This is a genomic window from Ohtaekwangia kribbensis (assembly GCF_042676245.1).
Classification (GTDB): domain Bacteria; phylum Bacteroidota; class Bacteroidia; order Cytophagales; family Cyclobacteriaceae; genus Ohtaekwangia; species Ohtaekwangia kribbensis.
The window spans coordinates 1268770-1326440 of record NZ_JBHTKA010000007.1; the positions used below are offsets into that span (position 1 = coordinate 1268770).

General features: G+C 43.1%; 39 protein-coding genes (2 of these 39 only partly in view). 18 read left to right on the forward strand and 21 right to left on the reverse strand.

Translation table 11 applies throughout. The features are described 5' to 3' along the window. A protein-coding gene (locus tag ACFQ21_RS20205; protein WP_377581797.1) for a DNA repair ATPase crosses the window boundary here: on the forward strand, positions 1 to 2031 show its final stretch. 2811 nt of this gene lie to the left of the window's left edge; the window shows 2031 of its 4842 coding nt (coding positions 2812–4842); its start codon lies off the left edge, out of view; the stop codon is at positions 2029 to 2031. Between the two features lie 147 nt (positions 2032 to 2178). On the opposite strand, the gene ACFQ21_RS20210 is transcribed toward ACFQ21_RS20205, so the two are convergent. From ACFQ21_RS20210 to ACFQ21_RS20230, 5 genes are all read right to left on the reverse strand, one after another. Then, positions 2179 to 4470: a S8 family serine peptidase gene (locus ACFQ21_RS20210; protein WP_377581800.1), complete on the reverse strand. Its 2292-nt coding sequence runs from the start codon at positions 4468 to 4470 to the stop codon at positions 2179 to 2181. 641 nt (positions 4471 to 5111) lie between these two features. After that, entirely contained in the window at positions 5112 to 6194 is a 1083-nt protein-coding gene (locus ACFQ21_RS20215; RefSeq protein ID WP_377581802.1) for an acyltransferase family protein, read from the reverse strand. A gap of 416 nt (positions 6195 to 6610) precedes the next feature. Then, a complete protein-coding gene (locus ACFQ21_RS20220) occupies positions 6611 to 6820 on the reverse strand; it encodes a hypothetical protein (RefSeq protein WP_377581804.1) in 210 nt (69 codons plus the stop codon). Further along, positions 6817 to 7338, reverse strand: a complete 522-nt coding sequence (locus ACFQ21_RS20225; protein WP_377581806.1) for an SRPBCC family protein — start codon at positions 7336 to 7338, stop codon at positions 6817 to 6819. The genes ACFQ21_RS20220 and ACFQ21_RS20225 overlap by 4 nt, the downstream gene beginning before the upstream one ends. Beyond that, positions 7335 to 7661 (reverse strand): ArsR/SmtB family transcription factor, encoded by a 327-nt coding sequence (locus tag ACFQ21_RS20230; protein WP_377581808.1) that lies wholly within the window; start codon positions 7659 to 7661, stop codon positions 7335 to 7337. Before ACFQ21_RS20230 ends, ACFQ21_RS20225 begins: the two co-directional genes overlap by 4 nt. 240 nt (positions 7662 to 7901) lie before the next feature. On the opposite strand from ACFQ21_RS20230, the gene greB reads away from it, so the two are divergent. Next, positions 7902 to 8375, forward strand: coding sequence for a transcription elongation factor GreB (gene greB / locus ACFQ21_RS20235; protein ID WP_377581810.1), 474 nt, complete (start codon positions 7902 to 7904; stop codon positions 8373 to 8375). A gap of 39 nt (positions 8376 to 8414) precedes the next feature. Here the strand turns inward: greB and ACFQ21_RS20240 are convergent, their stop codons facing one another. After that, positions 8415 to 8960, reverse strand: coding sequence for an alpha/beta hydrolase (locus tag ACFQ21_RS20240; RefSeq protein WP_377581812.1), 546 nt, complete (start codon positions 8958 to 8960; stop codon positions 8415 to 8417). A 232-nt stretch (positions 8961 to 9192) separates the two neighbouring features. Between ACFQ21_RS20240 and ACFQ21_RS20245 the strand changes: the two genes are divergently transcribed. From ACFQ21_RS20245 to ACFQ21_RS20260, 4 genes are all read left to right on the forward strand, one after another. Continuing rightward, positions 9193 to 11265, forward strand: coding sequence for a hypothetical protein (locus tag ACFQ21_RS20245; RefSeq protein ID WP_377581814.1), 2073 nt, complete (start codon positions 9193 to 9195; stop codon positions 11263 to 11265). Positions 11266 to 11387: 122 nt separating this feature from the next. Next, positions 11388 to 12410, forward strand: coding sequence for an LLM class flavin-dependent oxidoreductase (locus ACFQ21_RS20250; RefSeq protein WP_377581816.1), 1023 nt, complete (start codon positions 11388 to 11390; stop codon positions 12408 to 12410). A gap of 73 nt (positions 12411 to 12483) precedes the next feature. Continuing rightward, positions 12484 to 15117, forward strand: a complete 2634-nt coding sequence (locus ACFQ21_RS20255; protein WP_377581818.1) for an ABC transporter permease — start codon at positions 12484 to 12486, stop codon at positions 15115 to 15117. A gap of 11 nt (positions 15118 to 15128) precedes the next feature. Beyond that, positions 15129 to 15467 (forward strand): PadR family transcriptional regulator, encoded by a 339-nt coding sequence (locus ACFQ21_RS20260; protein WP_377581821.1) that lies wholly within the window; start codon positions 15129 to 15131, stop codon positions 15465 to 15467. Between the two features lie 98 nt (positions 15468 to 15565). Here ACFQ21_RS20260 and ACFQ21_RS20265 read toward each other — a convergent pair whose 3' ends face one another. From ACFQ21_RS20265 to ACFQ21_RS20280, 4 genes are read right to left on the reverse strand one after another with little or no spacing between them, the layout of a single operon-like run. Continuing rightward, positions 15566 to 15985, reverse strand: coding sequence for a hypothetical protein (locus tag ACFQ21_RS20265; RefSeq protein WP_377581823.1), 420 nt, complete (start codon positions 15983 to 15985; stop codon positions 15566 to 15568). 10 nt (positions 15986 to 15995) lie between these two features. Beyond that, positions 15996 to 18197 (reverse strand): peptidase domain-containing ABC transporter, encoded by a 2202-nt coding sequence (locus ACFQ21_RS20270; RefSeq protein WP_377581825.1) that lies wholly within the window; start codon positions 18195 to 18197, stop codon positions 15996 to 15998. A gap of 12 nt (positions 18198 to 18209) precedes the next feature. After that, positions 18210 to 18920 (reverse strand): response regulator transcription factor, encoded by a 711-nt coding sequence (locus ACFQ21_RS20275; protein ID WP_377581827.1) that lies wholly within the window; start codon positions 18918 to 18920, stop codon positions 18210 to 18212. 16 nt (positions 18921 to 18936) lie between these two features. Next, positions 18937 to 20088, reverse strand: a complete 1152-nt coding sequence (locus tag ACFQ21_RS20280; protein ID WP_377581830.1) for a hypothetical protein — start codon at positions 20086 to 20088, stop codon at positions 18937 to 18939. Positions 20089 to 20238: 150 nt separating this feature from the next. Here ACFQ21_RS20280 and ACFQ21_RS20285 point away from each other — a divergent pair, with 150 nt between their 5' ends. Further along, positions 20239 to 21735 (forward strand): class I SAM-dependent methyltransferase, encoded by a 1497-nt coding sequence (locus ACFQ21_RS20285; RefSeq protein ID WP_377581834.1) that lies wholly within the window; start codon positions 20239 to 20241, stop codon positions 21733 to 21735. Further along, positions 21722 to 22696, forward strand: coding sequence for a hypothetical protein (locus tag ACFQ21_RS20290; RefSeq protein WP_377581836.1), 975 nt, complete (start codon positions 21722 to 21724; stop codon positions 22694 to 22696). Before ACFQ21_RS20285 ends, ACFQ21_RS20290 begins: the two co-directional genes overlap by 14 nt. Here the strand turns inward: ACFQ21_RS20290 and ACFQ21_RS20295 are convergent. Then, on the reverse strand, positions 22683 to 25082 hold the full coding sequence (locus tag ACFQ21_RS20295) for an FtsX-like permease family protein (RefSeq protein WP_377581839.1): 2400 nt from the start codon (positions 25080 to 25082) through the stop codon (positions 22683 to 22685). The genes ACFQ21_RS20290 and ACFQ21_RS20295 overlap by 14 nt on opposite strands. A gap of 222 nt (positions 25083 to 25304) precedes the next feature. Between ACFQ21_RS20295 and ACFQ21_RS20300 the strand changes: the two genes are divergently transcribed. Both ACFQ21_RS20300 and ACFQ21_RS20305 read left to right on the forward strand, forming a co-directional pair. Beyond that, positions 25305 to 25478 (forward strand): hypothetical protein, encoded by a 174-nt coding sequence (locus ACFQ21_RS20300; protein WP_377581841.1) that lies wholly within the window; start codon positions 25305 to 25307, stop codon positions 25476 to 25478. Between the two features lie 67 nt (positions 25479 to 25545). Continuing rightward, positions 25546 to 26778: a radical SAM protein gene (locus ACFQ21_RS20305; protein ID WP_377581844.1), complete on the forward strand. Its 1233-nt coding sequence runs from the start codon at positions 25546 to 25548 to the stop codon at positions 26776 to 26778. A gap of 6 nt (positions 26779 to 26784) precedes the next feature. Here the strand turns inward: ACFQ21_RS20305 and ACFQ21_RS20310 are convergent, their stop codons facing one another. The 4 genes from ACFQ21_RS20310 to ACFQ21_RS20325 are packed head-to-tail and all read right to left on the reverse strand — an operon-like array spanning position 26785 to position 30387. Then, positions 26785 to 27639 (reverse strand): glycosyltransferase family 8 protein, encoded by an 855-nt coding sequence (locus ACFQ21_RS20310; RefSeq protein WP_377581847.1) that lies wholly within the window; start codon positions 27637 to 27639, stop codon positions 26785 to 26787. A gap of 12 nt (positions 27640 to 27651) precedes the next feature. Next, the gene (locus ACFQ21_RS20315) at positions 27652 to 28359 is read right to left on the reverse strand and encodes a glycosyltransferase family 2 protein (RefSeq protein ID WP_377581849.1); all 708 of its coding nucleotides are present in this window, start codon (positions 28357 to 28359) and stop codon (positions 27652 to 27654) included. A 10-nt stretch (positions 28360 to 28369) separates the two neighbouring features. Beyond that, the gene (locus tag ACFQ21_RS20320) at positions 28370 to 29920 is read right to left on the reverse strand and encodes a DUF6734 family protein (protein WP_377581852.1); all 1551 of its coding nucleotides are present in this window, start codon (positions 29918 to 29920) and stop codon (positions 28370 to 28372) included. A 2-nt stretch (positions 29921 to 29922) separates the two neighbouring features. Beyond that, positions 29923 to 30387, reverse strand: a complete 465-nt coding sequence (locus tag ACFQ21_RS20325; protein ID WP_377581855.1) for a helix-turn-helix domain-containing protein — start codon at positions 30385 to 30387, stop codon at positions 29923 to 29925. A 304-nt stretch (positions 30388 to 30691) separates the two neighbouring features. Between ACFQ21_RS20325 and ACFQ21_RS20330 the strand changes: the two genes are divergently transcribed. Further along, entirely contained in the window at positions 30692 to 31330 is a 639-nt protein-coding gene (locus ACFQ21_RS20330) for a response regulator (protein ID WP_377581858.1), read from the forward strand. 284 nt (positions 31331 to 31614) lie between these two features. On the opposite strand, the gene ACFQ21_RS20335 is transcribed toward ACFQ21_RS20330, so the two are convergent. Together ACFQ21_RS20335 and ACFQ21_RS20340 are read right to left on the reverse strand one after the other, a co-directional pair. Beyond that, positions 31615 to 33513, reverse strand: a complete 1899-nt coding sequence (locus tag ACFQ21_RS20335; RefSeq protein WP_377581861.1) for an alpha-L-arabinofuranosidase C-terminal domain-containing protein — start codon at positions 33511 to 33513, stop codon at positions 31615 to 31617. Positions 33514 to 33623: 110 nt separating this feature from the next. Continuing rightward, a complete protein-coding gene (locus ACFQ21_RS20340; RefSeq protein ID WP_377581864.1) occupies positions 33624 to 36035 on the reverse strand; it encodes a glycoside hydrolase family 127 protein in 2412 nt (803 codons plus the stop codon). A 383-nt stretch (positions 36036 to 36418) separates the two neighbouring features. Here ACFQ21_RS20340 and ACFQ21_RS20345 point away from each other — a divergent pair, with 383 nt between their 5' ends. From ACFQ21_RS20345 to ACFQ21_RS20375, 7 genes are all read left to right on the forward strand, one after another. After that, the gene (locus tag ACFQ21_RS20345; protein ID WP_377581867.1) at positions 36419 to 40480 is read left to right on the forward strand and encodes a hybrid sensor histidine kinase/response regulator transcription factor; all 4062 of its coding nucleotides are present in this window, start codon (positions 36419 to 36421) and stop codon (positions 40478 to 40480) included. A gap of 334 nt (positions 40481 to 40814) precedes the next feature. Continuing rightward, positions 40815 to 43922 (forward strand): SusC/RagA family TonB-linked outer membrane protein, encoded by a 3108-nt coding sequence (locus tag ACFQ21_RS20350; RefSeq protein ID WP_377581870.1) that lies wholly within the window; start codon positions 40815 to 40817, stop codon positions 43920 to 43922. 10 nt (positions 43923 to 43932) lie between these two features. After that, the gene (locus ACFQ21_RS20355) at positions 43933 to 45897 is read left to right on the forward strand and encodes a RagB/SusD family nutrient uptake outer membrane protein (protein WP_377581872.1); all 1965 of its coding nucleotides are present in this window, start codon (positions 43933 to 43935) and stop codon (positions 45895 to 45897) included. A gap of 125 nt (positions 45898 to 46022) precedes the next feature. Then, a complete protein-coding gene (locus ACFQ21_RS20360) occupies positions 46023 to 47729 on the forward strand; it encodes a glycoside hydrolase family 43 protein (protein WP_377581875.1) in 1707 nt (568 codons plus the stop codon). Between the two features lie 148 nt (positions 47730 to 47877). Next, positions 47878 to 49392 carry a glycoside hydrolase family 43 protein gene (locus ACFQ21_RS20365; protein ID WP_377582053.1) on the forward strand — a complete coding sequence of 505 codons (1515 nt, stop codon included), beginning with the start codon at positions 47878 to 47880 and terminating at the stop codon, positions 49390 to 49392. Between the two features lie 111 nt (positions 49393 to 49503). Continuing rightward, positions 49504 to 50385, forward strand: a complete 882-nt coding sequence (locus ACFQ21_RS20370; protein WP_377581878.1) for a LacI family DNA-binding transcriptional regulator — start codon at positions 49504 to 49506, stop codon at positions 50383 to 50385. Positions 50386 to 50862: 477 nt separating this feature from the next. Further along, a complete protein-coding gene (locus ACFQ21_RS20375) occupies positions 50863 to 52275 on the forward strand; it encodes a tagaturonate reductase (protein WP_377581881.1) in 1413 nt (470 codons plus the stop codon). Between the two features lie 169 nt (positions 52276 to 52444). On the opposite strand, the gene ACFQ21_RS20380 is transcribed toward ACFQ21_RS20375, so the two are convergent. The 4 genes in view from ACFQ21_RS20380 to ACFQ21_RS20395 are tightly spaced (at most 35 nt apart) and all read right to left on the reverse strand, a layout consistent with a single transcriptional unit that may run on beyond the window. Continuing rightward, positions 52445 to 54709, reverse strand: a complete 2265-nt coding sequence (locus tag ACFQ21_RS20380; protein ID WP_377581884.1) for a xanthine dehydrogenase family protein molybdopterin-binding subunit — start codon at positions 54707 to 54709, stop codon at positions 52445 to 52447. Between the two features lie 35 nt (positions 54710 to 54744). Beyond that, complete coding sequence (locus tag ACFQ21_RS20385) at positions 54745 to 55203, reverse strand: (2Fe-2S)-binding protein (protein ID WP_377581886.1); 459 nt, start codon at positions 55201 to 55203, stop codon at positions 54745 to 54747. Positions 55204 to 55238: 35 nt separating this feature from the next. Further along, entirely contained in the window at positions 55239 to 56852 is a 1614-nt protein-coding gene (locus ACFQ21_RS20390) for a carboxylesterase/lipase family protein (RefSeq protein WP_377581889.1), read from the reverse strand. A gap of 18 nt (positions 56853 to 56870) precedes the next feature. Beyond that, positions 56871 to 57671: the 3' portion of an aldo/keto reductase gene (locus ACFQ21_RS20395; protein WP_377581892.1), read on the reverse strand. 102 nt of this gene lie beyond the right edge of the window; 801 of the gene's 903 nt are visible here — the last part of the coding sequence; its start codon lies beyond the right edge, outside the window; the stop codon is at positions 56871 to 56873.

The following is a 57671-nucleotide window of genomic DNA, read 5'->3' on the forward strand; positions in this document are numbered from 1 at the left end:
CGTACGGAGCGTGATTATGCCGCAGCCTATCTGAAAGGCGTTCATAATACAGATGCTGCAATTATATACCAGGGGCTTAAAAAGCTTCAGGCGGAACTGCATATACTTCAGTTTTCTCCTGCAGTTCGTGTCGCTGCTCAATTGTTCTGGTTTGGACTGGATGAGGCTTCGCGCAACAAGTTACAGCAATTGATTACGGCTGCCTATGCTATACAGGAAAGTTTCCCGCAGAGCAAGCGTGCAAGCTTTGTAGAAAAACAATTGTCAACGCAATTCGTGCAGTCAAAGATTGCATACGAATCTGTAGACGCCAACGATGTGGCGCTATATCTGTATTCTGAACTTTCGGTCGCGCGGCATTTTACCTGCAGTCAGCAAGCGCTGCATTTCAAAAAAGCATTCGATGAATACTTAACGGCCCAGAAAAGGACAGCGCTGTTCCTGCAGGAAGTAAACAATACAGGCTTCGAAACGGCTGAGCGATTTTATATCATTCAAAGCTGGCTGCAGGCATTTTCTCAAACACGTTCGGTCGTAACCGATGAACTATATATTGATGAAGCGGCATGCCTGCTGCTTTTCAAAGATCATCCGTACAGAGAAAGGGCAGCCGCAGATTCCATTGAACTTACCGGCCTAAAAGGCACGCATGCCGTAATACCCGGTGAGGGTAAATATATATTGAACTTCCATCGGTTCATGAAGAAGATGCGTAGTTACTTTGATACGATTGTTCCGGCATTCACATCGTTCAATCAGCTCAAGGAACAATTGGTGCAGGAATATCGCCAGCAGTTAAAGATCAGCGAGCTCGAACCAAAAGTATTGAGTTCGTTTGTTCGTAATCGTCTCATCAACGAAGTATACTTTCCATTGATCGGTGCCAACCTCGCGAAGCAAATTGGTGCAGCAGGTGACGATAAACGCACCGCCCGTATGGGTATGCTGTTACTGGTATCGCCGCCAGGCTATGGTAAAACAACGTTGATGGAGTACCTGGCGAAAACTATGGGACTACATTTTGTGAAGATAAACGGTCCTACCATCGGGCATAGTATCACATCCATTGATCCACAGGAAGCAACAACATCGGGTGCACGTGCAGAACTCAAGAAAATAAATCTTTCATTTGAGATGGCCGATAACGTGATGCTATATATTGATGATATCCAGCATTGCAGTCCGGAGTTTCTGCAGAAATTTATATCACTCGCGGATGGTCAGCGAAAGATGGATGGTATTTTTGAAGGTGAGAGTAAAACATATGACTTGCGCGGAAAACGTTTCTGCGTAGTAATGGCCGGCAACCCCTATACCGAGAGCGGTGAACAATTCAAGATACCAGATATGCTGGCGAACCGTGCGGATGTATATAACCTGGGAGATGTTATAGGAAGTTCTGACCAGTTGTTCAGACTCAGTCTCATTGAAAACTGTGTTGCCGAGAATCGATATCTGCAACGCATCAGCAACCGCAGTTTTGAAGATCTATACAAACTCGTCAGTTACATCGAGACAAAAAGTGATTTGTTGCCTGAGCTCGAAGGAAACTATAACCAGCAGGAAATTGACGATGCTATCGCAGTATTGCGGAACATCACCCGGATTCGCGATGTCGTGATGCTCGTGAACCAGCAATATATAGCGAGTGCGGCCATGAAAGATGCATACCGTACGGAACCTGCTTTCAAGCTGCAGGGTTCATACCGGAATATGAATAAGATGGCAGGTAAGGTTGTACCGCTGATGAATCCCGAGGAAGTAAACACGTTGATTCTTTCGCACTACGAAGGAGAGTCTCAGACCCTGACATCGGATGCAGAAGCGAACCTGCTTCGACTAAAAGAAATTGCAGGCTTCCTCGCTGAACAGGAAGTGATACGCTGGAAGCAGATCAAGGAGATCTTTGTGAAGAATAATAAATTTGGAATGCTGAGCGAGAGCGACACCTCCGGACAGATGTTGATTCAACTGAGCTCGTTTAACGATCACCTCGAGGCCATTGCCAAAGCAATTAAGGGAGGAAGATAACGCTATCTATAGATGCCGGGTATATTTCATGAACTTGTAAATATATAGATCAATACTGTTGTCGAAAGACCATATCCATTTTGTAGTAAAAAAAGAACGGCCACATTTAGTAGCCGTTCTTTGTATATATACTAGCGTGTTCAATTGCTATTTGAGTACGATCCTTATCTGGTCGGTTTTACGATCACCGTTTTCAACCCGCAGATAATAAACTCCACGAGGAAAAGTATTTACAGGAATGTTAAGTGTCTTCTCGTTGCTGAAAGCAGTAGTAAGTTTTTCACTTGAAATAGTATATACTACTTTCTGCGTTTTCTCGCTATACAAAATTATCTGCTGCGGCAGTGCTACGGGAGCATCGTCAAAGCTTAAGGAGAGTATATCGGATGTCGGATTGGGATATGCAACACTCATACTTCCACAACTGCTGGCATAAAACGTTTTAGAGTATGGCGAACTGATACCACAACTGTTTTGTGCTGTAACGGAAATAGATTGAGACGGAGCGGCAGAACTATTTACCGTTAACATAGCTACCGATGTATATACTCCCAAACCATCATAATCTGTAAAGTAAGGAGCCCAGCTTCCGAAATTCCAATTGTATTGTGTTACACCCTGTGCACTTTGATTGGAATTTCCAACCGCTATACCTAAGTTATAATTATAGCAAAGTTGATTACCCGATGGAGGTCCCATGCGAACCGTTAAACTTGAAATGGGAGAGGGCGCACCAACGGTAACGGCTTTACTTAATGCAACCACACCACATACACCATTGAATGTTGCTGTGATGGTAACTGTGCCGGTAAAGCTTCCAACGCGTGTTGCTACGCCACTGCTGTTAATCGTTACTCCACTGGTGTTGCTGCTTGACCATGTGATCGTAGTTCCTGCCGGTGGACTGGTAATTGTAAAAGTAGCACTTGGGCAGACGTGTGACGGTCCTGAAAGAACGGCATTGTTAATAGCAGCCTTCACCGCCGTGAAAGCATTTAGTCGTCCGAAGCCAAATGTATTGTCGAAGCCTGATGATCCCATATCAGTGGCAGTCTGTTGCAGCAATGTTCTTACTTGTGCCTCTGTTAATGTAGGGCTGGCTGAAAGCATCAATGCCGCCACACCGGATACCTGGGGAGCTGCTGCTGATGTTCCGTTAAATCCATTAAAGAAATCTCCTGCATCATATCCGTTAGCACCAGGACGATCTATAGTGCGAATGTTTCCGGTTGGAATATTGCAACCCCCTATATCTGCTACACCGGAAGCTCCACCGGAAGGTGCTACCAAATCCATTTCGGCACCTCTGCTGCTATAGTCATGTATAGCACCTGTATTACTAATGGCACCCACGGTTATTACTCCATTTACATTTGCAGGAAAAGTAACGCCGTTAAAACAGTCCGGGCATCCTGATCTGGGATGCGAGTTACCGGATGCAAAAACAACAACGCATCCCCGGGTTACGCCATTTCTTACGCGCCCCAAAGTGCGAGCATTAATTATCTCCTGCTCTATAGCAGGAATAATATCTGTCTGCCAGAAACCCCAGGAGTTGCTGATAACATCTGCATTTCCAAAGGCAGGATCCCACGCACGGTTAATAGAAGTTACCAGCTGTGCTATCGTTTCACCTCCTACAAAAATATTCACAGGGTATATCAATGCGTTGGGAGCAATGCCTGCAACGCCCAGTGTATTATGCGATGCTGCAATTATGCCGGTACAAGCCATACCATGTCCAACGCGATTTATTACTGTTGTTCCGGAACATACGGCATTGGGACGACCGAAGCCATTGGCATTTAAAACCGTAAACCCCTGCAGTACTCTTCCTGCCAGATCATTGTGATCTTCCACGCCATCATCGATTACAGCAACCCGTATGTCACAGCCTCGTGTGATGTCCCATGCCTCCGGAGCATTTATATCTATATTGGCTGTTCCTCCAAATTGACCGGTGTTGTTGAGATAGTATTGATCTCCATAGGTAGGATCGGCAGGAATCAAATGTTTTTCTATTTGTGCCATGAAATCAGGATGACACCACTCCACTAAACCACTCTCATGAATTTTATTCGCGATGTCCAATACATTTTCTCCTTTTGTTACTTTAAAGAAATAGGTACGCTGAGCCGTGCTTCCTTCCTGCGATATACCGTTCTCTACCAGTCGCCTGATCTGCTCGATGGTCACGCCATTCTTTGGACGAAAAATAATGTCTCCGTTGAGATAGTATGGAACTCCGTTGCCATAATAAACCGGCAATTGAAATTCGACATCAGCAGCATTCAGGCTCGACTTACTTGCTTTTGTCTGCTTTAATAAAATAAAGGACTGTCCTCCAATAGACATTTCACTCGCATTATCAACATTGGTTGATTGTCGGGCTTCCTGGAGTAATGCACTCACTTCTTTACCACCCTTTTTAATTTTCACTAATGTTTGCGAAGGGTCGGGAGTTAAAATCAGTTTTTGGTTCCCGGTCCAGAAGTAGGCTTGTTGGGAAAACGAAGTAACAGTTGTTAATAGAATGACAATAAACAAAATAGGTATACTCTTTCTCATAACTTGTTGGTTTTAGTTAGAAATTTGACATATGCAGAATATCTTATTAATGCACGAAGCACGGATTGATTTTTATACTATATATAGGCGTTGACATCTATAGCACAACCTTCAGCCCTACATTTCCGCTATTTCTATTCGGCCAACGATTTTTCTTGTTACGGATGTGAGTATAGAACACAAACCTGCATAATGCTAATAATCTTTTAAATCTTTTTTGAATTTTCTGCCGTGTTTCCGTTTGATACTTCTGTGCGACTGTGAAGACAAACTATATATATCATATCTGTTATAACATTTGATAGATTGAAGTGTATAATTACAATGAATAGGACAGGGCGTGTGTCGTGCGTTAGTAACGGACGATAAAAAGAAAGAGGCCATTCAGGTTGGCCTCTTTCTGCAGTGGAGATAATCTGGAAAATTATACTTTGTGATCTGGTATTACTCATTAGTCAAGATATATACTGGTGATATATACTAATGAACTCTTTTTAATGTTCTATATCTTTTTATTCTGCCAGTAATTTTTTCCGATTGAGATGTCGTCTCACAGGAACATCGAAGAATCGCATAACCAGGTAAGCAAAGAGAATCAGGAAGATTACTCCACCTATAATGATAAACGTAAGATCTTTAATAGACGGCTTGACGCTTGTAAAGTAATGTCCAAAGATCCAGATCGCCCAGTAGTGTGTCATATAGAGCGGGTAGGAGATGTTGCCTGAAAATTCGCAAAGTGTTTTCAGGCGTGGCGAAAGTGTAGAGCCTGCGCCCAGCGATACAATTAAAGGAAAATAGATTAGAACAATGAGCAGTTCCGTGAGCCAGCTCCATTTTAACACAGGCATAACAAAAGCCAGCATTAAAAATATACCGAGAATTATAAAACCAAATTTGTTTCGGATGATGAGGTTATAGCGAAAGATCAGAATGCCGGCAAGAAAGGAGTAGAAGACACGTGCGCCTCCATCCAGGAAGTTACTACCTGTCCAGCCTCCCAATAAATTGCCTGCCCTATAGGCTACAAAGGAGAGTATACCAGCAGCCACGATCAGTAATACGATTAAAATCACGCGATTGATTTTGGACAGGATCAACGCGTAAAAAATGTTGGCTATATATTCCCAGAACAGCGACCATGAAGGAGCATTAAAGCCAAACAAGTTGAAGGCTCGCTCCTCCATCATGGGTGCAGGTATCAACAACACGGAGCTCAGGAATAATAATATTATCGCTCCAATTCCATACGCGTTGGCTTCCGAGCTATAGGGATCGAGAAAAAATCCAAGCAGCCCGAGGACAGAACCTAAAACTACCAACGGATGAAGTCTGATGAGACGTGCTTTGAAAAACTCGAGCAGTCCTATTTTTTGAATCCTATAATCGTAAGCATAAGCAGTCACAAATCCGGACAGACAAAAGAAAAAATCAACGGCAAGATATCCATGGCCTATAAAGTTTTTGCTGAAGTCTGTAAATACCCATTCCATGAAATGGAAGATGACTACGGCTAACGCTGCTACTCCTCTCAGACCATCAAGAATTGCAAAATGTTTCTTGGTGCCCGTTACATCTGCCAGGTTGTTGCTCATTATATTTTTCCAGGTTTAAAAACTGGGAACAATAATGCAGCAGCGGGATAATTTTCCTAGTCATTTGTGATTAAAGGTCAATGTATAGTCTGACAAAACTAACAGCAGTGTTACACCGAAACTTCAGGCAACTGTGATGGATGCTATATTTACTTTTCCGGCTGGCTTGTGAAATCGACCATCCATTGAATTCCGTATTTGTCTGCAAACATTCCGAAATAACAACTAAAGGGACCCTCTCTCATGGGCATCTCAATTTTTCCTCCGGGTATTCCGGGCTTGACAGGTCTTTGTAACGCATCATTTTCGCAAACGCTCCGCCCAATACTGATTTGTAAAATGTAAATGCTTTTTCTGCATTTTCAGTTGACGTGAATGTAAGGATTGATACGTGCCATAATTTTTAGTTTATATACTTATTCCAATTCTTCGCAGTAAAACTTGTGAATGTGCAGCAAGTCTTTTACTCGTGAGACTATATTTACTTCACAGTCAATACGCAAAATTCTGTCGCAGTCTTCCAGGTCGAAACTCCATTTTTCATTGGGAAGTATAGTGTTAATATCCGGTTTGAGTTTCCTGACCTGCTTTTTGTTTTTGACAGAAGTTTTGAAAACGTAAATCATTTTTTTGCTCCTGATAGCTGTTGGGATGCCAATAGGTCTTTCAGATTTTCATAAGTCATCGTCATTCCTATTTTAAAGCCTTCGAGCACCATCTCCATACGTTCACGAGACTCGTTATAAATACTGATGTTGACTTTTGTTCTTTGCGAGCCATCGGTGCTATGTTCGCTGAAGTTCAGATCCCAATCAGAACCGTGTACATCGGGGTTCTCATCTTTATCAGTAAAAACATTAAACATTTTGAAATTGGTCTTAGGACTAATAGAAGTATATTTCTGTACAGCCCAACGCTCTTGTCCCTCGGGACTTACCATCGCGTAAAATCTTTTGCCTCCAACTTTGAAGTCCATGTACTTTGTTTTTGAAGTCCAGGGTTTCGGTGCATACCATTGATCAAGAATTTCAGGTATTGTAAATGCGTCCCATACCAGTGACAGGTCTGCATCAAATTCCATCGTAATGGATACAGTCTTTGTTGCTTTGTCAACATTAAAATCGAATAGCGAAGTGTTGTTCATTTTTTTTGTTTTTTCATGGTTGATAATACATCATTAAGTTGATGAAAGCGTGCTTCCCAGATTTTTCTAAACTGGTTTAACCACTTATCGATCTCTTTCATTTTTTCAATTTCAAGTGAGTAATAGATTTCTCTTCCTCTTTGCTCTTGTGTTACCAATTCACACTCTGTAAGAATCTGAATGTGTTTTGAAACCGCCTGTCTGCTGGTTTTAAATTCTTCAGCGATTGCATTGGGTGTCATTGCCTGGGCGGCAATCAATACCATAATAGCTCTTCGTGTGGGGTCGGCTATAGCCTGAAAAATATCGCGTCTGACTTCCATAAATATGTGCAACTAAGTGATTGCAAATATACGTGCAATTACTTGGTTGCGCAAAGTAAATGGCAAAAAATATTTGATTTGATTAAAAACGGATCGCTAATTTGTTTTCGGTGTTACCGATTACCTTGATTTATTTCGGTAAGTTTGGACGATTATGCAAGTGCTTCCGACACGGCCGTGCGATCTTTCGGTCGATGAATGTACATCGATGCGCATGTATAGTTTTGTGAACAGGTAAACATGAAGACACCCTTTATTACCCCCGAAGGTTTAGAAAAGTTGAAAGCTGAGTTGGATCATTTGTGGCGAGTTGAACGTCCGGAGACCACGCAAAAAGTAGCATGGGCTGCAAGCCTTGGCGATCGTTCTGAAAATGCAGATTATCATTACAATAAAAAACGCCTGCGCGAAATTGACAGGCGTGTGCTCTACTTACGTAAATGTATAGATGATTTGAAGGTGGTGAGTTATTCATCTTTTCAGGAAGGCAAAGTATTGTTTGGCGCATGGGTGGAAGTTGAAAATCAGCGAGGCATGCGAAAGCGTTTCCGGATAGTCGGATCGGATGAGATTAATGATGCCAAAGACTATATATCCATTGACTCGCCTATGGCACACGCGTTGATGAAAAAAGAAGTGGGTGACGAAGCCGTAGTGAAAACAGGTGCGGGGGAGTTTGTGTGGCGTATTATCAAAATTGAATATCAGAAGTAAGAATGTTCTTCCGACAGTTGTACTATATAAGTAGCACTCCTATACTGATTTAATGTCGTTGGCAATAACGGTAAGGTCATTGTTAAATTGATGTCCGCCCGTTGTAATTTCATGGAACGATGCCAACGGAAGGTGTTGCTTGTAAATGGTAAAATGCGTGAGCGGTACTTCATCATCATCGGTGCAGTGATACAGGTGCAACGGTATTTTTTTATCGAGGTGTGTTGCAAAATCTGGTAGCAATTTGAAAGGTTGAACCCAATCTTCATCTCCATTCCAGAACGGTGTGGCCAGAAGAAAAATGCCTGCAATTTTCTTCTTGATTTTTACTTCTGAAAGATATGCCAGCAGCATCGAAGCTCCGAATGAATGACCAACTAAAATGATGTTGTCTTCACGCTCGGAAATTTCGCGACTGATCTGCTCGCGCCTGCCGAGGTCAGGTGTTCCATCATTAATCAGCAATGGATAATGTATGGTGTACTCTGAATTTAAATTTGATTTCAGTGAAGCGACAAGTTTTGCATCTGCGTGGTAGTCTTCTTCCGATGAACCACCATGAAAGAATAGTATGTGTTTTTTCATTACGGCTTCTTGTCAGTTATAGTCTCACAAATATCAACAAGCGTGTCCTGGTTGTGTCCTCACGAATTCGTTGTCCAATGTATATATAATTCACGTGCCTGCATCTTTTTGTTGTCTCAAGCAGACAAGTTATTCATTCATCTATAATATGTTCCGTGCGTCAGAAATAGCTTCGTCTCGCATTCATTTATTCTTATTTTGTTTGATTCATTAAATCTGATTTGTAAATCTTATGCGATATATCATTCTCTTCGCACTCCTTTCGTTTGGCACACTGCAGGCACAGGTAAAGGTCGATCTGACGAACTTCAACAGGAAGAATGGCGCTACCGCATCCGTGAAAGGAAATATTGTGTCTCTATCATGGCCCGCAGGAACGGGCAAAACGGGAAAAATTATTCTCGATCTTTCAGCAACACAACCTGTTTTCAAAAGCATCGAATTGCAGGAAGGAAAAAATAATCACCAGATCGCAGCAGCACTCGATCCGGCATTTGTACTCACGGTAGGCAAGCGTGACTTGATTTCACAAAATGGATGGAATATATTCTTTGATAAAGTCCCCAAGAAACCGTTCAAGGCACACAACATCGAGTTCGTCAAGCAGTCAGCATCTGTTCACTCTATAGGAACAAGAACGGTGATCACTATAGGCTCAATGAAAGCTCCTGACTTCAGCGGAAATTTCGAGATCACTATATACAATGGAAGTCCTTTGCTAAATATAGCTGCGGTGATGACCACCGAAAAAGATTCAACAGCGATCTTGTACGATACCGGTTTGATTTCCAAGACTGCAACATGGGAGAAGATCGGCTGGAACGACACGCGTGAACAGATGCAGTCGATGAAGCCTACACTCGGTGACAGCTCGAAAAATTTACAAGTCAAATATCGCACAGTAGTCGGAGAGAATAGTGAAGGAAGTCTTGCCGTATTCCCGGCACCTCACCAGTATTTCTATCCGCTTGACGAGGCATTCAATCTGAAGTTCGTTTGGGCTGGAAATCATTATCGTAAAATGATCAACGGTTATGGCATCGGAATCAGACAAGATCTGTATGGTGATCGAAGATTTGTTCCGTGGTTTAATGCTCCGCCACATACAAAGCAACGGTTGAATTTTTTCGTATTGATGAGCGCAGGAAATTCATCTGCTGTACTCGAAGAAGTAAAGAAGTTTACGAACAACGATCGCTTCAGTTCGCTGCCCGGATACAAGACATTAACGAGTCATTTTCACAATGAGTTTATCATGCAAGTTGTGTTGGCAGACAAGCCGATTCCCGAGGCGCCAACGTTTATCGATGTGATGAAACGCAGCGGTGTTGATATTATTCATCTTGGTGAGTTTCATTATACAGCACATGCTACTGGTCCGGATAGTCTTCGCCTGAAAGAACTTCATGCTTTGTTTGAGCAATGTGAACGACTCTCGTCTAAAGATATACTGCTGCTTCCCGGGGAAGAACCGAATGAATTCTTTGGTGGACACTGGATGAATTTTTTTCCGAAACCTGTTTACTGGGTAATGTCCAGGAAGGAAGGCATGCCATTCGTAATCGAAGATCCGAAGTATGGAAAGGTATATCGCATAGCGAATGAACGCGAGATGCTTGAGTTGTTGAAAAAAGAAAATGGTCTCGCCTGGACAGCGCATGCGCGCACGAAAGGATCAACCGGATATCCAGATAAATATAGGTCGGCTGATTTTTTTAAGGATGAACATTTCCTCGGTGCGGCTTGGAAAGCAATGCCGGCAGACCTGTCACTTCCATTCCTTGGTAAACGTGTTCTCGAGCTGATGGATGATATGAACAATTGGGGCGATCGCAAGAAGGTGTTGGCCGAAGCTGATCTGTTTACCATTGAACCCGAGAACGAAATGTACGCGCACCTGAACATTAACTACCTGAAATTAGATAAGCTTCCGGAATTCAAAGACGGCTGGCAACCTGTGCTGGATGCGCTGCAGCAAGGTAAATTCTTTTCATCAACAGGAGAGGTGTTGATTCCAGAGTTTACCGTTAACGGGAAATCAACAGGCGAGGAGATTACATTGTCTGACAAGAACGTCAATGTCAACTTCAAACTCAAATGGACTTTCCCTATGAACTACGCTGAGATCATTTCCGGTGACGGAGCAAAAGTATATCGTGAGAAAATTATACTCGACCAGACGTTGCCTTTCGGTGAACAAGTGTTCCATAAATCAATTGATCTCACCGGAAGAAAATGGGTTCGCCTTGAGGCTTGGGATGTTGCAGCAAACGGAGCGTTTACACAAACCGTGTGGATCAAATAGTCATCCAGCTATAGCTCATCAATGATATTAGTCGAAGTTATACCAAGTATATATAGCGCATTGCATGCCCCGTAATTTTTTATCTTTGACAGGCAAGACTATTTTTAGGTTTTGATGAAGCTATGAAGAAAATTGGATTTTTGTCTTTTGGCCATTGGGCTAATCGGCAGGGTTATAAAGCGCGTACGGCAAGTGATACATTGCTTCAATCTATAGATCTGGCAGTTGCTGGTGAAGAGATGGGGTTGGACGGTGCGTATTTCCGGGTGCATCATTTTGCTGCTCAGCTTGGGTCACCATTTCCTTTGTTATCTGCGATCGGTGCAAAAACAAAGAAGATAGAGATTGGAACAGGCGTGATTGATATGCGCTATGAAAATCCACTCTATATGGTGGAAGATGCAGGAGCAGCCGATCTGATATCCGGAGGAAGATTACAGTTGGGAATTAGCAGAGGTTCGCCAGAACAGGTAATCGATGGCTGGCGCTATTTTGGTTACGAACCCGCTGAAGGAGAAACTGATGCGGACATGGGGCGTAGAAAGGCGCTGGAATTTCTGGATAAATTAAAAGGCGTGGGATTTGCCAAACCTAATCCGAATCCTATGTTCCCGAACCCTCCGGGCTTGTTACGGTTAGAACCACATTCGGAAGGATTGCGTAACAGAATATGGTGGGGTGCTGCTTCCAATGCTACAGCGATCTGGGCTGCCGAAAATGGAATGCATTTGCAAAGCTCTACACTTAAATATGATGAGAGCGGTAAACCTTTTCACGTTCAGCAGGCAGAGCAAATCAGACTCTATAAAGAAGCATGGAAGAAAGCTGGCCACCAGCGGGAGCCAAGGATTTCGGTAAGCAGGTCTATTTTTGCATTGGTAACGGAGCAGGACAGGTATTTCTTTGGACAGGAAACTAATCGCGTAGATCAAATTGGTTTTATCGAAAGTGACAAACGTGCTATTTTCGGAAGAAGCTATGCCGCAGAACCGGATAAACTCATAAAGGAATTAGCTGCAGACGAGGCTATTCAGGCGGCTGATACACTTCTCCTGACGATACCCAATACACTGGGAGTTGATTACAATATTCACGTGCTCTCTTCAATACTGAAGCACGTTGCACCAGGATTAGGTTGGCGGTAATTTCTTTCTGATTCATATATTTTATCCACAAACATGAAACATATCATATTACTTTCACGTTTGTGGAAGATATATGAACAGGGTCTCACCGCCTAAATGGGCTAGTAGATTTTTGGAGTGGTATTGCAATCCTGCATTGCTGGAAGAAATTCAGGGCGATGCTTACGAACTCTATGTCCGTGCCCTGAAGAATCACGGGCAACATATAGCCGATTGGCAATACACCTGGAATATACTACGCTTCTTTAAATGGTCTAATATCAAACGATCATCCAACCAATCCAGCCCAAACTTTATGATGTATCGAAATTACTTCTCTGTATTCAAGCGCAGTTTCGTGCGTGAAAAAGGATATTCTTTTTTAAACGTATTTGGTCTTGCCATTGGCGTTACCTGCTTTCTGTTGATAAGTCTATATATACGCAACGAGTATAGTTTCGACAGGATGCATACCAAAGCAGACCGTATATACCGCGTGCATGAAGTATTGCAATCCGATGGAGTAGGAGAGCACTCGGCCAGTCAACCGTTTCCAGTAGCCGAAGCGTTGTTAACGGATCATGGTTCGCAAATTTTGAGCGCGGTACGATTCTTTAATTTTCAGGCTCCTACACTGGCCATGGCCACGATTGATAATACCAAGGAGTTTAATGAATCACGATTATTCTGTGCTGACAGCACAGTCTTTGACGTTTTCGACTATAAATTCGTTGAGGGAGATCCAACAGCTCTTGATAAACCCGAAACCATTGTACTGACGCAAAGTATGGCGCGGAAGTATTTTGGAAGCGAGCATGCTATAGGTAAATATCTGAGGTTTCAGGGTAATACAAATTTGTTGGTAACAGGTATACTGGAAGATATACCGCTGAACACACACTTTCAATTCGATGGCTTGATCTCTTTCCGCACGCTTGATCAGGTTTATGATCCACGTACACCACAAAACTGGCATTGGTACTGGAACCCCTGCTGGACATACCTGTTGCTCCGCGATGCGAGTGATGCGCCCTACCTGGAAGCTGCCATGCCTGCCTTTGTAAAAAAACACTTCCCAGAGTTTGTTCGGGAAGATGTAAAGCTGGAATTGTTTCCGCTCACGGATATACACCTGAAATCACACCTGGATTATGAGATACAACCTAACAGCAGTCTGACTACACTATATATCTTTGGTTCTATAGGTATATTTGTTTTGCTCATTGCCTGCATAAACTTCATCAACCTGAGCACAGCACGTGCTGCCAAGCGGGCCAAAGAAGTGGGCATGCGCAAGACGCTGGGAAGCCAGCGGTTTCAACTGGTAGGACAATTCCTCTTTGAATCTATACTGCTGTGTGTACTTTCCGTAGTCATTGCGATCACACTGGTGCTGCTACTGCTTCCGATGTTCAATGCATTTACTGAAATGAATGTAACACCGATGGCATTACTCGAACCTTTTTATTTAACGCTTCTTACACTGCTTCCCATAGGAGTAGGAGTGGCTGCAGGCCTTTATCCTGCCGTTGTGCTTTCCGGTTTCAAACCGATTACGGCATTAAAGACAAGCATCAATTCTCAGTCAGGCGGTACTTTTCGTAAAGGCCTGGTGATCGTTCAGTTTACATTGTCTATTATATTATTGATCGGAACTGGTGTAGCTATAGATCAACTGCGGATGCTTCGAAAAAGCGATACAGGTTTTACGCAGGAGAATGTTATCATGATCCCGGTTACACGTTCACCGGTGGCAACAAATTATCAGGCATTGGAGAATGAATTCTTGCGAAATAAAAATACCGTCAGTGTAACAGCGCTTGAAGAAATATTGGGAGCGAAACACCAGGTGGGTAACTATATATTTGAAGGGCAGCATGAATCACGACCATTTCCACGCCTGACTGTACGACATCACTTTGCTGAGACATTTGATATACCTATTGTTGCCGGCCGTGATTTTTCTGAAGATATAAAGACCGATGATTCATTGTCGCTGATCGTAAATGAAACGTTTGTGAAACAAATGGGATGGGCTTCCAGCGAAGAGGCTATAGGTAAAACGTTCGACAACAGCGCTACCCATCGCATCATTGGTGTGGTAAAGGATTTTAATTTTACGTCACGCCATAATCCTATCCGTCCCCTGATACTGCAGTTGAATACAACGCCCCGGGCATTTGATGTTCGCATCAAGTATATGGCTGTACGCATTACGGGCAATGACATTCCCGGCACTATCGATTGGCTTGCCAAACAATGGAAAGCGCAGATACCCGGATGGCCATTTGAATATTTCTTCCTCAGAAATGACCTGGAGAAACTCTATAAGGCCGAGACAAAGATGAGTCGTGTTACCATCGTTTTCTCTGCTCTCTCTATATTGGTGGCATGCCTGGGATTGTTTGGTTTGGCTACATTTACGGCCGAGCAACGCAAGAAGGAGATGAGCATCCGAAAAGTATTGGGTAGTTCAACAGCAAACATCTTTGTGTTATTCTCGCGTCATTTCTTCAGCATGATTCTGATCGCTATACTGGTGGCGTTGCCAGTGGCTTACTTCCTGATGACACAATGGTTGCAGAGCTTTGCCTACCGGGTAAATATAAATGGATGGTTATTTGGGTTGTCGGCAATTATAGCAGCGGCAATAGCTTTCTTTACGATAAGCTACCAGGCTATACGGGTGGCAAACGTGAACCCGGCAGACGTGTTAAAACGAGAGTAGATATATAGTATATGAAAGGAACATATTTAGGAGAACTTGAAGAATTAGTATTGCTTACGGTTGGTGTGCTATATAAAGATGCCTACGGTGTTGCTGTGATGGATGAGATCGAGCGACAGACGGGGCGTAGTCTTAACATCAGTGCCGTGCATACGGTATTAAAACGTCTCGAAGATAAGAACCTGGTGACTTCAAAAATGGGCGACCCCACGAGCGAGCGTGGCGGACGCCGTAAGCGACTCTTCCTGCTGACGGCTGCCGGTAAACGTGCTCTGGAAGAAACGAATGAAATGCGCAATGAGCTCTTTAACAAGATACCCAAGATCGCTCTTCAGTTTAAAGTTGCTTAGACTTAGAATGGACCGATTAAGGATTCAGCCTAAAATTCGTTAGTGCAGGTTGGAAATAGCATGTGAGAGAGACTACTTCGTTTTTTCGTTCTTGAAGGTTAGTGTTTGTTATCACCCAATGCAGTAAGCTTTTCGAAGAACGTTGCATTTTTCTGATGGATAGTTCCTGTATACTGTTGTCCGCTAAAATAGGATTGCTGCTTCATCTGAAAAATAATATAGTGCATTTTTCCCCGACTATACATACTATCTATACTTGATATAAAAGTATGGCGGTCAATGGTAAGTACTATATTTTCTTTTTTATTAAACGTAAAGTCACCATTTGCCTTACACTCAAATAATACATGAGACGAATCAATACGGGTAAATATTCCTTTTTGCCGCGTATTGAATTTGTAGATGAAAAACCAAAATATACAAAGCGAGAACAGTGCGATAAATACCCAGGTACTCACAGTGCCAACCCAAACAGGAATTTTACCCATGAGCTCTTCTTCAGTGTTTGTATTGTTCATAGAGGCAAGTTCAAGAGACTACTTCCATTTGACTTTCGACCAGTGAATAATATTTACTCCTACTATCAATGAGTGTTATATGCGTGCCTGATTCACTGATCTTACCATTTTCAATCAATACAATTTGATCTGCGCGCTTGATGGTGCTTAGCCGGTGCGCTATAATTATTACTGTTCTTCCCTGGTAGAATTTCTCCAGGTTGCGCATGATGATGCGTTCATTCTGGGCATCGAGTGCGTTTGTAGCTTCATCAAATACCAGGTATTCCGGATTCTTATATACCGCTCTTGCAATCAGGATTCGTTGCCTCTGTCCCTGACTCAGGCCGATACCGTCTGGTCCTATTTTCGTGTGAACGCCTTGCGGAAGTGACGCTATAAAATCATGAATGTTGGCAATCTCGGTCGCTGTTTTAAGTCTTTCGTAACTAATGCTGGGAGCCAAAGCTATATTAGACGCTATACTGTCTGAAAAGATAAATCCGTCCTGTAATACAGCACCACAGTGAGCTCTCCAAAACGGACTTTGAATTTCCCTCAGATCTGTGTGACCTACACGGATAGATCCGTGCTGCGGATCATAGAATTTGAGTAGTAACTTAATCAACGTAGTCTTTCCGCTGCCGCTTAAACCAACAATAGCTGTTATTTTTCCGGCAGGTATAGTAAGGTTTATGTTATCTAAAGCAAAGCTTGATGAGTCGTCACCGAAAGAGAAACCGACATTTGTAAAATATATACTTCTGTCTGCAGGCAACTGTTTTTCGGATCCATAAGTTTTGTTTTCGCTGTCAAGCGCATGAATTTGTCCCATTCGTTCCAGGCTCATCTTGGCTATGTGGCCGCGCAGCACAAAATTGATAAGCTGCGTTACAGGTACATTTAACAATCCCAGGATGGAGGTGACAGCCAGCATCGATCCAAGTGATAGTTTCCCTTCCAATACCAACGAAGCGGTTATGAAATTAATAACTACAACCAGTAAATAATTGGTAGTACGCGCAATTCCCTCTTGACGCTGGTTGAGTCTTAAACGCTTCAGGTTTACCTTAAAAAGTTTTGATTGTATATACTCCCATTCCCACCGTTTCTTTTGCTCTACATTATGAAGTTTGATCTCATTGATTCCACTTATTAACTCGTGAAGCTTGCCTTGCTCTTCAGCCATATATACAAAGCTTTCATTATCAACCTTCCGTACGTGTTTGAGGAAGATGAAGATCCATGTCATTTCCAGCACGGTGAGTAATAAAAAAGCTGTAAAGATCCAGAAGTTATAGGCCGCCAGAACGGTGCATAAGACAACAATGCTGAATAGCGAAAACAAACTTTTTAGCAACGTATCAGTTAGAAAGGAGCGCACACGCTCATGGTCCTGGATGCGCTGCATAATGTCTCCCTTTGTTTTTGTATCAAAGAAATGAATGGGCAGACTCATAAGCTTCATCAGAAAGTCGGATATAATGTAAACATTCATTCGACTACTGATGTGAATGAGAATCCACGTGCGCAGGAAATCAACAATGGTAATACTTACAAAGACAAACAATTGTGCCAGGATGATTATGCGTAAGAAATCAATGTCTTGAGGAATTATACCAAGATCCACAATGGACTGCGTGATGAAGGGTATAAACAGTTGCAGTAAGCTGCCAAGCAACAGTCCAACAATTAACAGGAGAAAATGAAAACGAAACTTTAGCGAGTTCTTGATAATGAAGCCGAGGCTGGCTTTATTCTGGTTGGTTGCAGTGTGCTTACTGCTGAAAAAGTCTGGAGACGGTTCTAACAATAATACGACACCGCGACTTGTGTTTTCTTTTTTATGATGCAACCAGTGCATACAAAACTCGGCATGAGTATATTGGCATAAGCCAATTCTGGGATCTGCTATATATATTTTGCTGCCGGTGATTTTATAGACCACCACAAAGTGATCACCGTCCCAATGTACTATTGCCGGTAATTGGACTTCCGTCATTAAATTCTTCCACGAGGTTTCAATTCCGAGGGAGCGAAATCCAATCTTGTCGGCAACGGTAGAGAGGTCATAAATAGATATACCAATACGATTAACGATCACGTGTCGTGTTAAATCCTCCTGCCTATATTCCTTTCCATAGTATTTCGCAATCATCCGCAGGCACGCTATGCCACAATCAGACTGCTCATACTGTTTAAAAAAAGGAAACTTCCCAGTGTTGAAAATCATACTTGGATTTTATTAAACGTCAGGATTTTCGATTTGAATATTTTTCGGTTGCCGACCGTTTCTCATGGCAAAAAAAACTATTTCCCGATTGCTCATCAGATTGAGCTTGCTCTTTATGTTTGTTTTGTGATTGTTCAATGTGTTCTGACTAATGAACAGCCGGTCTGATATATCCTTGGAGCGAAGCCCTTTGGCAAGCAAGTTCAGTATAACAATTTCCTGCTTTGTCAGGTTGAAACCCTGGTATGTCAGGTCGAACTCAAACTCATTTACCTTCGCTAACGATTCGCGGATTTGCGACCCTATATATCGATAACCATCCGTAAGTGTCTCTACACACAGAACGATTTCTGTAAGTGAAAGATCGACTGAGGATAAGTATGCACTTATATTAAAGTTTACTAAATATTCTAACTTGAAATCCTCCGGATCAACGTACACAACACAATGTGTTTGTGGCATGACACGCTTCACCTTCCTGGAGAATTCAAGGCTATTCGCATTTCCGCGCATTGAAATGAAAGTAACATCAGCGTTTGTACGTGCGATTTGAGATAGAATCTGTTCACTGTCATCGCCCGATAACAACATACTATTTATATGATTCTCCCTTAAGAACTGAGTTGCAAAAGCGAAGAAAGAGTTCTCGTGTGCTATAAACTGAATGGCCACATCTCGTTTAAAACCAGGTGGTAGAATTTCTTTCCTTGAAGTTCTGCTCATGCGTTTTTTACATTTCCTAGTTCGCTAACATTTCTTCCCTGATCTCTGAAAAACACAACGCCAGTTCATGCTCAAGTTTTAAGTTGTATTTTGTTATGAGTTCGTTGGCATCAAACTTCCTGAACCCTGCCTGAATAAAATTCATCCGGCCAACAGCATGTTCTTCGTTGTACAGATTATTTTGATAAGCATAGGACCAGAAGTGATACAAACCATACCAGACAAAACAAGCTTGTAAAAGACTGTTTAGTGTTAGTATATTTCCTGTCCAGCTTGATGGTATAACTCTTCCTATTTTGTTAGACAAATCATAGCTCGGCATCCACCGTTTGGTTTCATCAATCATATAGAGTTTTGAGTGAATGGACTCATGAACTAACGCCTCGATCATTTTCTCAAGGTCTCCATCAGTAGGATTCGAAATTACAGTTCTGCCAACGTGAAGAGCATCGGAGCCTGAGATAAAGGGAGGTGGACCGGTAACAGGAATAACTTTATTAAAGATAATTACTCTTGAAAAATGATTGATCAGTTTAATATAGTCGTTATTGATGCCGATAAGTGGCTCAACGGTTTCCTCCAGTAAATTACAGATTGACTCAGCTTCATCAAAATCATATGGCAGTAGTTTTGAAGTTCTCGTTTCATTGACATCATCGTTCGTCAGTTTTACACAATAGGGACTAAAGAAATCGATGGGTGTTATCCAATTCAACTTATAAGGTTCATACGTTACAAACTCTTTGTCTTCCTTGTTGTAGCGAATGAAGAAATCTCCATTTGGTGTCCAGAGTTCTTCATAGGAGTTCGTGTCAAATTCTTCCTTCGTCTTTGCCAGTTCAGCATCCATGCTATAGATGATGAAATTTGTTAGCAGTACAACACTATGCTCGTTGAAGTTTAAAAGTCTGAAGCTTACTTCGGGAGCCATAATGATCAATGTAAACTGATCTTCTGAGAGCTGACTGATTTTGCCCTGCAGCTTGGTCAGAGCATTGGTGTCGGTCTTTTCCAGTAGCTCGATCAGCATATTCCATTTTTTTAAAAGTACTCCTTTGAAGTCCCGCAATATAGTCTGGTGTTTATCTTCATGCGACTGTGAATGCATTCTTAATGTGTCTTTACCAAGCTTAATATTAGACAGGGTAGGGGCATATATTGTTTCCATAGTTTTTTTACAGGCAAATTGATGGTTCCTCCTAACTCGTCAAAAACGATCGCGAATAAAAATATAATTGTGAAGAATAATTTATTCATACTGTGTTGTCGGTTAAAACTTCTCTGGTGTTGAACTTAGGGCAACTCGTAAAACAATAGTATGGCAGTATATACTTCTGAAGTCAAGAATTTAAAATCGCTGATCCATGATTGTATGCTGGAGAAAGCAATCTGTCAGGCAAAGATAACCTCGGACCGGCTGCTAGCCGGGCAGGAGGAGACGTTCACCTGGTTTTCTGCCCGGCCTGATACCCGAACAGTTTTTATTAGTCCTTTAAATAATGATGAAATTCTCAATCGCGATGTAGCTTCCCTGCTGGCCGATGAAGATGTACACTATATAAAGATTTTTTCGGTTGAGCAGGATCGTGACAGCAATCGATTCGAAAAGCAAAATTTTGTAATACGGGATAGTGAAGATATACTCTGTGTTACAGATCCTGGAACAGGAACATCTGGAAAGCTTCCGGATATCGCGGTTAATCATGGGAAGAATATTGCAACTATAGAGCTATATAAGGAAACGATAGCAAATGTTGGAGGCAGGCAACTATATTCTAAAATTGAATCATCACTAAAAGCATATAGTAGTAATGCTCGCCTTGATATGGTTGTATTTCGAAACAGCAAAGGAGATGTGGCTTTTGTAAACTGCCTTGTTTCGCACGATGTGAGCTGGGTGTTGACTGTTGGTATACATCCGGAAGAAAACAGGATGGAATTGTTTCGGTATATTTTAGAGACTTTGGTACATAGCATGCTTTCGGATGGTGTCCGTGCTGTGGTTTTGCAGGCACCCGCTGGTAATGCCGGTGTATACTCCACGATGGGGTTTTCACATTTTGGCAATCTGAAGGTTTATGATTGGTCGCGCGCAACACACTACATCAGCAGGGAAAATCTTATGCATCCTTCTGTATATCCCGCCAGTGGTATACTAAAAAAGGACACTGATTTTATAACCGCGTTGGATGAAAGTAAATGCCTGGGGATTCCGTTTCATGAAGATCTTCCAAAGAACTGGGATTCTCTCGCAGCTTTATCTACGGTTCTTCGGTATACCGATACGCGCGCGAAAATATTAGACGCCGGAGGAGAATACTACTCAAGTATACTCCCACAGCTGGCTGCATATAATTATAAAAATTTAACGTGTATAAACCTGGCTTTCAAAATCAAAAGTACCAGGGGCACAATTATATACCAGCCAGGCGATATTACGGCAACCGATTTTGATGATGAGTACTTTGATGGCGTTACATGCTTAAGTGTTATTGAGCATGGAATCGATTTACATGCCTGCTTCCGGGAGATGAACCGTATCATCAAAACTGAAGGCTATTTATTCATTTCAACTGATTATTGGGAGGACTATATAAATACAGATCACATTTCCGCCTATGGTGCATCAAGCTATATATTTAACCGCGATAGCATCGCTTCGGTAATTCAACTGGCAAATGCGTATGGGTTTCAGTTGTTAGAGCCGCTACATTTGGATGGTGTTGATAAAGTGGTTGAGTGGAAGGAATTCAATACACAATACACGTTTATATACTTCACGCTGCAAAAGGTAAGTTCTTATGGTAAGAATTGACTACCGTGACCAGGTGGTTTGGAATGAACACCGGAGCGGATGGAAATATGCACTGGAGTCGCTGCACGAAATTCACAGCGAAGATGGAGCTATTTTTAATGGATCAATTGACGCTAGTTTTGGTTATGCAGCAGACAGGTTCATTGAAGCAGGTACACTTCCATATACGAGCCCCTGGATTGGTTTTATACACGGTACTATAGCAATCTGTCCATGGGCGACAGATGATGTAAAGCCTATAGATGCAATATTCTCCAGTAAAATATTTGAAGAGAGTGCCGGTAACTGCCGCGGAATTTTTACATTATCGCGGTATGTAGCAGAATATGTAAGCGAAAAAGTTAATCGTTTTAATATACCGGTTGGCAGCGTAAAACATCCTACAGAGTTTCCGCTTAGAGTTTTTAGTTACCAAGAGTTCTTGGATACCCGCAGAATATTGCATGCGGGCACGTGGATGCGCAGAATTACATCGTTCTTTGACTTAGATGTATCGGGGCTTGATAAAATGCTGCTGCTAAATTCTTATACGTTGCGCTATATTCAGCAGGAGTTACAGTACGTAGGAAAATCACCTTCAGAAGTGCGTAATGTGCAGGTTGTAAACCATGTGTCCAATTCCATGTACGATGATTTGTTATGCTCCTCCATTGTTTTTAATGATCTGTATGACAGTAACGCCAATAACGTTGTTATCGAATGTATAGCGCGCAACACACCGATCCTGGTAAACAAGATTCCGGCAGTCACCGAATATCTTGGTGATGACTATCCATTTTACTATTCGTCACTTGAGGAAGCAAATAGTAAGGCACAGGATGATAAGCTTGTCGCACAAACTTCAGAATACCTGCGAACATTTCCATCACGCAATGATTTGCAAACAGAGACTTTTGTTCGATCATTAAAAGAGTCAGCCATAGTTCGACTTGCCCGCAATGGATCATCTATTCCGATTTAAGAACCTTTAATGGATTCGTGGATGCAGAGCGAATAATCTGAAAGCTTAGTGTTAGTAATGCAATCAGAAGCGCTATACCACCTGCCAGCAGAAATATATACCACTCAATGGAAATGCGATATGCAAACCCTTCAAGCCATTTGCTCATAAGCCACCAGGCCGTTGGCCAGGCAATCACATTCGCGATTATTATCAAAATCATAAATTCTCTGACGAGAAGTCCCATAATACTGGACATATCAGCCCCCAGAATTTTTCGGATACCAAATTCTTTGGCTTTTCTTTCTGAAGTAAATATCACAAGACCAAGAAGTCCCAGACATGAAATACAAATGGAAAGAACAACGAACGTGTTGAAGAGTTTTTCGAGTCTTGCGTCATTTTGGTAGAACGTGGCAATTTTATCATCAACGAAATCGAAAGTAAAGGGCCATATACCTGAAATATTCTGCCAGGTATTTTTGATCGATGCGAGTGATTCGCTGACAGGTTCCGGAGCTAACCTGATGATGAGGTGTCGTATTTCGCCGGGCTCACAAACAATCAACAGCGGCTCAATCTCACTATACATAGGTGCAAAGTTGAAATCTTCTACAACACCGATAATTTTACTCTTGCGGTTGGCTCCAAATCGTACACCTTCCAGCTCATGTCCCAAGGCATCTTGCGGAGTATTCCATCCATATTTTTTGACGGCTTGTGCATTGATGATAATAGCGTCAAGTGAATCAGCAGGATTTTGAAGGGAGAAATCTCTGCCTGCCAATAGCTTTAACTTTACGGTCTTCAGGAAGTTGAAATCGCAGGAAATTCGCGAGAGTAAAACTTCATTTTCATCGCTGCTTCCTAATAGACGTGCATTTACGCGAGATGTGAAGTCCAAAAGATTATCGGCTGAAGTGATGCCCGTAATACCCGGTGTACTTCGCAAAAACGATTGTTTTATTGATTCCTGTTGGCGTATCAGGAGTGGATCGCGCAATGGTATCTGTATCAGGTTGTGCTGGTCAAATCCCAGGTTTGAACCAGACATGAATTTCAATTGATGTTGGATGATGAAGGTTGAACTGATTAACATGATTGTAACGGAAAATTGAAATACTACCAATGCCTTTCGAAAGGAAAAGCCCTTTGACGACTGCAGAAGCTTACCCTTTAATGTTAGCGCGGGATGAAACCGTGTCAGGTAAAACGCAGGATAAGAACCGGCTATAATGCCCACCACTACAATAATGATTAGTGATAGCGCCAGTATAGTAATGGTCGTATCTATACTGGACCACAAAGGTATATTTCTTCCCAAAAGATCGTTGAAGAATGGAAGGGTCAATGTTGTAAGCAAAAGTGCAAGTACTACACTGATAATTGCAACCAGTACAGATTCCTGCAGAAATTGTGAAATCAATGCATTACCCTTTGCACCCAATGTTTTACGTACACCAATTTCCTTGGCACGTGTCATGGAGTATGCCGTTGAGAGATTAACGTAATTGATACAGCCGAGGATCAAAATGAAAAGACCAACGCAGGCAAATATATATATTACCTTTTTACTGCGGGCCGGTTCAGCATTACTCACCACATTCGTGTCGTGATGAATTGATAGCAACGGCTGGAAATAATAATTTACATTTTGCCGTGCTTCTTTGCCTATATATTTCTCTACCAGATTCGGCATTTCAGCATTTAACGTAACAACAGAAGCCGGATCATCAAGAACAACATAGGTATAGATGCTATTGCGTCTCCATTCGTTTAACCAAGGTGTGGAAGAGTACAAAGTCGCCATGGATGCAAGGGCGTCAAAATGAATATGCGAATTGGTAGGTATAGCATCCAGAACTCCCACAACCTGGAAGCTGTGTTGATTGTCTACGACAAGGGTTTTGTTTATTGGATCAGCATCTCCATAGTAGCGTTGTGCAGTCTGTTTGGACAATATAATGGTTCCGGGTTTTGACAGCGCGTCACGCACGTTACCCTTCGCTAATGTGAAGTCGAAAACAGTAAGGAAATTAGAATCTGCAAAAGCCAATTGTTGATCTGCGAAAGACTCAGCCTGGTTCTCGAGAGAAACGACTCCTTTTTTGAGGAGTAGCCTTGTTGATGTTTCAATTTCTTTAAAATTGGACGACAGTGCACTTGCCAGTGCTCCGTTTGTTAAAGCGGAAATCTGAGATTCACCATTGAATGTATGTTCGCGCACGGCTCTGAATATATACTCCTTTTTAGTATGAAAACGATCAAATCCAACTTCATCTTTTACAAAAAGCGTTATCAGAAAACACGATGCAATAGCAGTCGCGAGTCCAAACAGATGAATAAACGTGATGAGTTTTTGGCTTGCTAGTTTTCGAAAGGCAATCTTAAGATGGTTACTTAACATACAATGGAGTTTGGTTACAAATGGGATACTATGCAATCGATCATGTGAATGTAATTTATAGCATTGGCGAAGTCAATTGTTATAGCATGTTTTTGCTATTTTATATAGCTATAAAAATGATAAATCGCTGCTATTGTAAAAGCATGATATAATTAGTCGATTTGATGGACAGTGTAAGGCCGCATACTGATCAACTTATGTTTAACCATTAAATCAAACAACATGAAATCCAAGAAGATTAAACTCGAAAAAAAACAGTCAGAAATGATTCGTCAGTCAATCGATTCATTCAAAAATGAAGCTGTTAAAGATCTTGCCAAAAACTATATAGGAGGACTTGATCTGAGTGCAGCCTATTCACAAGGCTATTACCAACAATTCTATAGCCGCGTATAGACCTTCCCCGGACAATGAGATAAGTATATCTCATTGTCCCTTTATTCTAAACACTAAAATAGTAGCAATGGAAAAAGATCAGGAAATTTTACGCTGCAGTGCGATAGTAATAAAGGTGGCAAGCCGATGTAACTTAAATTGTACGTATTGCTATATGTATAATATGGGTGATGAAACGTATCGCAAGCAACCTAAATTTATGCGTGACGAAGTTGTTGATGCACTTCTGCTACGCATCAGGAATCATTGTCAGGAGCATAATCTTGAATCTTTTATCATCGTTTTTCACGGTGGAGAACCTCTGTTGGCGGGACATGAATTTTACAGGAAGTTTGTTGCTAAAGCCAATAGCATGCTGAGTGAGCATGTACGCGTCAGATATAGTGTACAAACCAACGGTGTTTTACTGGACGATGAATGGTGTAAACTATTCGGAGAATTGAATGTATATGTAGGGGTAAGTCTGGATGGAACGCCCGCACAGAATGATAAATTCAGGATCGACCATTCCGGAAGAGGATCGTACAACAACATCGTAAAAGGTCTCCAGGTTGCCTTGAATTCTACTGACCTTCGTGAACGCCCGGGCGTGCTATGTGTTGTGGATGCAGCATCGGATCCGGTTGAAACCTATAATCATTTCAAGACTATTGGAGCTCGTGATATAGACTTTCTTTTGCCAGACGCCAATTACGAGAAGCCATCCCCCGGCAAAGAAGATATAGGCTCTGTCAGCGCGCCATACGGAGACTGGTTTATCAAAATCTTTGAATACTGGTATAATGATCCTAAAGACCGTGTATCCATCCGTTTCTTCCGGCATATTATACACGGACTCCTCGGAAAAGATTTTGTATCAGAACAAATCGGAGGAGGAAACAACGAGGTGCTTATTGTGGAGACTAACGGCAGTATAGAAACTTCGGATATACTGAAGATTTGTGGTGATGGATTTACAAAAGACAATTCGCACGTTTTTACAACCGAACTGTCGGAAGCACTGGAAACAGACTTGGTTAAAATGTATAACCTGAGTCATAAGCAGCTGTGCGCAAAATGCCAGCGGTGCCCAATTGTGGAGATTTGTGGTGGCGGTTTCCTGCCGCACCGGTATAGTAAAGAAAATGCTTTCAACAACCCATCTATATATTGCTACGATCTGCTGAAAATCATCACGCATATTCAAAACAGAATTATTGAATCGCTGCCGGCAGAGGTGTTAGAGGAATCGGGTATATCTGCAATTGCATTTGAGGAAGCGGTAGCTATCTTGAATAACGACTATAGCGAAGTAGAGTAACATTCTCTATACAATCAACTCTTCATCCTTTACAAAATCCTGAACTCCATAAGTATGAAAGAAACGCACTGCATTGATCGGTAGTAAACTGAGAAAATCATGCAGGCAGTTTCTCCACAGGTCAACCGTTACTCTATTCATACCAAGACAATTTTTATAATCAAATCTTTTATCCCAGGGCTTTGTCGGGCCGCAAAAGTGAATTACGCGAACTAAACGTTCTGTAGAAGGATCGTCCAACGGAGTGGCTATGGTATATCCAAAAAGCTCGTGATAGCGTTCCAGAATGGCTGGAAACATATTATAGCCATGATCCAGGTGAAGCTCTTCTTCCATTCTCCAATTCGGATAGTATGAGTGTAAAAAGCCCTGGTCGCCACCATCGGACGAGGTGACAGAATCAATCTTCGATAACATGTCATTTAGCGTTGCCCTGTTGGGAACGACCACCAGCAATCCGGCATTTAAATCTTTCCAGTCGGTATGCTCGGGAAGCATGCCCCCGGAATTAGCAGCAGACAAGTGTTTTTTTGAAAACAGTATGTCTATGTTGGCGCATACCAACATATCGGAATCTATATAAACGATCTTATCATAATGCTCCATTCCGAAAATGTATAATTTGCTATACATCTCGCGGAATCGTGCGGGCTTTGTTGCATCCGGATTCACAATGAAATCGAAGCGCTCGGTCTGCATGCCAAGCGATGTAATCATGAAGATAATGTCCTTCGATACGTTTGCCGTCACCAGCACGAGGAGGGGATATTTCGAATGAGCTTTTTTCAGGGAGTGATGTAGAACCAACAGCCCTGGAAGAAAGTTGTCAGAGTATAGCATGGTTACATAGGTATATCGCATTGCGTATGGGGTTTAATTTTCTTCGAAATACTTACTGAATATATCTGGATGATTGAAGCGAATTTGACGGTACAGATCTTTGTGCTTCCGGATGGTATCAACAACACGGGATTCTTTCTTTGCACGATAGTAGAATAAAATCTCGGGGAGGATATGTACCAGCCAGCCGGCCTTTGTTATGCGAAGCCAGAAGTCCCAATCTTCGTAGCCGTCTCGCATATCGCTATTGAATCCATGCGCACTATCCCATGCAGTTCTTCTTATCAATCCACAGGCAACACTGTTTATACCTAACATGAATCCGGCAACGTCTCCACCGGTAGGGTGCCAGGTATAGTCCTGATCGCCAAATTTTAAAACATGCGAAGAAACAGCACCAACTTCCGGATGCTTGCATAAGACATTGCAGGCTTTCTCAACGAAAGTCCTTTCGAACATATCGTCTGCATCCAGAAGTAATATATAGTCACCATTACAATACTTATAGCCATTGTTGCGTGCTGTAGCCGGGCCGCTATTTTTCTGGGAGACGATTTTTACGTTAGGGTGGTTGTAACTTTTTATCCATGCTGTGGTTTGTGTATCCGTAGAGCCGTCATCCACTATAATAATCTCATCAACCGGTATGGTTTGATTCGTGATGCTGTTAATAGAAAAATTTATATACCGTCCCTGGTTGAAGCAGGGAACAATTGCGGATAGGCGGGGCGTTGTACTCATCTGCAGATAATTATTTTTGTTCGGGAATTAGTATGCCATGGAATACAAACTGCTTGATTGTCTCAATCAGATATCCAACCGTACGTTGCAAGTCTTTCTGAATTACCGAAGTTCTCTCGATTACTTTTTCAATGCCTGCGATAACCGATTCGGCTTGCTGAAAGGCATCGATCAATATAACATCCAATTCATTTAACTTTAATTCTACCGACAGAACAGTTGTTGATGGAGTAAATATGGTATAGTAGCGCTCGGCTTCATTGCATACGTTATATAGTACTTTTAACACGTACAGCTCAGGTATTGATTTATCGTAGACAGCCCAATTATACTTACTTCTGTGGAGTAAAGCCTCGGGATTAAAGTATAAGCGTTTTGCCAAGAACTCCTCGTGATTACTGTCGGCAACGGTAGTATATAGTTTATACTGGTTAAGTGAACGTTCCTGTATAGGAGAATAATTTGTCAGATGTGGTCTGTTAAATTTAGTCAGTTCGAATTTAAAAACGTCTGTAAGGAGCTCTGCATTTTCATCAGACGCTCCTATAAGTGACTCTGTTGTGGTGATAAAATCGGATACGTCATTGGCAATTTGTGATTCGGTCAGGTACTTTAATTCGATCAGTGCCGCTTTCGTTCTGGGAAAGTGTTGCGTACACGAAGGTTGAAGAGGGGAGTGAGCCTTGTCCGGTATCGCAGCGTTATTGTGTCTGGTGTGATCATGCTGATAATAGCAGTCTATTGTATTTGCATGAGCAGGAAATAGTTCGCGCAGTTTCAGTGATAAAAAGTTACCTATATCACGCTTGCTTTTCAATTCATCGGGTACCCAGGTGACCCCGGTTTTCCTCCCTATATCTTCAAAAATTGAATATATATTACTTTTATAGTTGAGTGGGAAATCCAGTATGGTGCTGTATTCCAATCCAATTTTTTTTAAATAACCCAGAATAAAGTAACGTTCAATAGCATTAATATACTTTGCGGGAAAGGGGTGCTTTTCCTCGCTTAAAAGATCTTGTATTGATTTAGTATAGTTGTTGTAAATCTGATGATTACCACCGCAAATTTTTGTATTCGCGGTCATGAAATATAACCTTGCGTCTACATTGATTTTCGTATTTGCAAACATTGTGTTTGCTTCTTCATACTTCTCGCGAACCGAAACCATTTCCTGAAAACATGCCCGATCACCTGATTCGGTGCAGAACAGAAACAAATCATTCTCAGGAAGGTGGTCATTAAGTCTACGCCATAAATAAACATCAGAATCCACAAGCAGGAAGGGCCGATCGACCCGATTCCAGATGTGGACTTTAACTTCCTTATCCGTCAGTGCACCTCGACTTTTGTCAATGTCACCCAATAAGATTTCCATGCTTTCGCTGCGAATACCGATTAACTCCGTGAGAAGATTTGCGGATGGTTTGTCGGTAATGACGGTAACGTTTTGATATGCTTTTTGAAGTAACAGGTTGCTAAGTGCAAAACTCTTTACGGCCTGCTCTTCCGTTGGCCAATGCGAAACCTGATCTTTGAAAAAGAATTGGCAGACTTGCATAACTATATACTGACTGGACTGGTATCGGTATATAAATATAGCTTTGTCTTCAACGCTTCGATTGTTTGTTCAAGACCAGCGATAATTGCTTCTTTATTTTTGAGCTGTTCGCGTAGTTCATGAATTTTCTCGTTTCGCCGGGCAATCCTTTGTTGGTCATTTTCAATTTGCATGCGTAAAACAACAAGTTCTGTTTCCTTGCTGCGAATAATTTGGTTCAGCAGTTCTTCTTTAGCAGGGTCACGAAGCGAGTGTGAAATGTCTGCCTTCGAGGTGTCAGTGAAAATGCTAGCCACCTCTATATCCAGAACGGCTGCAATTTTCATCAAGGTACTTGTTTTAACATCAATGATATCACTCTCAATTTTTGCATAATTTGCCTGCGACATCCTGAGTTCACTTGAGACCGTACTTTGTTTAAAGCCACGCTGTTCTCTAAGACGTCTGATCTTTGAACCGATTGTCATACAATTTTTTAGGTTAATGATATATAGCGGGTGAAAATAGTATTTGCCGTGTCAATATAAACTTACAATACATGCGTAGATTATAGGTGTATACCAGTATTTTGTGTTTCTTTCTTACCTATAGCAGGTGACGTATTTACACGTCATTTTTTCTTTCCGACTTCTATGACTGATAACTTGGCGATAATCGTGTTATATTTTTGATTGAGAAGTTACGTGTGTTATTTATTCGTGTCCAAAAAAATTGATAATTAGTAGATAGCTTTAGTTAACACAACATTGTCCATTAAATACGATATGCGTTATGAGGTTAAACTTGCTTGTGGCTGATGATCATCCACTTTTTAGAAAGGGACTAATAGCAGTACTTAAATCTCTTGGAATTTCCGGTGTGCTGTACGAAGCAGAAGATGGTGTAGAAGTGTTGGAAGTATGCAGGAAGCAATCCATTGATGTCGTATTTCTGGATATAAATATGCCCCGCCTGGATGGTTTGGAGGTTGCGCGTGAGTTATTGTCTATGAATAAAGCAACGAACCCCAAGATTATTGTCATATCACTATATAAGGAACCAATCCTGATTTTTGAACTCTTGAGAATAGGTGTTCATGGGTATATATCGAAGAGTTCTGATGGTGATGTTATCCTTGATGCGTTACATCATGTAACCCGTAACAGTATATATTACCCTTCGGATTATGATGCGAAAATCAAAGAACTGATTTCATTAAAAAGCAGGGCGGTAGGAAGTATATCAATGAAAGAGAAGGAGTTTATCAAGCTGATTGCAAAGGGGCTGACGAATAAGGAGATTGCCACACAGTCAAAAATCTCTTTGCGTACCGTTGAGACTCAACGAAACAGGTTGGAAAAGAAACTTGGAGTAAGTAACACCGCTGCCTTGATTGACTATGCGTATAGAGTTGGGATACTGGCAATCTAGTCGTAAGACCGGTCGTGTACATGCCATATCACAAAGGATGATTCTATATTTGATTCTATTGGAGATGATTAGAACTATATTTCCCACATTACTTCTTTCAGATATACCCATAAAAAGCAAAGTTCATTTTGGATTCATAGATCTCCGGTACTCTGCCATCAAAGTCCAGAATGCTTACCGGCGGATGTGGATTTTTCTTATGATAAAAAGTATCGTGTTCACCTGACTGTATCGATTCTTAAGAGAAGCAGGTGCTTCAGATACTTATTTTCTGAGGCATATAGTTATTTAGTCTTCATACGTATTACGGTTAGCGACATCGCCGGTGCATGGTAACTAAATGATTTGCTTGCCTGGAAGTTAGACGTTGTAGGAACTATGACTTCAGGTTTTTCTAATGTGTTCTCTGCTTCAGGATCTCCGGCAAGCAATGTTAAGTGTGCCTTTGAGACAATTCGTTTGAATCCCTTCAGGTTTACTTTCATAGCTTGTGATTCTTTTCCCGCATTCACCAGTTTTAAAATGATATCACCTGTTTCGTTGTCTTGTACGCAGGATGCTGCTGCGGTGGTATCGTTCGAATCGAGGTTGACGATTTTATCGAAGTAAACATCTCCCTGATTTAGTGAAAATATTTTTTGTACATGATAGTTAGGAGTGAGGCAAACAAGGTTGTTATCAAAAAATATCATGTCCGTTTTCCATTGTGTGTGATTACGCTTTGCAAGCAACGGAGCATACGATGCCATTCGCACAATGTCACCATTACGCTCAAGACCAGTCATATAAGCAGCTTCAGCTATTGCATTTTTTAGTTTGTTTCCCCACGATGCGTATTCACCTAAATATATCTCTGCATGCGTCCTGTCGTACTTATCATACCGATCTAAGTTTGACATAAGCCATGAAGGTTCCTTGTAATAGTGCTCGTCTACAACCGGTACATTCAAAGCATTAGCAAACCTCCAGCCTTTCTCAAAGTCTTCTCCATCCGGAAACGGTCCAGAAGTTCCGATCACAGTAATTTCCGGATGCTTTGCTTTTACGGCAGTATAGATGATTTTGAAACGCTCTTCAAATTCAGACGTGATCTTGTCTTCATTACCTATACCTATATATTGTAAATTGAATGGAGCAGGGTGGCCGGCTGCGGCTCTCTTAGCGCCCCATGTGGATGTAGCCGGACCGTTGGCCCATTCGATAAGATCAAGTACTTCCTGGATATAGTCCTGCATCTCTTCTTTTGGCAATGCTTTCTGCCCGGTACCTCCGATGCGCCAGGTTCCTCCGGAGTTTTGACAACTTACTGCTGCGGGTAATACCGGTAACGGCTTTGCACCTATATCTTCACAAAATTGGAAGTATTCAAAATAGCCGAGTCCTAAGGATTGATGATAGCCCCAGATATTCTTTTGTTCAATTCTCTGTTCTATGGGACCAATGGTATTTTTCCATCGGTACATGTTTCCCAAGCCATCACCATGAACAAGACATCCTCCCGGAAACCGTATGAACCTTGGCTTCATATCAGCAAGCAATTGTGCGAGGTCTGCTCTCAATCCATTGGGACGATTTTTAAATGTTTTCTCGGGAAAAAGTGAGACAACGTCCAACGCTAATTTACCCCTGGTGGTAGCAAGCACTACAAGCGATGCACTATCTGTACTTTCGATTGGCTTTAGCGTAGCGCTATATTTTTTCCAATCCTTTGATGATGTTGAAAATTTACTTTCTGCCAGTACTTTTCCTTTCGGAGTTTGCAGGCTAATGGCTAGCGAGATTGGATCCGCTGACAGCTGGCGCACAAACATAGATATACTATACGATTCACCTGCCTTGACAACGATCCCGTCAAATCCTGAATTCTTTACGCCAACACCAGCATCACCCACGTGCTCTGCAGTCAACACAATATAGTGCGGATTATTAGGATGTATAGGCGAATTGGTTTCAACCGTAATGGAGCCATACGAAAAATCAGGCGTGATATACTCCCAGAATGAAAAAGGATTCCAATCCCTTCGATCCGTTGGACTATATTCGAATGATCTGTTCTGAACAAGCTCCGCGTATAGTCCGCCATCCGCTGAGTAATTTATATCCTCAAAGAAAAGACCAAATAAATCGGGACTGATCTTTTTTCCTTTTGTGAGTGTGCGCTCAGCCGATTGAGCAAATACCATTGAGGTAATAACAACAAGACACAAACATGAACCTGCGAATTTTACGAATCGACAGTAAGTTTTTACAAAAAATATATACATAGCAATTGAAGCAAGTAATGTGATGTTAACTATTCTTTCCGAAGCAATCGAACATAATAAACTGATCCGGCTGTATTCTGCGGCAGCGCCTGGAATTTGACCCGCACATTCTTTTTGCCTTTGGTCATGGCATCAGGAATCGGGTATTCTGTATCAATGAAATTCGATTGATTCCATCGGCCTGTGTTATCTTCGGTAATCAACTTTTGGTCATCGATGTATATATCAAATTTTCTGCTTCCCCACTCAGAACCCCAGTATCTAACCATTAAGCTCAGTCCTGTTTCTCCTCCGGTAGTCAGGTTGTAACTGAAATAACCTCCACCTTTTGCATCCCTCCAAAATTCATTCAAATGATTTCCGGTAGTTGAATTTTCTTTTTGCATAGCATGATCAACTTCCGGTTGCTGTTCACCCGGAGCCACAAAGTCAAGCGTGCGTTTTTGCAGAGCCAGTTTTTTCTTTTCGACTAAAGCGATGGAATCGAGATAGGACTGATATTGTTTCGTACTCAGGGCCATCCAGTATATCATATACCGGGCGTCATGTATTTTGTAGAATGGCTCCAGTACAAGGTTAGAAGAATTGATCATCTTTACCGAGGGAAACGTAAATTTAAGTGGTTTATCTTTTACAGGAATTAACTGCGTAATCCTGGTTTGATCATCTTCTACGAGAATAGGTGCCTTATCCAGCGGAAGACGTTCGCCATTGGCTATATGTCCCCAACGGCTGTCATCGGCTACTATGCCATTTAAGTTTTCCGTTCCGGTTTTTGCGCCCAGTAAAATTGGCCCGTGAAGAATTGCAATGTAGGCAGGGAGATGAGGAAGGTGTTCAATGGTATTCTGCATGGGCAATGATACCTTCACTATATCACCTTTCTTCCATTGACGATCTATCGCTATATAGGATGAAGGATGCGCTGAATGTTGAACGCTTTTACCATTGACAGAAACAATCAGATCGCCTTCCTTTACCCAGGAAGGGTAACGCACCATGAGAGTAAAACGTGAAGCTCCGTCAACCACGCTGAACGTAGTTTGTTCTTCATTTGGAAACGATGTTTTCTGAACGATCTTTATTTTTTTTTCACGCCAGTTTAATTGCGATGCAACGAAAAGATTTACGAACAGAGAATCGTTGCTTTGAGTATAAATAAACTGGTTGTACTTACTGTGATTTTCCATACCACTGCCAACACAACACCACATTGCCTGGTTGGGCGATGAATATACTCTGTAATGTTGTGGTCTTGCAGGTGTGAAGTATACATAACCGCCATGCTGCGGATGTTGCGTTGAAAGTATATGGTTGAATAAGGCTCGTTCATAAAAGTCAACATACCCCGCGTTCGGATTTGTCCTGAACAAATGCTCCGTTAATTTCAGCATGTTGTAAGTGTTGCATGTCTCAGGACCTTCAACATCATTTACAAAGTCACTCGATGCAGCTACCGAAGGAAAGAATTCTCTTCTGCTGTTTCCGCCAAACGCAAGGCTGCGATTGGTGGTAACGGTTTCCCAAAAGAAGTTGCCTGCCTTTGCATAGTTGTTATCGTTCGTCACTTCTGCTATACGCTGAAACCCGACAGCTTTAGGCACTTGTGTATTGGCATGTTTGTTATCAAGATTATCTTTTGAAGTGCTCATGGCATGGAGCAACATGTTGTGCGAAAACCTTTTAGCAGCTGTTATATACTTTTCATCTTTGGTGATCTGATAAGCATCGGCAAAAATTTCGTTCATGCCGCCATGCTCCACATCTAGCATGACCTGCATTTGCTCATCGCTCAGGTTATCGGTTATACGAACGGCCCAATCGCAGAACTTTAAAAATATATCTTTCGCTTCTTCGTTGTTGCCATACAGCCAGGCGTCACGGAGGCCAGCATACATTTTATGCACATTGTACCACGGTACCCATGCATTGCGATATTCGCGAAAATCTCCGTTCTTAAATGTAGACCAGATGGCTTTACTTTTTGGAACACCACCCACGTAGCCTTTGCCCCAGTCCGTATCATTCTTGTTATTAGCTTGCTGACACGTGGCAAGTTCAGCAACCATATAGTCCATTCTCTTTTTACACTCGGTATTGCCAGTGGATGCATAGGTCATGGCCAATGCAGATAAGTAATGGCCGCCTACATGACCGTCTAGTCCGTCCCAATTGCTATAGCTTTTAGCGGTCTCCGGAAGACCTGCTTCTTTACGAAAGGGAGCTAGCAAGCGATCAACATCATATTGTAGAAGCGTTTTTGTATTTAAGTCCTGCGCCTTTTTAAAAGGGCCATCCAGCAGTAAGACTTCACTTAAAGGAAATGTGTTTTCATATAGCTTTGATTGCGCCTGAACATGCCTGGATGCCAGGCCGGTCAAAAAATGCGCGAGCAGAATAAAGACAAGGAATCTAATCGTGGTGCGTTTGTTCCGGTTCATTTCATCGGGATTTTCAAGTCTCCTAAGAAGAGATTGTATTTGAATATATTAGTGTTTTTTGTACACTTAAAATAAAGGTAACGTATTAAATATGGTCAGTCAATTGTAATTGTATATAATACATTTATTTTTACACAACCGATTGCAAAAGCTTAGGAAACGAGTGAAGAGAAGACTTTCTCTCATTAAGGTTTTGTATGAATGGCGCTGGATTGAGAGAACCAGAACCGGGTATTTATGCAACCAAAAATCAATTGGTTGCCACGGGCTAGCGATCACAAACACGCATGAATGTAACTTGGCGTAATATCAAAAAAACGTGTTATTGTAAGGGCATCAGTAAGGTATTTTGGTGTCGTGTGTTGCCTGTAATTTTGTTTTTCATGTGCTGTTCTCTACGCAGCTATACTCAGCCTGTTGTCTTTACTCCCGTTGCCCCAGAGGCAATTTCAAATTCATTCGTGCGCTGCTTCTTCAAAGACAGCCGGGGATTCATGTGGTTTGGTCTGGCAGATGGATTGATCCGGTATGATGGAACAAACGCATATCGATACGAGCATAATCCTCTCGACAAAGCCAGCCTTTGCCATAATAGTATTAACGTCATCGTGGAGGATGACAGACAAAGACTCTGGATCGGTACGGCTTTTGGACTCTGTATATACGATCCTGAGAAAGATCATTTTGTCAATGTCGATTCTTTGCCATCGAATAAAAATCATCTCAACAATAGTTTCATCACGGCATTGTCGTTTGATTTGAAACGAAGACTTTGGATCGGTACGCACGGAGGAGGAGTAAATATATATGATCCCGAAGCGCACATTTTCATGTACCTCCATGATCCTGCCGTTGGCAAGGCTTCATCACCAAGAAACTATATTAACAGCATGCTCCGGGTCGATGATCAAATGTTGTGTGCTACCAAAGGTGGACTCAAGCTTTTCAATACAACAAAAACTATATCAGTACCTTTAACTTTTGCTGGTGAAGGTTTGCCGATACGACAGCTTACTCAGCTCGTTCCGGACAAAGCAGGTAACATATGGGTTACCAGTGTAAATGGAGAAATTTTTAAGCTCGTTCCGGCAAATGGGTACTATACTGTAAACCAGATATTCTCGGGCTCCCAAAAGTTTGGTGCCAGTTGGAATAACATCGTGGCCTTAAACATTGATCGAAAAGGTAATCTATGGATCAGTGGCGAGCATGCTGGTTTGAATTACCTGAACACAACTTCCGGAGCGTTAACACAATATCTTGCTGAAGAAGGTAATCCCACGGTATTGCCAACGAATTCCATACGGTCTGTTTACATTGATGACACAGGATTAACGTGGATCGGAACATTTGATCGAGGCGCTTACTTAATAGACAGTCAGGCGGGGAAGTTCAACCCTGTCTATAGTTCGGCAACGGACCTGGCAGGCAAGCGTGTGAAATGTTTTACAGAAGATCACCAAGGCAACGTATGGCTGGGAATTGAAGGCGTGGGGTTGGCCAGAATTGATAGCAGAACGCGTACGCTTCAAAAGTGCACAAGCATAAACCAGCGGCTAACGAATAAGTTTTTGACCGCTCTTATTTGTGACCGAAACGGCAACCTTTGGATCGGCACTGGCGGACACGGTGTATCCAAGCTAAACCTTAACACACAGGAACTCACCAGTTACTTCCTGCAGTCCGGTGGGTTTGGTGAGAATAAGGCGTCCTGCTTGTACGAGGATAAGCGCGGTATAATTTGGGCTGGCTCAGCAGGAAGCGGACTTTTCTATTTCGATGAGATCGGGAAGCGCTTTGTTGTGTTGAGCGAACAAATGAAACCCAATTATATTACGCGTACATCCTATGTTAGCAGTGTTGCAGAAGACTCGGATGGGATTTTATGGATCGGTACCATGTACGGCTTATATGCGCTGACAAAGGAACATGACCATGCCTATATATACCAATGGTTCATTCAAACAGAAGAGTCCGGTAGCCTTAGCAGCAGTGCCATACAGAGCTTGTACGAAGATCATAAGAAGAACCTATGGATCGGCACCACCGACAACGGGCTAAATGTGAAAGTATCCGGTGAGGATAAGTTTAAGCATTATGGAAAAGCGGATGGCCTTGCCAGCAATACCATTCGGGCGATATTGGCAGATGCCTCCGGCAATCTATGGGTGAGTGCCAACACGGGGCTCTCCAAGTATGATCAGCACACCAGGCGTTTTATTAACTACTCCAGAAAGGATGGATTATCTTCGAACGACTTCTATCCCAGCGCCTGTCTTCGCAGTAGTACCGGGCAACTTTTCTTTGGCAACAACAATGGATTCAATGCTTTTTATCCGGATAGCATACGAAATACCGGTGGCAAACCGAAGGTATATTTAGCGGATATAAAAATCAACAATCAGGCTGTTGCCATCGGAGTACCGGGTTCACCCATAACCAGACATATCAGCCTGACTTCCGATATAGCATTATCTTACGAACAGCGATCGTTCATCATTGACTTTGCGGCTATACAATTTGGCCCTTCCGCAAGACAGAACTATGCCTATAAGCTTGAGGGGTTTGATACGGATTGGCATTACACCGGTACCAATCACCAGGCAACCTATACAAACCTGGATCCAGGACATTATACATTTTTAGCAAAAGCATCTCAAAGTGACGGCACATGGAACGAAGTTCCTACACAACTGGAAATCACCATTCGCCAGGCACCGTGGAAGACAGCGTGGGCTATATGCCTCTACATAATGCTCATTGCTGCCATGATCTTTTTTGCAATTAAAATCCGGATAGACCGTGTGAGCATGAAGAATCAACTGGCGCTTGAGAGACTGGCCCGCGAACAGGAGCATGAACTAAGCGAATCCAAGACACAATTTTTTACCAACATCTCCCATGAATTCAGAACTCCACTGAGTCTCATCCTGATGCCGCTTGAAAGCCTGATCAGCAGCCAGCAGGTCTCTTCGTCTGTGAAGGAGCGCGTTAACACTGCCTACAAGAATGCAAACAAGATGATGTCATTGGTTAATGAGCTGATGGACTTCAATAAAATCGAAAGCGGTAGTTTAAAACTTAATCCCCGGCATGGAGAGCTCATAGAGTTTATTACCAGCGTTGCATCCTTGTTCAGGGATATTGCTGACAAAAGAAATATCACGTTTTCAGTTCGCACGCAGTTAACGTCCCTGAAGGGTTGGTTCGACCGCGACAAACTCGAACGGATGCTGGTGAATGTTCTTTCCAACGCATTCAAATTCACAGCCGATGGCGGCCAGATCACGGTAATCGTTAACGCGAACTTCACTTCTGTTTCACAGACTATACCTGCTGCCCGATGTCTGGAGCTCGTGATTGTTGATAACGGAATCGGAATGTCTTCCGAAGAGTTACCGCGTATCTTCGATAAATTTTATCAGGCTAAGTCCGCTTCTAAAGTTACCAACCCCGGAACCGGCATCGGACTTTCATTGACAAGAGCACTTGTTGCATTACATCGCGGAACCATTACGGCTGAAAGTTTGCCCGACAAAGAGACAAAGTTCATCATTACCCTGCCTATCGACTGCGCCGTGTACGATGTCGTGGCTTCTGAAGAAATGCCGGAGGATGTTGTTGGCTCACCAGAAGAGTCGGTTACCAAAAGCCGGCATTTTGCAGCCGTTGATGCGGGCAGTAAAGATCAGTATGAAGTACTCGTGGTAGAGGACAATGAAGAACTGCGGGAATATATAGCAGCAGAGCTTGGTCAGGAATTCAAAGTATGGCAGGCCCGAAACGGACAGGAGGGAGCCCACATGGCCATTGAAAAAACTCCTGACTTGATTATTAGTGATATCTTGATGTCACAGAAATCCGGAATTGAGCTTTGCAGGGAAATGAAAAGCAATATCAAGACCAGCCATATTCCGTTCATTTTGCTTACTGCAAGGGCTACTGTTGAAGACCAGATTACGGGAATCGAATCGGGCGCTGATGTCTACATAACCAAACCGTTTAGCGTCCGCTTTCTATTGACACATGTGCGGAACTTGATTGAGTCGCGACAAAAACTCTATTCACATTTTAGCCAGGATGTATACCTGATGCCATCGAAAGTTACGGGCAATGAAATTGACCAGGCGTTTTTGCAGCGGGCTGTTGACTATATTGTTGAGCACATCCAGGATGCCCAGCTTGGGGTTGACTCTATCGCAGAACTCTTCAGTCTCAGTCGCGTACAGGTGTACCGAAAGATCAAAGCACTTACTGGTAAAACTGCTGTTGAATTTATAAGAACTGTCCGGCTCAAACAGGCCCTCAAGTTGATGGAGACAAAACAATATACTCTCTCTGAAATTGCATACCTGACCGGTTTCAACTCTGCTTCCTATTTTACGCGCAGCTTTAAGGATGAGTACGGTAAGGCTCCCTCTGAATACCTCGATATCGCAAGTTGATATCCGGTGCTGGCCCACTCACCATCCCGCTAATTTTTATCTATCCACGTTCGTTTCCATTCCTTTTTTCAACCGATTGCATTCTCCGCGAAATTTTGAAAGCCGTTTTTGCCTCAAAATCGCAGTTTTTTACAGCACGATTTAAAATTAAAAGAGATTGTCGATTTCGTGAAAGGTGTTTTCCCGCCTAATGCAAGAGATTGGTTCAACCGTTTGCGCTGATCCGGCCGGCCTTATTGTTCATCGCAAACGCAAAGCTTCTCCGAGTTCGGAACCGAATGATGTTGGTACCAACCCGGTAGCCCTTGCAGTTCAACAACTCAAACCCAATTCTATGAAAAGAGGAATTCTACAAATCATTTTTATTGGTGCATGCCCGCGGTATCGCCCGATAGCCTGGCTGATATTATTAATGGGTGTCGCTGCCACCAGCGCGTACGCTCAAACTACCGTGCGAGGTAGAATTGTCGATGAGACGGGTAACAGCCTTCCAGGCGTTAATGTCTTGCTTAAAGGAACAACTACAGGTACCACCAGTGATGCAAACGGAGGATATAGTCTTCAGGTGCCTGGTGAAGACGCTGTTCTGGTGTTCTCTTTCATTGGCTATACTGTAGTGGAGGAAACAACCGGAAACCGGAACGTTATTGATGTTACGCTCCTGCCAAACATTCAATCTCTTACGGAAGTGGTCGTTGTTGGTTACGGAACGCAGCGGCAGGAGGCGGTCACCGGATCGGTGGTGTCCATGAGTGGAAATACGCTTCGTGATATGCCGTCCCCGAATATCTCGCAGGCGTTGCAAGGACGCGCGGTGGGAGTGGATATTTCTCAGACTTCTACCAAACCCGGTACAGCGATGCAAATCCGCGTGCGCGGAACGCGTTCCCTGCTTGCCAGTAATGATCCCTTAATCGTACTGGACGGTATTCCATTTGCCGGATCTATTAACGATATCGATCCCAATAGCATCAAGAGTATAGATATTCTTAAGGACGCTTCCGCCACGGCAATTTACGGATCGCGTGGCGCCAATGGCGTGCTGCTGATTACAACCAACCGCGGTGCAAAAGGGCAGAAAGCACAGGTTTCCTACAATGGCTATCATGGTGTTAAGACAGTGTTTGCAAAGTATCCCATGATGAGTGGGCCAGAGTTCGCAGCCTTACGCGCAGCAAGTGCCCAGAAGTTTAACAACACCCTTGATGAATCGAACGATGTTGATACGGACTGGCAGGACATGATCTATAAAAGCGCCATGGTGACCAGCCACGATCTTGGCGTATCCGGTGGAACAGAAAAAGGTACGTACTATTTCGGAGCAGGGTACTTCCGCGATGAAGCCGTTGTGCCCCTGCAAAACTTCACACGCTATTCCATGCGCTTCTCTCTTGATCAGGAAATCAACAGGTATATCCGCATTGGCATTAACTCCAATTCCAATTATTCCATTACCAATGGAGACAACGTACCGGCAGTTGGCATGGCGCTGGGAAGATCTCCTATTGCCAATCCTTACAACGCTGACGGCACCATGAAAGAAATTATCCAGGAGTCTACATCAGGAGCTCAGTGGGTGCCTTCGCGGGAGCGATTTGAAAGTTTGGGAGATAAGTATATAGATAGAACGAGAGTCTATGGTACCTACAATACAGTATATACAGAGATAGGGATTCCGGGCGTGGAGGGATTAAAGTATCGCCTCAATGTGGGGCTGAACATGCGACAAAGTAACTATGGCAATTACACCGGAGAAGGCGTGTTTAGTGGCGTGCCCACAACACCATCTACCGCAGCCATCAGTAGCACCCTGATGACCAATTGGGCTGTTGAAAACCTGCTGACCTATGATCGCAGCTTCGGTAAACATGAAGTGAATGCTGTCCTCTTATACTCTGCACAACAGGAAACTTCGAATACGTCCCGCGTGACAGCACGGGATATTCCTGCAGACCAGTTCCAATTCTATAACCTCGGACGTGCCGATGGTGTGATTACTGTGAACCCCGCGGACCAAAGCTACACGCAGTGGGGCTTACTCTCCTATATGGGCCGCGTGATGTACTCCTACGATGAACGCTATATGCTTAGCGCGACATTCCGGTCCGATGGTTCCTCGCGACTTGCATCCGGGCATAAGTGGCATACGTATCCTGCTGTTTCTGTAGGATGGAATATCTCCCGCGAACAATTCATGACCGACATCAGCCAGATAAATCTTCTCAAACTCCGAGTTGGTTATGGCCAGACTTCCAATCAGTCTGTAAATCCCTACCAGACATTGGGTCTGTTGAGTACGCGGCCTTATAATTTCGGAGATGATATATACTCTACGGGCTTCACAGTTTCACAACTACCCAATGCACAACTGGGCTGGGAGTATTCACAGACATTCAACTACGGATTAGACTTTAAAGCATTTGATAACCGCTTGTCGGGTACAATAGAATACTATGTACAGGATACAAAGGACGTTCTGTTACCGGTGGGGCTTCCTTCAACTTCGGGTGTGAGCAACATCACTGCCAACATGGGCCAGACCCAGAATAAAGGTATCGAGATAACCCTGAACGGTACAATCATTGACAACCTCAACGGCTGGAGCTGGGACCTGGGATTCAACCTGTATGCTAACCGAAATAAGCTTGTATCACTTGCATCAGGTCAACTTCGGGATGAAGGCAACTGGTGGTTTGTAGGTCATCCGATTGATGTGATTTATGATTATGAGAAAGTCGGTCTGTGGCAGGAAGGAGATCCTTACCTCAACATCCTTGAACCAGGCTCTGCCAGCAAGCCCGGCATGATCAAAGTAAAATATACCGGAGCATACAATGCTGATGGCACTCCCGTAAGAGCTATTAACGCTGAAGATAGACAAATTATGAATATACAGCCCAAGTTCCAGGGAGGCTTCAATACTCGTGTTGCCTATAAGGGAATTGATTTAAGTATAGTGGGCACGTTTAAGAACGGTGGTATACTTAACAGTACGTTGTACGGATCAGCAGGCTATCTCAATAACCTGAACTCTCGGGCAGGAAACAATGTGAGGGTAGATTACTGGACTCCTGAGAACACCGGAGCTAAATATCCGGCTCCTGGTGGTGTCGGTGGAGACAACCCGAAATATGGAAGCACGCTCGGATACTTTGATGCATCATATTTGAAAATTCGCACCATCACGCTTGGATACAACGTGTCAAAGCCGCTGCTGGCAAAGGCTGGAATTTCCAATGTACGGGTATATATAGCGGTGCAGAATCCATTTGTGATGTTCTCGCCTTATCATGATGAGTCCGGTATGGATCCTGAAACCAATTCGTTCGGGAATGAAAATGCAGCAGTGCCATATTCTGCCAACCTGAGAAGAATACTCACTGTGGGCACCAACACGCCTTCAACTCGTAATTACTTGCTTGGTCTCAATTTGACATTTTAAAAAACTTACCATGAAACGTATACCTATAGCATTTGTTAAAGGAGCAGTCTTGATGATGGCTCTTTTAGTAGGATGTACCGATATATTGAACGAAAAGCCACGTGCCATTTATACACCCGAATATTTCAAAACTGAAAATGGAGTATATGGTGGACTTACAGGTATGTATGCTCATTTGCGCTATATATTTGGTAACGCATACTTTTACAATTCAACCCTGACAGGTACCGATGAAGCAACGTGGGGCGCTAGTGGCGCGGGTAGCGGCTTTCAGATTTTTGACCTCTCTGGTGCTGCGCCCATTACGCCTTCCAATAGCGATGCAAGCAACCTATGGTTCAATGCATTTCCAAACATCAATACAGCCAATGGTGTTATTGAAAATGCTTCGCAGGTCGGAATTTCAGAAGCGTTGATTTCAGAAGCAAGGTTCTTCCGGGCATTTGATTATTTCATGCTCGTTCAAACCTTCGGTGGTGTGCCGCTTGACTTGGGTGCCGGTGAATTGAAGTTTAACACTTCTGTTTCTCGCACGTCAAAACGCAACACAGTTCCGGAGGTATATACCAAAGTTATATTTCCAGATCTGCGCGTGGCAATCGAAAACTTGCCAGTGACAGGTCGTGTGAAAGGAGCGGTTACTCAAACTACAGCACGTCTATTCCTCGCCAAGGCTTACCTGACTTTTGGCTGGTGGCTGGAAAATACCAACGACATACCAACCTTCCCCGAGGCAGAGCGCATTGACCCCGATGGTCATAGTGCACAATGGTATTTCCAACAAGCATACGATGTTGCTACCGCGGCAATCAACGATCCGGGGCCCTATGGTTTAATGGACACTTACTATGATGTTAACCTGGGTGAGAATGATCGGAATAAAGAAATGCTGCTATATGCAGACCACACCGAGACAAGTGAACTCTACAATGGATCAAGTCTGAGTTACGGAAGTGGTGGAGATGCAGACAATTTTGCTGTTTGGATGTTGACGTGGGCCTATCCAAACATCACAAGTTCCAAGACAGATTGGAGTGCACCTCAGACGGTAAACCCGGTGCAGCGTGAGGCGGCACAGGGTCTGGGACGTCCATGGGTTCGGATGGCACCACCACACGGGATATTCAAAAATACATTTGCCGACAAGACAAACGATTCTCGCTATGATGGAACGTTCGCCACGGTATACCGCGGCAATTGGCCGAAAGCCGGTGTCACTAATGCGTTCTTATACAACGCCAATAATATGCAGGTTACTCCTGGCGATCCCATCCTGACTTTCCTGGATGAAGATCCTGCCACATCCGTTGACTATTCTAATTCAGTTTACAAAAGTAGTGTAGGCGCAGGAGTACTACCGGGCAGAGCGGATTACGTGGTAGCACCCAGTGGCATAAGCAGGTTGGTATATCCAGGTCTCTGGAAGCTGGGCACTTATCGTACTGATAACGGTGCAGGATTGGGGCAACCCAATGCAGCTAATACGCGACCGTTTAATATTGCAAAGTTTTCTGAACTATATTTTGTAGCAGCTGAGGCCGCAGTGAAAGGTGCTGCTACAACGGCCGGGCTAAGCGCGCGTGACCTTATCAATGTGATACGCGCGCGCGCAGGAAAGTGGCGTTGGGACAACAACGGTAACGTTGAGAAGGTTGAAGATAACAGCGCAGCCATGACTGCAGCAACGCCTGCTGTCATTGATATAGACTATATATTGGCAGAACGATCTCGCGAGTATTTCGGTGAAGGTTACCGATGGTATGATCTGGTACGTACACAGAAATGGAATGAGCTTGCTGCGACCTATACCATTAGTGGCCCTGGTGTAGGTGATCATACACCGGTGACTGTTACAAGAACCATTGAGAAGTTTCATTATCTGCGGCCCGTGCCTCAGGGGCAACTTGACAACATGAACATGACTGCTGATGAAAAGAATGCGTATCAAAATCCTGGCTATCGTACTACCGATTAAGCCTGGCGCAAAAGAACCTACACTTTGAGATTCTGGGTAAAGTGAGGCAGGGTCGCTCGGTATACCGAGTGGCCCTATATTTTGTATCATTCCATCAGACACACCATGAACATGACTTATCAAATATGACAAAACAGCTAACGATACTCTTTACTTTCTTTTGTGTTCAACTTACACATAGTCAAAATCTTCAGAGCACTTCGACTGATCTGAAACGTGCATCAAAGTCCACCATTATAGTCAACCCTGTACTGGCTGGTTTTTATCCCGATCCAAGTGTATTGAAGGTTGGCTCTGATTACTATCTCATCAACTCCACGTTTGCTTACTTTCCAGGTATTCCGGTTTTTCACAGCAAAGACTTAAAAAACTGGAAACAGATCGGCAACGTCATCAGTCGTCCATCACAAATGAATTTTATGGGGCATCGCATGACTCGCGGATTATTTGCTCCGGCTATCGACTATTATAATGGTATATATTATGTTACCTGTACCCTGATTGATCGCGGAGGAAATTTTGTGGTCACAGCCAAGAATCCCGCTGGGCCCTGGAGTGATCCGGTGTGGTTGCCTGAAGTTAAAGGTATAGATCCTTCGCTATATTTTGATGACGGCAAAGCCTATATAGTTTACAACAGCGATGCTCCTGACAATAAACCGCTATATCCCGGTCATCGCACGATTCGGATGTATGAATTTGATCATACGAGTTTGAAGGTGACTGGAAAAGAACAAATTCTGGTGAATGGGGGAGTGGACTTAAATAAAAAGCCAGTATGGATTGAAGGCCCGCATTTTATAAAAAGGAATGGCTGGTATTATCTGTATGCAGCGGAAGGAGGCACTTCCGTGAATCACTCCCAGGTAGTCTTCCGATCACGGTCGATGCAAGGACCATTTGTTCCCTATGAACTCAATCCGATCCTCACGCAACGTGATCTGCCGCATGATCGGAAACATCCCGTTACTTCAGCCGGGCACGCCCAGTTTGTAGAGGGGCCTGATGGTAATACCTACGCTATATTTCTCGCGGTGCGACCGTATGCTGGTGATTTTTACAATACGGGAAGAGAGACATTTATAGCCCCTGTAAGGTGGAGAGATGACTGGCCCGTGGTAGATCTGCAGGGCAAGGAAGTCCGATACTATTACGAGGTGCCCTATGCCGAAGTAAAGCAAAAAGATACACGGCCGCAGAGTGGAAATTTTGAACACGAGATGCTTTTCAATAAGCAGCTTGACCCTTCCATGTTGTTTTTGAGAACCTGCGATAGTACTCGCTTTCGCTTAGACCCAAATATAGGGCTTGTCCTGAAACTTGCGCCTGAAACTTGTATGGAATCCGGTCACGCATCCTTTATAGGAAAACGTCAGCAGCATCTGTATTGTCAAACTGAAACTGAAGTTACCTTCCCGGCAAAGGCAGACAACGAAAAAGCAGGACTAATAATTTTCCAGGATGAAAAGCATTTCTATTATCTGTGTAAATCGACAGAGCAAGGAAAGCCTTTCGTTCAACTTTATAAAAGTAATCCCGAAGCAGAGCGAATGGACTTACTTACGCAAGTGTCACTCGATGATGGTGTTAGTCCCGTGAAATTTCGCATCGATGCGCGTGGTAATTTCTACGACTTCTACTTCGCATCAAAGTCGCGCCAGTGGACATTGGTGAAAGATAACCTTGATGCCACATTTCTGAGTACACGGGTTGCAGGTGGATTCATCGGATGTGTATTTGCGATGTATGCTACATCATCTGGAAAGCCAACGACAAATGAAGCTGTTTTTAAGAACCTGTATTATCGTGGCAACGATCCGATGTATAAATAGGGTATATATACTATAATTAGGTAAAAGTATTAACAATTCAATCGCCAGATTATAACATGAAGATGTATATATGAAAGCCTGTTTAAAAGAGTTTAGTGCCAGACTGGTGCTGACTGTCAATATTATTTTTTGTCTTGGCTTCATTACAATGTCATCAGCTCAAGACACACATGCTCGTAACCCGATCATTTTTGCAGATGTTCCGGATATGTCTATCGTGCGTGTAGCCGATGCATACTATATGAGTAGTACCACCATGCACATGATGCCGGGTGTGCCGATCATGAAATCCAACGATCTTGTGAACTGGCGCCTGGTGAGCTATGCGTATGATACACTTGCAAACATTGATGAACTAAATCTGACCAACGGCAAAAGCGCTTATGGACGCGGTTCGTGGGCCAGCAGTATACGGTATCACCAGGGAGTATATTATGTAAGTACATTTGCACAGACTACCGGCAGGACCTATATATATAGTACAGACGATATTGAGGCAGGAAAGTGGAAGGTAGTTTCTTTTTCTCCGGCTTATCACGACCACTCGTTGTTCTTTGACGATGACGGGAAGACCTATATGCTCTATGGTTCAGGAACAATAAAGCTCGTGGAGCTTAACGCAGATGCATCCGGAAAAAAGCCCGGTGCTTCTGAAACCGTAATCATCAGCAATGCAAGTGCACCGGCAGGAAACAATATAGGCTTACCTGCCGAGGGATCGCAATTGTTTAAAGTGAATGGCAAATACTACCTGTTTAATATAGCCTGGCCCAGGGAGGGTATGCGTACCGTTATTGTACACCGTGCCGATAAAATAACCGGACCGTACGAAGGTCGCGTAGTGTTACAGGACAAGGGTGTGGCGCAAGGTGGAGTAATCGATTCTCCGGATGGAAGTTGGTATGCATACTTGTTCCGTGACTATGGCGCGGTGGGCAGAATTCCTTATCTCGTCCCTGTGTCGTGGAGCGAAGGTTGGCCCGTGTTGGGTGATGATGGAAAGGTTCCTGATATACTTGCCCTGCCTCCGGGTCAAGGGTATATCCCCGGTATAGTTGCCCCGGATGAATTTTCTCGAAAGAAGGGTGATCGTATGCTGCCGTTAGCGTGGCAATGGAATCACCATCCGGATAATAAACACTGGTCCCTGTCAGCACGACCCGGGCATCTGCGCCTTACAACGGCCCGTATAGATACTAGTTTTTTACTTGCGCGCAATACACTCACACAGCGAACCATCGGACCGCAATGTATAGCCGAAACATTCATCGATGTGACGCACATGAAGGAAGGTGATTTTGCCGGGTTAGCATTACTGCAAAGTAAATATGGACAGGTTGGTGTGAGAAAGGGGCCCAACGGAACGAAACATATTGTAATGGTAACAGCTGAATCCGGCAGACCGGTTGAAATAGCATCGGTGCCCTTCGTTAAAAATACTATATATCTAAAGACTCAATGTGACTTTACGGAACGAAAGGATATAGCAAGTTTTTTCTATAGCATAGATGGTATCACGTGGACACCCATAGGTTCTACGCTACGAATGGCATATACTATACCGCATTTTATGGGCTATAGATTTGCATTGTTTAACTACGCTTCCCAATATACCGGTGGCTTTGTTGACTTTGACTTCTTCCGCATCAACACTCCAAAGTGATATTAGATAAGTTTTTTTCGCACGTTTCGTACGCGAGGACTTCTGTTGATTTAGCAAAGCTCCGTTAAATGCCCGACAGGCTATATATAGTAACAAGTAATGTGAAAAAAAATGCAGGCAAAAAATGAGGTAACAATCTATGACATTGCAGCGGCCTTAGGTATATCGTCTTCTACGGTGAGCCGCGCATTGAGCGGAGTTCCCCTGGTACACAAAGAGACGCGCAAAAGGATTCTGGCAACCGCCAGACAAATGGGATACAGGCAAAACGTCTTTGCCAGCAGGTTGAGAAGCCAGCATACAGGAATGCTGGGCGCAGTGGTACATCGGTTAAACACAGCCATAGCTTCCTGCTTTATTTCAGCTGCTGAGCACGTGGCACGCAGAAACGGTTATAGCCTTATTGTAACACAAACACTGGAAGATGAAGTGGCATATAGCTCCGCGATCGAACATTTAAACCATCACAGGGTAGACGGAATACTGATCTGCAATACCGATAACAAATCCTTCGATCCCCCTATACTGCATCCTGGAAGTCCTGCTGTAATTATTGAAAGGGCAACATTACGAAAGGATGCAAATGAAACTGTAATTATAGCGCGCGAATTTGCCAGGTACCTTTTAGACAAAGGCTGTAAAAATATAGTTTTGACACCGGAGCACGCTAGTGTACCTGGTATCGAGGAGGCTTCCTTTGGATGTCAAGCCGCTCTTGCAGAAAATGAAAACCGTGACTGTCGTTTTACGATACAACCAAAAAGTAAATTATTGGGAGATGTAACCGTTGCGCCACGAAGCCCCGATGGTATTATATATATAGGCTCGGTACTTGCCATGTTATCTATACCCCATGATAAACCAGATAGGCATGTACATCGTATAGGTATATTCAATGATGTATCGGATATTTGTTCGGATAAATTTGCCTCCGTTGGTGATTTCGCTACGGAAATTCTACTTTCTTTAATGAAAAATACACTTCGCTCCTAAAATAGGTATACTGGAAATGGGTGAAGGCAGCATGTTTAACGTCTTGCTACAGTATATATTGGTTGCTCAATCATTCATTTTGTTCCCAGCCTTTTAAAGTCAGTTCGAATCTAAAAGTCGGATTTAGGAAAAACAAAGTCGGTTTGTGTCAATTGCAAAACTTTGTCGAAGCATAAATTTGCAACGGAACAACCAAACAACATTTTTTTAGTACCTGCATACGAGCAAGTCGAATACCGTGGAGGTGATGAATGCTACAAATTACTCTGGCAAGAAGAGAGGAAGTTTTTCCCGGCTGTAGTGTTAATTCGTCAATGACTAAATTTTTCCTATCGTAGTTTCTTCTTTCATCCTCTAACGTATTGTAATTACCAAAGTAAATTCCTGGTACGGGAATGTAGATGGTTTACGATGTCTTTTGATGTAGTAAAACACATAGCTCGATACAGGCAGAATGTTAAATTGAAAATCAATTAGATGAGTAATAGATTAACACGTACGACACTTAAAATAAATAGTCGCCCGATAAAAGTTATTCAATTCGGTAGCGGAAATTTCCTGCGGGGATTTGCAGACTACATGATCGACATCATGAACGACCTTACATCCTTTAATGGTAATGTCAGGATTATTCAATCGGTAAGTTCTTCGGACAATGCAATCAATCGACAGGACGGTTTATATCACGTACTGGTGAAGGGCTTAAGTAAAGGCGAAACAGTATCGGAGATCCGGTTAATTACGTGTGTTGAAGGAACCTTACAGGCCAATAATGACTTCGAAGGATTTGTTACACTCGCCAGTTTGCCTACAGTAGAATTTGTAATTTCCAATACAACCGAAAGTGGAATTACGTATATAGATGAACCATTTCGTGAGGATTCAATTTCTACAACTTTCCCCGGTAAGCTTACGCGTTTGCTGTGGGAACGCTTTAATAAAAAGCTTAAAGGAATAATTGTCATTCCCTGCGAGTTAATAGAGCGTAATGGTGATATGCTACGTGAAGTTGTATTGAAGTATGCATCATCCTGGCTTTTGTCGGATGATTTTAAACAGTGGATACGTGACGAAAATATTTTTTGTAATACGCTTGTTGACAGGATCGTTCCCGGATTTTCTTCAACAGTGGGAGAGGAAGTAAAGGAAAGAACCGGCTATAAAGATAACGCGGCCGTGATGGTGGAGCCATACTCATTTCTGGCTATACAAGCTCCGGATTTTGTGCGTGCGTTATTTCCCGCGGAGGTCGCTAACCTGCCGGTAAAGTTTGTAGAAGATATAAGTAACTATCGCCTGAGAAAAGTACGCATTCTCAATGGCGCGCATACTGCGATGATGGCCTATAGTTACCTGCGTGGATTCAGAACTGTACGGGAAGCATTGCACGATAAGGACATCGAACGGTTCGTGACAGCGCTTATTGACGAGGAGATCATTCCCACGTTGCCGCAGCCTGTTGATGAACTTAAATCCTTCTCAGTTGAAGTGATGGACCGTTTAAAAAATCCTTTCCTGGATCATCAGCTCTCTTCCATTGCTTTGAATTCAATTGATAAGTTCAATGTGCGATTACTGCCAACGCTTCTTGAGTATTTTAAACGAACCGGTAAAACACCTCCACGCATTGCACAAGCTTTGGCAGCATTAATCGTGTTCTATCGTGGACAATACCATGAGCAATCAATTCCGATACAAGACAATCAGGCAGTAAAAGAAATATTTCAAAATGCATGGCAGGCCGGCATTGAATCATCGTTGCCGGAACTTCTGGCAAATAAAACGCTTTGGAGAGGTAACAATCTTAATCTGCTGGTAGATTTCAAAGAGAGCGTGCAGAAAGGAATTGTTGCTTTACTGAATAGAGAAGGTATAACTAACAATGCATGAGATTAATGCAGTGCTGCCAAGGGAAAAAACGTGTTAATCTCTTCCTGTCGCTTACCTGCGTTCGGTCAGTCGAAGTAAAGGCAGGTGCAAGAGGAGACTGTCAAAGTTAGCGGAGTAAAAGCAAAGAACTACAGCGCAAATCATCGCAGTCGATCTTTGCTTTTTGATATTACATCCGAGGCGAATTTATCTCAACATGTTTTCCAAACGGCTGATCATAGTAACGCTTCCCTGTCGCTTTATACAACGCATTAGCAACAGCAGCGAAGACTGGTGGAAAAGGAGGTTCGCCTAATCCGGTTGGGTCAGTATCACTTTTTACAAAACTGACATCAATCTTTTTAGGAGCTTCTTTGTGTCGGATCATTCTGTAGCGATTGAAATTGTTTTGTTCGGGAGCACCGTCTTTGTGGGTCAGGCCTCCATAGAGAGCATTTCCTATTCCATCAACAACAGCGCCTTGAACCATATTTACAGCAGCATCAGGATTTATCACCACGCCACAATCAATCGCACTAAAAACTTGTTCGACATACGGTTGGCCATCTTTTTTCACGACATCTACAACGTGCGCTGCATAAGAGTTATGGCAGAAATAAGCAGCAACTCCGCGACTGTATTTTTTGCTTTCAGAATTATTCCATCCTGATTTTTCTCTTACGAGCTTCAGAACACCTGCATATCGGTCTGCATCGTATTCGTTGTTCTTCCCAACAGGGTTTTCCTTGGCGCGCTTTAAAAGTTCAAGACGAAGATCTATTGGATCTTTCCCCATTGTCTCCGCTAACTCGTCTAAGAACGACTGCTCTGCTGCAGCATTGAAATTTGATCGAGGAGCTCGGAATGCTCCGATGGTTATGTTTGATGGTATTGCCCAACCTTCAGCGAGATAATTATCAACAGCACCAGCAGGAAAGCGATTTGCATGAATTGGATGTTCAGGTATTCCGCCACCTTTTACATGGAATGCAATCAGGTTCTTGTTAGCATCCAATGCTGCGCGATAAGTAGCCGTATACATTGGACGATAGATGCCGTAAGTCATATCGTCTTCGCGGCTGTAAACCAGTTTAATCGGAGCTTTCATCTTTCTCGAAATTAGCGCAGCCTCCGTCATGTAATGTCCATATGCTCGAAGACCAAAGCCTCCGCCCATACGCGTCATTTGAATTTCTATTTTATCGGCAGGCATATTTAACACTTTCGATAGAGTAGGTTCTATCCAACCTGGTGCCTGGTGCGGGCCAATGAATAACGCTTTTTCATCTGTAACATGAGCAAAGAAATTCATAGGCTCCATGCAGTTGTGTGCTAAAAACGGAGCGGTATATGTGCGTTCTAAAACTTGTGCTGCCTTGGCGAATGCTGTTTCGGGATCTCCGTCTCTGCGTAATTGTTGCGCGGGTTTCTTAGCGAATTCAACCATCTTTGCCAGCTGCGCGCTGGTAGTCTCAAGCTCAGCAGGAATAACGACTTCAGTTTTGCCTCTGAAACCTGCAACAGTTTCTTTCGATTCGGTGATCTGCTCCCAAGTGACTTTCAATTTTTTCCGGGCGCTCATTACTTCCCATGTCGTGTTTCCTACGACTACTAACAGGTCGTTAAAAGTCCGTGTATCAAAGCCGCCCTGTTCGAAACCATCTTCGTACAATTTTATGGTAAACACATCTTTAATACCGGGCATCTTCAAGGTTTCGGATGCATCGAAAGATTTAAGTTTCTTACCGAATGCCGGTGGATGTTCAATCATAGCAATAAGCATCCCGTCAACCTTGCTGTCTATTCCAAAAAGTGGTTTGCCAGTTACAATTTTTGAACCCTCTACATTTCGACTTGAGCTCCCCACAACGTTGAAACTCTTGACATCTTTTAGTTTTATCCCTTTCGGTATTGGATTAGCCGCAGCTTTCGATGCGAACTCGCCATATGTTCCCGACTTACCACTTTTTTCATGGTAGAGTAATCCAGCCTTTGTTGTTACCTCATCAACAGGCACGCTCCAAGTTTGCGCAGCTGCATCTCTCAACATTTGTCGTGCTGCTGCACCCGCCTCACGCAGAGGTTTCCAATACATCCTTACGGAATTGCTTCCTCCTGTAAACTGAGGCCCGAGCTTAACATTGTCATGTGGGCCCATTTCCACGATAACTTTTTTCCAATCCACGTCCAACTCTTCAGCGACAATCATCGGAAGCGATGTCATCACATTTTGTCCGAACTCAGGATTAGGGTTCAGTATCTTAATAATATTGTCGGGGGTTATTTTAATATATCCTGTTATCTCATTCCATTCATCTGCGACATTTTTCAGATCGATGTTCTCGGATGAAACCAATTTTCCCAATCCGCTAAAACTAATCATGAGGCCACCGCCTGCTAGCATTGACGATTTTAAAAATGATCGTCTGCTTTGTGATGTTTTAATCTTTTCCATTTTCACATTGTTAGATTATGGTGAGTCGATCAATTTTATCTTTGTGTATTCACTGATCTGATCGCATCTTTTATGCGCAGATAGGTACCGCACCGACAAATATTGCCTGACATCGCAGTCTCGATTTGCGCATCAGTCGGAGCTGGATTTGATTTTAACAGGGCAACAGCGGACATGATCTGTCCTGTTTGACAATAGCCGCACTGTGATACATCATGCTCTAACCACGCCTTCTGCACAGGGTGATCACCATTCTCCGAAAGACCTTCGATAGTCGTAATTTTTTTATTCGACACGGTTGATACAGGCACTGAACATGAGCGCACAGCATTTCCTTCAAGGTGAACAGTACATGCCCCGCATTGTGCGATACCACATCCGTACTTGGTACCCACGAGATTGAGGTGCTCACGAAGTACCCATAGGAGAGGAGTTTTCGGGTCAACGTCCACTACCTGCGATTTACCGTTAATGTTTAGGTTAATTGTCGCCATGGCTATTGTGTTTAATGTGTTTATAAGTTACGAAATCAAATGCCGCGTGCCTGGATTTTTTCCCGGTTCTTAAATGCCTTTTCAATGACGTCCAGTCTTGCTTTCCTTGGATCTGGTTTCGCTACAATTTTGCCATCCAAATCAATATCGAGTATTTCTTCTTTCTTAGTATCGTAGATTGGCCATACAGGTAAGCCAGATCCATTTGGATTTCCTGTCTTCGCGAAGTTCACCCAATATGTATTCATGATTCTGGCTAACTCTTTTTCTTCCGCGGTAGGTTCTGCAGGAGCTCCCCATCTTGCATTGAGCGTATTAAAGGCAAATGCGATATCAGATCCGTGACCTGCACCGTAACGGGCTCTTTCTCTCGCTGCAACCGGTACATAACCGAATTGAAACACGTAAGCTGGAGCGCGTTTCTTGGTGAATGCTCTGGCAGTCATGCGTGCTGGTTCGGCCCACACCCAATCTGTGTTGAACATCGTCTGGACTTCTGCGAACTCTTTGTTCCCATTAGGATCGTATGCGGGTTTCGCTTCAGCTTCATTCTCTCCAAAGAGAGAAAACAGTGCCTCTTTCGTTGTCGCAGTGCTAACAAATGCCCCACCAATTTCAGCACTACAATTACCGATCATCAGCGGAACACTCGGAAACCTTCCTGCATTGTATGCACTTTCCGAAGTTTCCACTACTAGCTTTCCATCGAGAATTGGACCTGAATAGGTTCTGACGCCAGTGCTATCGTTTTCCTGTCCGCCATCTACAATTTGTTGTACGCTCAATGCACGAAGTTTAGCTAACGCATCCGCATCGGTACTTTGAATCTTGTGTCTGCGCGCAAAATTTGTCCCGATTGTTTCTGCTGAAAGTGTGTAAAGCGGATCGGCATTATCCGTATTGATCGGCCTACCCGTTAGGACGCCATCGCGTCCGCCACTTGAATGACCAATTGCTTTATGAAAAAGACCTTTTGCTGCGGGAATAGTCAAGAGTGAATGAACGGCGACTCCCCCAGCTGAAAAACCAAAAATGGTCACGTTGTTAGGATCGCCTCCGAAGGCAGCAATGTTTTCCTTAACCCACTTAAGCGCAGCAATCTGATCCATAAAAGCATAGCTGCCTTTATATTCATCTGGATTTTCTTTGCTTAAAGCAGGAAAAGCAAAATGTCCAAGTCGTCCCAGTCTGTAGTTAATTGTTACGAGGATAACCCCTTGTTTTGCAAAAGCTTTTCCAGACGCGCCAGGACCGGAACCACTACCACCAGTGAATCCACCGCCATGAATCCAAAACATCACAGGTAATTTCGATTTCTTTTCAATGGAAGATGGTGCCCATACATTTAAAAACAGACAATCTTCAGACTGTACGGATGTAGAACCCGGCCAGGCACGTTGCGGGCAATCAGCACAGTCTTTGGTTGCATCACGAACGTCTTTCCATGGAGTTACCGGTTGAGGCGGTCGCCAACGGTTTGCACCAACGGGAGGTGCTGCGTAGGGAATCCCTTTGAAGTATGATACGTCTTCTTCAGTGCCTCCACGCACAACTCCTGATTTTGTGCGTACTTCTGGGCCAGCGGTTTGCTGTGCATATGAGGTGGTAATGAAAAACAGTGCGGTAATTCCGATGAATAGTTTTTTCATTTTATGGTTTGTTGGTAGTTACTGTAAGTCAAGTTTTCTGCTAGCTAGCCATTTGATAATTGCAGGATCGCGATGATCAAAGAATGCGCTGGTCTTTAGATCAAGGCGTTCAATCATCTCGATATCTTCAATACTGAGTTGAAAGTCGAAGACGTTGAAATTCTCCTCCATTCTTTCCTTACGCACAGATTTTGGAATTGCAACAATTCCGCGTTGTGTGAGCCAGCGGAGAACAACCTGTGCGATAGACTTGTTGTATTTCTTACCAATTGATGATAGTGTCTCATTTATAAAAATATCGTTCTTACCTTCTGCAAATGGGCCCCACGATTGATGTTGAATTCCATTCTCCTGCAAGAATTTTTGTGCCTCAATTTGCTGGTGGAATGGGTGGGTTTCAATCTGATTTACTGCTGGAACAATCTCATTGAATGAAATAAGATCCATCACTCTATCAGGCTGGAAATTACTTACCCCAATGGCGCGTACTTTCCCCTGTCGATTAAGTTCTTCCATTGCTCGCCATGACCCGTGAACATCACCATATGGCTGATGAATCAAGTACAGGTCGAGATAGTCAAGTTGAAGTTTCTTTAATGAGCGTTCGAACGCCTTTTTTGTTGCATCATGTCCTGCGTCTTGAATCCAAAGCTTTGTTGTGATGAACAGTTCTTCGCGAGGCACTGAGCTTTTTTTAATCGCGTTACCAACAGCTTCTTCATTCATATATGCTGCTGCTGTATCAATCAACCGATACCCAGTTTCTATAGCGTCAAAAACACTTCGCTCACATTCCTTTGGGTCTGGTACCTGAAATAC

What these genes read in the sequence shown, in the direction of transcription:
- ACFQ21_RS20305 (WP_377581844.1), top strand. Translation starts at nt 25,546, where the DNA reads ATGGAAAAAGATCAGGAAATTTTACGCTGCAGTGCGATAGTAATAAAG.
- ACFQ21_RS20245 (WP_377581814.1), top strand. Translation starts at nt 9,193, where the DNA reads ATGCGATATATCATTCTCTTCGCACTCCTTTCGTTTGGCACACTGCAG.
- ACFQ21_RS20355 (WP_377581872.1), top strand. Translation starts at nt 43,933, where the DNA reads ATGAAACGTATACCTATAGCATTTGTTAAAGGAGCAGTCTTGATGATG.
- ACFQ21_RS20380 (WP_377581884.1), bottom strand. Translation starts at nt 54,709, where the DNA reads ATGGAAAAGATTAAAACATCACAAAGCAGACGATCATTTTTAAAATCG.
- ACFQ21_RS20330 (WP_377581858.1), top strand. Translation starts at nt 30,692, where the DNA reads ATGAGGTTAAACTTGCTTGTGGCTGATGATCATCCACTTTTTAGAAAG.
- ACFQ21_RS20385 (WP_377581886.1), bottom strand. Translation starts at nt 55,203, where the DNA reads ATGGCGACAATTAACCTAAACATTAACGGTAAATCGCAGGTAGTGGAC.
- ACFQ21_RS20315 (WP_377581849.1), bottom strand. Translation starts at nt 28,359, where the DNA reads ATGAGTACAACGCCCCGCCTATCCGCAATTGTTCCCTGCTTCAACCAG.
- ACFQ21_RS20215 (WP_377581802.1), bottom strand. Translation starts at nt 6,194, where the DNA reads ATGAGCAACAACCTGGCAGATGTAACGGGCACCAAGAAACATTTTGCA.
- ACFQ21_RS20350 (WP_377581870.1), top strand. Translation starts at nt 40,815, where the DNA reads ATGAAAAGAGGAATTCTACAAATCATTTTTATTGGTGCATGCCCGCGG.
- ACFQ21_RS20335 (WP_377581861.1), bottom strand. Translation starts at nt 33,513, where the DNA reads ATGGTATTTGCTCAATCGGCTGAGCGCACACTCACAAAAGGAAAAAAG.
- ACFQ21_RS20265 (WP_377581823.1), bottom strand. Translation starts at nt 15,985, where the DNA reads ATGAACAATACAAACACTGAAGAAGAGCTCATGGGTAAAATTCCTGTT.
- ACFQ21_RS20240 (WP_377581812.1), bottom strand. Translation starts at nt 8,960, where the DNA reads ATGAAAAAACACATACTATTCTTTCATGGTGGTTCATCGGAAGAAGAC.
- ACFQ21_RS20250 (WP_377581816.1), top strand. Translation starts at nt 11,388, where the DNA reads ATGAAGAAAATTGGATTTTTGTCTTTTGGCCATTGGGCTAATCGGCAG.
- greB (WP_377581810.1), top strand. Translation starts at nt 7,902, where the DNA reads ATGAAGACACCCTTTATTACCCCCGAAGGTTTAGAAAAGTTGAAAGCT.
- ACFQ21_RS20320 (WP_377581852.1), bottom strand. Translation starts at nt 29,920, where the DNA reads ATGCAAGTCTGCCAATTCTTTTTCAAAGATCAGGTTTCGCATTGGCCA.
- ACFQ21_RS20255 (WP_377581818.1), top strand. Translation starts at nt 12,484, where the DNA reads ATGAACAGGGTCTCACCGCCTAAATGGGCTAGTAGATTTTTGGAGTGG.
- ACFQ21_RS20230 (WP_377581808.1), bottom strand. Translation starts at nt 7,661, where the DNA reads ATGGAAGTCAGACGCGATATTTTTCAGGCTATAGCCGACCCCACACGA.
- ACFQ21_RS20345 (WP_377581867.1), top strand. Translation starts at nt 36,419, where the DNA reads ATGTGCTGTTCTCTACGCAGCTATACTCAGCCTGTTGTCTTTACTCCC.
- ACFQ21_RS20325 (WP_377581855.1), bottom strand. Translation starts at nt 30,387, where the DNA reads ATGACAATCGGTTCAAAGATCAGACGTCTTAGAGAACAGCGTGGCTTT.
- ACFQ21_RS20285 (WP_377581834.1), top strand. Translation starts at nt 20,239, where the DNA reads ATGGCAGTATATACTTCTGAAGTCAAGAATTTAAAATCGCTGATCCAT.
- ACFQ21_RS20390 (WP_377581889.1), bottom strand. Translation starts at nt 56,852, where the DNA reads ATGAAAAAACTATTCATCGGAATTACCGCACTGTTTTTCATTACCACC.
- ACFQ21_RS20340 (WP_377581864.1), bottom strand. Translation starts at nt 36,035, where the DNA reads ATGAACCGGAACAAACGCACCACGATTAGATTCCTTGTCTTTATTCTG.
- ACFQ21_RS20275 (WP_377581827.1), bottom strand. Translation starts at nt 18,920, where the DNA reads ATGAGCAGAACTTCAAGGAAAGAAATTCTACCACCTGGTTTTAAACGA.
- ACFQ21_RS20375 (WP_377581881.1), top strand. Translation starts at nt 50,863, where the DNA reads ATGAGTAATAGATTAACACGTACGACACTTAAAATAAATAGTCGCCCG.
- ACFQ21_RS20365 (WP_377582053.1), top strand. Translation starts at nt 47,878, where the DNA reads ATGTCATCAGCTCAAGACACACATGCTCGTAACCCGATCATTTTTGCA.
- ACFQ21_RS20220 (WP_377581804.1), bottom strand. Translation starts at nt 6,820, where the DNA reads ATGATTTACGTTTTCAAAACTTCTGTCAAAAACAAAAAGCAGGTCAGG.
- ACFQ21_RS20300 (WP_377581841.1), top strand. Translation starts at nt 25,305, where the DNA reads ATGAAATCCAAGAAGATTAAACTCGAAAAAAAACAGTCAGAAATGATT.
- ACFQ21_RS20295 (WP_377581839.1), bottom strand. Translation starts at nt 25,082, where the DNA reads ATGTTAAGTAACCATCTTAAGATTGCCTTTCGAAAACTAGCAAGCCAA.
- ACFQ21_RS20225 (WP_377581806.1), bottom strand. Translation starts at nt 7,338, where the DNA reads ATGAACAACACTTCGCTATTCGATTTTAATGTTGACAAAGCAACAAAG.
- ACFQ21_RS20280 (WP_377581830.1), bottom strand. Translation starts at nt 20,088, where the DNA reads ATGGAAACAATATATGCCCCTACCCTGTCTAATATTAAGCTTGGTAAA.
- ACFQ21_RS20270 (WP_377581825.1), bottom strand. Translation starts at nt 18,197, where the DNA reads ATGATTTTCAACACTGGGAAGTTTCCTTTTTTTAAACAGTATGAGCAG.
- ACFQ21_RS20290 (WP_377581836.1), top strand. Translation starts at nt 21,722, where the DNA reads ATGGTAAGAATTGACTACCGTGACCAGGTGGTTTGGAATGAACACCGG.
- ACFQ21_RS20310 (WP_377581847.1), bottom strand. Translation starts at nt 27,639, where the DNA reads ATGCGATATACCTATGTAACCATGCTATACTCTGACAACTTTCTTCCA.
- ACFQ21_RS20360 (WP_377581875.1), top strand. Translation starts at nt 46,023, where the DNA reads ATGACAAAACAGCTAACGATACTCTTTACTTTCTTTTGTGTTCAACTT.
- ACFQ21_RS20260 (WP_377581821.1), top strand. Translation starts at nt 15,129, where the DNA reads ATGAAAGGAACATATTTAGGAGAACTTGAAGAATTAGTATTGCTTACG.
- ACFQ21_RS20370 (WP_377581878.1), top strand. Translation starts at nt 49,504, where the DNA reads ATGCAGGCAAAAAATGAGGTAACAATCTATGACATTGCAGCGGCCTTA.